Here is a 57671-nt window from a genome sequence, read left to right on the forward strand (position 1 = left end):
GGCTGAGCCAACGTTGAAATACCACCCTGGGTATTCTGGAAATCTAACCTGGGCCCATGAACTGGGTCGGGGACACTGCCTGGTGGGCAGTTTGACTGGGGCGGTCGCCTCCTAAAAAGTAACGGAGGCGTGCGAAGGTTCCCTCAGCCTGATTGGAAACCAGGCGTAGAGTGCAAACGCACAAGGGAGCTTAACTGTGAGACCGACAGGTCGAACAGGTGCGAAAGCAGGCGTTAGTGATCCGGTGGTTCTGTATGGAAGGGCCATCGCTCATCGGATAAAAGGTACTCTGGGGATAACAGGCTGATCGCGCCTGAGAGTTCATATCGGCGGCGCGGTTTGGCACCTCGATGTCGGCCCATCGCATCCTGGGGCTGGAGCAGGTCCCAAGGGTTCGGCTGTTCGCCGATTAAAGCGGTACGCGAGCTGGGTTTAAAACGTCGTGAGACAGTTTGGTCCCTATCTGCCGTGGGCGTAGGACACTTGAGAGGAGCTGCCCATAGTACGAGAGGACCTGGGTGGACGTACCTCTGGTGTTTCGGTTGTCCTGCCAAGGGCATAGCCGGGTAGCCATGTACGGAACGGATAACCGCTGAAAGCATCTAAGCGGGAAGCCGGCCTCAAGACTAGGTGTCCCGGGCCGCAAGGCCCCTAAAGACCCCTCGTAGACCACGAGGTTGATAGGCCGGGTGTGGAAGCCGAGCAATCGGCGGAGCTAACCGGTACTAATAGGTCGTGCGGCTTGACCATACTTCTAAGGCAAACATCGAAGCGTCGCGCCCGGAGTTCGGGTGACGAGCAGCGTGACACAGCTGGCCCTGCGTAAACATAACGTAGAGCACCGCGAGAGCGGGCTCCGCAGGGTTCCGATTGGACGCACCCACAAGTTTCCGGTGGTGATATCGAGAAGGTCACACCCGATCCCATACCGAACTCGGAAGTTAAGCTTCTTGGAGCCGATGGTACTGCCAGGGCAACCTGGTGGGAGAGTAGGACGCCGCCGGGATTTTCTTCGAACCTGCGCACGGTGAGAGCCGTGCGCAGGTTTTTTTTTGTCCATTGTGCTTCGAGCTCCGGGCGCGCGTTGCGGCCTTCAGGCCGCCCCGGGGACGCCGGTGGCCGCGTGGAGCGCGTTCCGTGCTGGCCGGCCCCCGGCGAGGGTGCTCGTCGGGCGGCGCCGCGAGGGCCGAGCTCGCCTGGGACGCTCTGTCTCCGGGGCGCTGCGCACGCCGGAGACAGAACGTCGATCGGGCTCAGACATCCGCCCGCGCGGCGCCGGCCAACGAGTACCCTCGCCAGGAGCCTACGGTTCGGCAAGACGGCTTCGTTGAAGGCATCGCCTTTACAGCGAATTCGTGCTGGCCGCCGTCAGATCTGGGCCGTCGAGGCGGGGAGCGAGGCGGTGGCGGGAGCGTGCCGTTACGGCGTCGGGACGTGGGTGCCGTCAGGTGGCGACGCTCAGTGCGGGCGCTCGGTGGCGCGCCTCGGGCCGCAGCTGCGCAGGAGGATGAGCCCCGCAAGGACGGACAGGGCGGCGACCTGGAGTGCGAACGGGATCTTTTGCACCCATTCCTCCTCGTCGATCCCGATCGTCGCGAGGAAAAGGCCGAGCAGGCCGCCCATGGCTTCGCCGGCGCGGCTCAGAGGCGTCGCCGGGCCGCTTGCGATCGCCTCGTGCGAGAGCGCGTGCAAGAGGAGGCCCGCGACCGCGGAGAGCAACCAGGGCTCGATCACCTCGAGGTGCTCCAGGTCGACAAGCCGCGTCGCGAAGGCGCCGACCACCGTGGCGAGCGCAATGCCCGCGAGCGCAGCGCTCATGGCGCGCTTGCCGCCGGTATCGGCTTTCACCTCGAGGACCTGAATGGCCACCACCATGGCGAGCGGCACCGTGTGCGCAGCGATCACGAGCACGACAGGGAGCGAGAGCTGTCCCACCCGTGAGAGCGACGCCACCGCCGCGCCCTCGCCGAACTGATGCGCGAGCACCGCGGCGTACCCCATCGAGAGCGCCATCGTCGGCGTCCGGTGAGCCCCAGCCTCCCCGAGCACCAGGCGCTCCAGCACGGCCGGCGCCAGGAAGCCAGACGCCGCCGCGAACAACGCGAGCCAGCCGATCTCGCCGACCGCCTCCGGGAGCAGGTGAAGCAGCGCGATCGACGCCGCACCGACGAGGGCGAACGTCCGCAACGCAGACATCGCGCCCTCGCTCCGGTGACGGAACATCGCCGCAATGCCGCCCAGCATGACGGCCAACGCGAGGAGCGAGACGCCGAACGCCAGCGACACAGGCGCCCTCCTAGCACGGATCCGGTACGAGCCGGTGATGAGCCGAACGCTATGTGCGGTGCGCTACGAACGCGGGTGGTTGTGCCGTTCCGTGCGTAGGATCAGGTCGCCCACGAGGGCAGTCCAGCCGGTCTGGTGCGAGGCGCCGAGCCCAGCGCCGGTGTCGCCGTGGAAGTACTCGAAGAAAAACAGGCGATCTCGGAATCGAGGATCGCGCTGGAAGAGGGGGTGCTCGCCGTAGACAGGGCGGCGCCCCTCGCGGTCGCGCTCGAAGATCGCGATCAGCCGGCGCGCGATCTCGTGCGCTCCGTCGCGGAGCGTGCGAGGGCCGTGGCCGCCGAGCGACGGGATCGTGAGCACGTCGCCGAAGCCGTGGTCGAGCCGGAGCAGCGAGCGGTAGAGCAGGTAGCCGAGCGGGAACCAGATCGGGCCGCGCCAGTTGGAGTTGCCGCCCTTCATGCGCGTGATCGACTCGCCCGGCTCGTAGCCGACCGTGTACTGCGCGTCGCAGGGCTCGATCCCGAGCGAGACGGGCGCGGCCGCGTGCTCCTTGGAGAGCGAGCGCGGGCCGAACGGCGAGAGGAGCTTGTCCTCGTCGAACAGGTGCGCGAGCACCCGCTCGAGGCGCCCCGGCGGCACCGCGGAGAGCACCTGGCGGCCGTCTGGACGTACGGTGATCGCCTCGGCCAGCGCGGGGTTCTTGCGGAGGAACCACTCGGTCCGGCGCCGGAAGTTCGCGAGCTTGCCGTAGATCTCGGGGGTGATCACGTGCACCGCGCAGAGCGGGATGAGGCCGACGGCCGATCGGATCTTCACGTGCCGCGGCTTCCCTCCGGCGATGAGGATGTCGAAGTAGAAGCCGTCCTCCTCGGACCAGAGCGGCAGCCGGCCGTCCGCCGTGTGGTGGAGCGCGTGCGCGATCCGCAAGAAGTGCTCGAAGAACTTGCTGGCGAGATCCTCGTACGCGGAGTTGTCGAGCGCGAGCTCCAGCGCGATGCGCATGAGGTCGAGGCAGTACATCGCCATCCACGCCGTGGCGTCCGCCTGCTCCAGGCGCATCCCGGGCGCGAGCCGCTCGCTGCGATCGAAGAGCGAGATGTTGTCGAGGCCGAGGAACCCGCCCTCGAAGACGTTGTGCCCCTCGGCGTCGCGCTTGTTGACCCACCAGGCGAAGTTGATGAGGAGCTTGTGGAACACCCGCTCCAGGAACACCCGATCGCCCTCGCCCCGCTGCTTCCGCTCGATCTTGTAGATCTGGTAGGTCGCCCAGGCATGCACCGGGGGGTTCAGATCCGAGAACTCCCACTCGTAGGCAGGCAGCTGCCCGTTCGGGTGCTGGTACCACTCCTTGACCATCATCTTCAGCTGGGCCTTCGCGAGGTCGATGTCGAGCGAGGCCAGCGCGACCGCGTGGAAGGCGAGATCCCACGCCGCGAACCAGGGGTACTCCCACGCGTCGGGCATGGAGAGGACATCGGCGACGGAGACGTGCCGCCAGTGGGCGTTTCGGCCGCTCAGCCGCTCGGGCGGCGGCGCGTGCGCGTCGCCGCGGAGCCAGGTGTCGACGTCGTAGTGGTAGAACTGCATCGTCCAGAACAGCCCCGCCGCCGCCTGACGCTGGATGGCGCGGCGATCGTCGGACAGGGCAGGGCCCTGGACGGCGAGATAGTACTCGTCCGCTTCCCTGCGCCGCGCCTCCAGGAGCTCGTCCGCGCCGTCGAACGGGCACTCCACCGGCTCAGGCGCGAGCCGGAGCAGGATCCGCCGGCTCCCGCCGGCCGGCACCTCGAAGCGATGCCAGCTCGCGGCCTTCGTGCCGCGGCGCTCGGGGTTCACCCGCGCCTCGTCGCCGTGGACGACCCGGTGATGGAACGCGTCCTTGACGTACGGTGTCCGCGAAGGGGCGCCATAGAGCCGCTCGCGGTTCGTCTCGTTGTTGGTGAAGAGCAGCTCCGGGCCGCCCTCGATGTACAGGTGATGTGCGCCGTGCTCGGGGTGCGCCGCGCGCAGCATCACATGACCGGCGTCGGTCTCCATGGCCCGGATCTCCGGGACCGGACCCGGAGGCTCGGTCCAGGACCATGTGTTGCGGAACCAGAGGTGCGGGAGCACGTGGATCGGCGCGGCCTCCGGGCCGCGGTTCACCACGGTGATGACCATCAGGATGTCGCTCGGGCTCCGCTTCGCGTACTCGACGAAGACGTCGAAGTAACGATCCCCGTCGAAGGCGCCGAGATCGGGGAGATCGGCCTCGCCCTTCGAGAGTCCGCGGTCGCGCGCGGCGGCGACGAGCGCCTCGTAGGGGAACGGCCGCTGCGGGTACCGGTAGAGATAGCGCAGGTAGCTGGAGGTCGGCGTCGCGTCCTCGTAGTAGTAGATCTCCTTGACGTCCTCGCCGTGGTTGCCTTCCGGCCCGGTCAGGCCGAAGGCCCGCTCCTTCAGGATCGGATCCCGCTCGTTCCAGACGGCGACGGCGAGACACAAGATCTGGTGTCGGTCACAGACGCCGCCGAGCCCGTCCTCGTTCCAGCGGTAGGCGCGGCTCCGGGCATGATCGTGAGGGAAGTGCGCCCACGCGTCCCCGTTCGCGCTGTAGTCCTCGCGCACCGTGCCCCAGGCCCGCTCCGACAGGTAGGGGCCCCAGTGCTTCCAGCGCAGGAGGCGCTCGCGCTCTTCCTCGAGGCGGCGGTGCTCGGCGGTCGGCGCAGCGCGGACGGTCCTCGTCATGCGCGCCACGCTAGGCGACTCCGACGGAGGCGTCGAGCCCGCGGCCGGCGCGCGACGACCTGGAGCGGGCGCTACTCGGTGCGCTGGATGATGTGGAAGCCGAACGGCGTCTCGATGATCTCGCTCACCTCGCCGATCTTCAAGGCGAAGGCGGCGTCGGAGAAGCCCTTCACCATCATGCCGCGCTCGAACACCCCGAGATCCCCGCCGCGCTCGGCGGCGCCCGGCTCGTCGCTGTACTCCGCGACCGCCTCCTCGAAGCTCGCCCCGCCGCGGATCTTGAGGAGCGCTTCCTGCGCGCGCGCGCGGGCCTCGGCGCGCGTGCGGCGGAGGCCCTCGGGCTTGCTCTTCGAGCCCTCGTGCATGACGAGGAGATGCCGCGCGCCGATCTGCTTGGGCTGACTCGCGATCAGCGCGCGCTCCCGCTCGATCGCTGCGTCCTCCTCGGCCGCCCGGATCGGCGCGGAGACCGCGAGGCCGCCGCCGACCCAGGAGGGCGAGGTGGCGAGCGTCCCGCAGGCGGTCGCGCAGAGGAGCGCGAGGGGCGAGCACGCCGAGAGCGCGTGAACCAGCACGGCGCGGAGATGAGGGCTACGCATCGGCGCGGAGACTGCCGCGGGAGGGGTGCGCCCGCAACCCTCCCGTCCGCGCGCGCCGCTCAGCGGAGGACCATCACCGGGACGAAGGCCCACCCGCCAGCGGCCACGCTCACCCGGGCGCGCCTCGACTCGCCGCGGACGCCGACGACCACGTCGTGCGCGCCCGCGCGGACGCGGGTCCGCGCGATCGCGATGCGCGCGGGGAGCGTCGACCATCCGCGCGTGTCCGGCGTGTCGAGCGCGGTCAGCGTCGCGCTCGTCAGCAGGCCGACGAGCAGCCCCAGCGGCCCGGAGTCCTCTGCAGCTGCCTCGGTGGCGCCCTGCGCGGCTTCGCCGGCCGCGATGCGGGCGACGGTCCTCGTGATGGCCGACAGGATGACGGTCCCCTCGCTCTTCTTCCAGGCCGCGCGCACCTGCGCCTCGACGTCGAGCGCCTGCTCCATCGGCTGGGGGCGCCCGTCGAGCTGCAGCGTCGGAATCGAATAGCCGCCCTTGCCCCGGGCGAGCGTCGGGTAGTTGACCCAGGTCACGAGCCCCTTCGCCGCGAGCTCGCTCGCCCGCGCGCGATCCGTCGGGCTGATGTCGTTGGCCACGAGCGTGAGCGCGAGGCCGATCGGAAGGCGCTGCGGCACCTTCTGCGGGACGCGCCCGAACCCGACGACGACGATGAGCTCGGCCTCGCCGGTCTCGTCGAGGGGCGGCGGCGGGGCCTCACCTTCGATCGACGCGGCGATGCGGGGCGACCTGGGCTCGCCGCGCGTGAGCGCGCGGAGCGGGCGGCGGAGCGACGGATACGACCCGTGGCGGAGGGCGTCGTCGTAGTGGAGGAGCGCCTCGTCAGCCTGGCCGCTCTTCTCGAAGGCGAGGCCCGCAAGGTAGCTGCCGAGGCCGAGGAGCGCCGTCTCGCCCTCGTGATCGCGCAGGTATCTCTGCATGATCGCGAGGCGGCGAGCCTCGACCCTGGCCCCGCCGAGGTCGCGCTGGGCCAGGTAGTTCATCATGTTGATGGTGTTGATGAGCAGCTTCTCGTACGCAGGCGCCTTGTACGGGCCCACGTCGTCCGAGAAGAGGTATTTGCCGAGATCGTGGGCGGCCCCGCGGGACATGTCGAGCAGGTCGATCGACTTGTCCGCGGCCCCGAGATCGCGCGCGGACAGCCGGTAGCTGTCCATGCTGAGGAGGATGTTGCCGCGGTCGAGCAGGAGGAGCGCGTTGTCGCCCCGGAGCGCCGGGAGCTGGGCCGCGGTCTCGACCTCGAGCTGCTCGTTCAGCGCGGCCACCGCCTCGGCGGGCGCGCCGCGATCGAGCGCCTGGAGCGCGGTGCGCACGCGATCTTCATGTCCGCCGCAGGCGGCCTGCCAGAGGCCGAGGAGCAGCGCGAGAGGAGCCAGGGCCGCACGCTTGCGCCCCGCGAGGGTCGCGTGCCGCCGGCGCATCACTCCTGGATGAGCGCCTTGGTGAAGGCCGCCCTGTTCTGCCAGGCCACCGCGCTCGTGGCGACCTCGATGAGCTGCATGAACATGAAGTACTGGACGCGGCGCTCGTCCTCGGTGCGCTCGTCGGCGGTGAAGACCTTGCCGGTGAGGTAGTACTTCGCGCCGAGCTGGCGGTTGTACTCGGCGATGTGGTTCGGATCGAACCCGCCGCCGTGCTGCTTCTCGACCTCCGCGACCATCTGCTGCTGGCGCTCGACGGTCACCACGGTGACGAGGCTCGCCTGGGCCAGGTACGTCTCGATCTCGGACAGGAGCGCCTGAAGCTGGCTGTCGATGTGCTCGCTCGTCTGGTTCGACAGCGGATAGATGGCGAGCGTGGGCCGCGAGCCGTCGTGCGCCCACGCCTTGGCCACCGGAGAGGCCATCAGGGACGTCAGGTTCTCGTGGAGGAGCTGCTCGATGTCGCGCCTGTCGATTCCCGTGCTCATCGCCGCGTCGTCGAGCCCCTCGACCTGATTGCCGCGCACGTAGGTGGGGCCGCAGCCGATGGGAAGCGAGGCGAGCGCGAGCGCCGCGAGCAGCGCGGCCGGACGGATGCTGGGCGACATGGGCATGGACACTCCGCAGGGCAGGACGCCCGCATCCTAGCAGGCGAGGTGTGCGCTGGAGCTTCGATCAGGCGGAAATCGTGCTCTGCGACGGGGCGCGCGCGCTGCGTGCGCGGCGGGTGCGGCGCGCGCGGCATGTCGGCGGCGCGGACGCTCTGGCTCGCTGCAGCGCGAGCAGCGCGAGCATCGCGAGCAGCGCGCGCGCCGCCGCGGCCCCGCTGTCGTAGCCGACGAGGGGGCCGTGCGCGCACGAGAGCCAGCGCTCGTCGAGCGGCCGGCGCGAAGGCAAGCGCTCCGCGGGGTCCGACGCCGTGGCCCACCAGGGCGGGTCGTAGTCGCCGACGTCGGCGGCGCGCCTCGCCTCGGTGACGAGCCAGTCGCGATGGGCGATGAGCCCACCATAGATGGGATCGGCGCAGCCGGCCGGCCCGCGCGACGTCACGCCGATGATCCGCCCCGCGACGTCGAGCGCCGGTCCGCCCGAGTCGCCGCTGCAGATGCCGTTCTCTCCGCGCCACTCGCCTCCTGTGACGCGCTCCTGCGTTCCGCACCCGTACCCGACGCACTCGACGTGGAGCCCATCGCGGCGCCTGCGGACGCCGCCGCCGCGCGATCTGCCCTCCGTGTCGCCGAAGCCCACCGCCGAGTAGACCTCGCTCTCCTCGGGCGGCCGATCGAGGCGGGGCGCGAGCGGCGTGACCTCGCTGCCGCCGAGCGGGGAGGACAGCACGACGAGCGCGACGTCGCGCCCGCAGACGGCGTTGCCGTCGGGCGGGCTGAGCAGCGCGCGCGCGCCGATCCACGGCGTGTCCGCGGCCCACAGGGCCCCGCCGAGCGTGGCGTAGACCTGCGAGGCATCGACCGGCTCACCGAACGTCGCCGTCTTGCAGGCGATGAGCTTGGGAGCTTCCGCGATGCAGTGCTGCGCGGTGAGCACCAGGTTGGGCGCGATCACGGTGCTCGAGCAGGTCCGCGCGACGCGCCCTCTGCGATCGGTGATGAGGAGACCGGCGACCGCGCGGTCTCCAGCGTCTGGATACCCTCCCTTGATCCCCAGCGCGGCCTCGGCCGCGTCCTCCTCGTGCAGGTCAGCTTCGTCCGCGTCTCCAGCGCAGCCGGCCAGCGCGGCGGCGAGGAGGAGGCTGCCAGCTCGGGTACACCATGCGGTGCTGTTCCGGCACACGGCCAGCCGCCTTTGCACGGCACCTGCCAGCCTGGGCTGTGCACCGCCGCGCTCTCCGAGGGAGGAGAGGATTGCTTCCGGGGAAGCTCACGCGCTGGCGGAGCCCACCCCGCTGCGCTGTGGTGAGGGATGCGGTCAGCGCGCCGATCGGGCTCATGTACACCCGAGCGCCCGACGCTGTCGTGAACCGAGCGCAAGGCGCTGGAGCGCGAGACGGTGGCGAGGAGGCGGCGCGGGCGCGGGGCCTCGTGCGCCGGCAGCGCCTCCCTCGCGCGGCTACCCCGCGCGTCCGTTCGCGACGTCGCCGCGCCGCGAGCGCTCGTTTTCTCCCGGCAGCGCCGGAGCTCTCCGGGCGGCTCCGGAGTGTCAGCCGACCACGATGTTCACGATCTTCCCCGCGACGTAAATGAACTTCTTCAGCTGCTTGCCCGCGGCGAGGGCGGCCACGCTCTCCAGGCCGAGCGCGGCGGCTCGTGCCTCCTCCTCCGATGCCACCTTCGCCAGCATCACGCGACCGCGGACCTTGCCGTTCACCTGCACCGGGATCTCCAGGACGTCGTCGACGCAGAAGGCCTCGTCGTAGGTGGGCCATGGCTCGTAGCTGAGCGAACGCTCGTGGCCGGTGAGCCGCCACAGCTCCTCCGCGAGGTGCGGCGCGAACGGGGAGACGAGGAGGATCAGCCGGAGGACCGCCTCGCGCGGCGGCGAAGGCAGCGAGCTCAGGTGGTTTACGAAGACCATCATCGCGGAGATGGCGGTGTTGAACGCCATCCCCTCGATGTCGCCGGTCACCTTCTTGATCGTCCTGTGGAGCTGCCGGCTCGTCGCGTCGTCCATCGCGTCCGAGAGCGGTCGCGTGCACGTCGCGAACACGCGGTCCCGGAATCGGACCACCCCCTGGATCTGCCCTGACTGCCAGGGCTTCACCGCCTCGAGCGGGCCCATGAACATCTCGTACATCCGCAGCACGTCGGCGCCGTGGGCCCGCACGATGTCGTCGGGGTTGATCACGTTGCCCCGCGACTTCGACATCTTCTCGTTGTCCTCGCCCAGGATCATCCCCTGATGGACGAGCCTCGCGAAGGGCTCGGGGTGCTTCACGTGGCCGAGGTCGTAGAGCACCTTGTGCCAGAAGCGCGCGTAGAGGAGGTGCAGCACGCCGTGCTCCGCGCCGCCGACGTAGAGGTCGACGGGCATCCACGCGTCGTACGCGGCCTCCGAGAACGGCTCCGCGTCGTTCTGCGGATCGAGGAAGCGAAGGTAGTACCAGCACGAGCCCGCCCACTGCGGCATCGTGTTCGTCTCGCGCGCGTACCACTTGCCGTCCCGCTGAAAGAAGCGCCAGTCGACGGCGCGCGCCAGCGGGCCCGCAGGGTCGTCGCCAGGGCGGAAGTCGGCGAGCGGCGGCAGCTCGATCGGGAGGCTGGCTTCGTCGACCGCGATCGGTTGATCGTAGCGGATCGTGTGCGCGGCGCCCTTCCTGGGATCACCCTGCGGATCGGCGAGCTCGACGGGGAAGTAGATCGGGATCGGCTCGCCCCAGTAGCGCTGGCGGGAGAAGACCCAGTCGCGCAGCTTGTAGTTCACCTCGCGCTTGCCTTGCCCGAGCGCCTCGAGACGCGCGATGACCGCGCGCTTGCACTCCTCCGTCGCGAGCCCGTCGAACTCGCCGCTCCGGACCGCGACGCCCGGGTCGACGTAGGCGGCCTCGATCTGGTCGTGCAGGGCGCCGTCGGGGCTCACGACCTCGACGATGGGCAGCCCGTAGGTGCGGGCAAAGGAGAAGTCGCGCTCGTCGTGCCCCGGCACCGCCATCACGGCGCCGGTGCCGTAGCCGCCGAGCACGTAGTCGGCGACCCAGATCGGCACCTCCACGCCCGTGATGGGGTGGACGGCGACGAGGCCGGTGTCGACGCCGGTCTTCTCCCTCGCCGCCGCGGCGAGCCGCTCGCGATCGCTCTTGCCCGCCGCGGCCGCGACGTACGTGCGCACCGCCTCGCGGCGCGGCTCGGACGCGCCGCTCTCCGCGCTCGTGAGCCACGTCGTGAGCGGGTGCTCGGGCGCGAGCACGACGTAGGTGACGCCCATCAGCGTGTCGGGGCGGGTCGTGAACACGCTCAGCGCGCCCTTGCCCCATCCCTTGACCTCGAACGTGATGAGCGCCCCTTCCGAGCGGCCGATCCAGGAGCGCTGCATCGCCACCGTCCCTTCAGGCCAGTCGAGGAGGCGGAGATCCTCCGCCAGGCGGTCGGCGTAGGCGGTGATGCGGAGCATCCATTGCCTGAGCGGCGTCCGGTAGACCGGGTGCGAGCCGCGCTCGCTCTTGCCGTCGATAACCTCTTCATTCGCAAGGACGGTCCCGAGCGCCGGGCACCAGTTGACGCTCACCTCGTCCTGGTACGCGAGCCCCTTCTTGAAGAGCTGGAGGAAGATCCACTGCGTCCAGCGCACGTAGCGCGGATCGGTCGTGGCGAGCTCGCGCGACCAGTCGTAGCTGAAGCCCAGCATCTTGAGCTGGCGCTTGAAGGTCGCGATGTTCCGCGCCGTCGTGTCGGCCGGGTGCGTGCCGGTCTCGAGGGCGTGCTGCTCCGCCGGCAGCCCGAAGGCGTCCCAGCCCATGACGTGCAGCACGTCGAGCCCGCGCATGCGGAAGTAGCGGGACATGATGTCGGTCGCCGTGTACCCCTCGGGGTGGCCGACGTGCAGCCCCGACCCCGACGGATAGGGGAACATGTCGAGCACGTAGCGCTTCGCGCGGGCGGGGTCCGCGCTGCGGACGGCACGGAAGGTCTCGCCTTCCTCCCACGCGCGCTGCCAGCGCGGCTCGACGGCGGCATGATCGTAGCGCGCGGGCTCACGCGGCTCGTTGGGAGAAGGTTCGGTGGAGGCGCGGGGGTCCATCGTCTCGGCGGCCATATCGCGACGTGCCATAGCACTGTGCTGCCGCGGTCGACAGCCGCCCCGCGGCGGCAGACGCCCGCGCCCCGGCGGGAGCGCCACGCCCGTCCACGGCGCGCCGCGGCCATGTCGAGAGTTCCCGACAAGCGTGGACAGCGCTTCGGTCCGAGCTCTGCCGCCGGAGACGCCCGCGCCCGAGCGGGCTGACCTCGCGCGCCGCCTCGCGCGCTGGAGCCACCCGCGCGCCGGAGCGTCGTGCGCGCCCCCTGCGCGCCGGTGGCGCCGGCGAGAGCGCGCGCCTCGTGGGCGCCTCGGTGGCGGGACGAGCTCGCCCTTCATCGCCCCGACCCGAAGGATCGCACCCCTGGCGTCGCTATCCTGCGTCCGCGACGTGCGGTGTCGTCACGGCGCGGCGCTGCGTGGCGCCAGCGCCGACGAGCGGCCCCGCCCCGCGGGGCGGGGCGACGCGTCAGAAGGATGGCCGCACGCCGAGACTTGGGGGTAGATTGAGAGCGCTGTTCCGCTTCAGTGTGAGGCGGAGGGGTCGCGTGGGCGGTCCCTCCGAGGCGCGCGGATGACCGACAAACACGTTCCATGGGGAGCCCCCGAGAGTGAAAGGGCGGCGCAGCCAGGCCGGCCGCTCCCGTCGGCGCACGGCTCGGGGATCCCTTTCCGGCCGCTGCCCGTGCCGCCGCTGATGGCGCCCGGCGCCCTGCGCCCGCTCTCCGCGCAGTACGCGCTGAGCCCTCATCTTCAGCAGCAGAGCCCGCCCGCGTTCTCGGCGCCGATGCCGTCGGCGCCCGCGTTTTCGGGGCCGGCGTCATCGGCGCCCGCGTTCTCGGGCGCCATGCCGGCGCCGGCGTTCTCGGGGCCAGCTCCCGCCGGGTACACCCAGCCGCCCGCGGCGAGCGTCTCGGCGCGCGGAGGGACCCTTCCGCCCGGGATCGTCTCGCAGCAGGACGTGCTCTCGGCCAGCGGCGTCTTTTCTCCGAGCGCGCTCCCGTTCATTTCGGCGCCGCCGCAGTCGGACCCGGTGCCTCCGAGCCAGGCGGCCTTCCAGCCGGCGCCCATCACGGACCGGATGGGCGCGAGCGCGGCGCAGCCGCCTGCGCCGGCGGCGCCGCCCGGGTTCGGGAGCCCTGGCTTCGGTGCGGCCGCGCCCGCGGCGCCGGAGGCCGCGCGCGCGCCGATGCCATCGCCTCACGCCGGCCAGCCGCCTGCGCCGGCGGCGCCGCCCGGGTTCGGGAGCCCTGGCTTCGGTGCGGCCGCGCCCGCGGCGCCGGAGGCCGCGCGCACGCCGATGCCCTCGCTGCATGCGGGGATGTCGGCTCAGGCCGGGCCGCCGCCGGCCGCTGCGCCCGCGTCGGCGATGAGCGCAGCTCCCGGCGCGGCGGGGCACGGCGCGCCCCAGGCGGCCGGCGGGTGGGACGGAGCGGCCGAGAGCCCGTGGGCTACCACGTCGGCGCGCCTCGAGATGCCGGCGCTCCCGTCGACCTTCGTCCAGGAGCGCCCGGAACCGCAGAAGCCACCCGCCGCCGTCGCGCCGCGGCGGCGGGAGGGCGGCAGGACGCTCATCATCGTGCTCAGCGTGATCCTGGCGGTGGCCTTGCTGGCGCTCATCGGGATCACGCTGTGGCAGAGCATGGGCGGCGGAGGACCGATCGCGATCGACTACAAGGAGCCGCCGTCCACGGCCACCGAGGCATCGCCAGAGCCCACCGTGAGCGTGACAGCGGCCCCCAGCGCGCCCGCCGCGCCCCGCCCAGCCGCGCGCCCGCGGCCGAAGAGCGACGACATCTACGACGAGGTCGAGAAGGAAAAGACCCGGCGCTGAGGCGGCGCGACGCCGCACAGGCGGGGCGCGCCGCAGGCGATTCGTTGGCCCCGCGCCCCGTTCCGTGCTGGTGATCGCCCGCGATGGCGACGCCGATCCCGCAGAACCTTGCCCCCTTCTCCCTCGACGAGCTGGCGCGCGCGACCGGCGGGCGCGTGCTGAGGAGCGGGCCGGACGCGCGGGGCATCTCGACCGACAGCCGGACGATCGCGCCCGGAGCGGCGTTCGTCGCGCTCGCCGGCGAGAGCTTCGATGGCCACAGGTTCCTCGGCGCCGCCGCGCAGCGCGGGGCGGCCGCGTTCATCGTCTCGCGGGAGGTGGCCCTGCCGCCCGGAGGCGGCGCGGTGCTCGTGAACGACGGCCTCGCGGCGCTCGGGGCGCTGGCCAGAGCGCACCGCGAGCGATGGCGGACGGGCGCCCACGCCGACGGGCCGCGGGCGATCGTCGCGATCGGCGGCTCGGCCGGCAAGACGACGACGACGCGGACCATCGCGGCGCTGCTCGCGGGGGTGGGCCGCGGCGAGGTGCACGCGACAGCGGGCAACCTGAACAACGCCATCGGGCTGCCGATGACGCTGCTCGGGCTCGAGGACCGCCATCGCTTCGCGGTCGTCGAGATCGGCACGAACCAGCGCGGCGAGGTCGCGGCCCTCGCGCGGATCGCGGGGCCGGATCTCGCCGTGCTGACGTCCATCGGCGTCGAGCACACCGAGGGGCTCGGCACGCTGGAAGACGTCGCCGCCGAGGAAGGTGATCTGCTGGCCGCCTTGCCGGCCGGGGGTGTGGCCCTCGGCAACGGCGACGACGCGAAGGTGGTCGAGCAGCTCGAGCGCGCCGGCGCCGCGCGGCGGATCACCTACGGCTTCGGGGAGCGCGCGCGGATCCGGATCGCAGGGAGGCGGCCGGTGGGGGTGCGCGGCACCTCGGTGCGGATCGAGCGTGGAGGCGAGGCGCTGGAGCTCGTCGCCCCGCTGCTCGGCGAGGCGGGGGCGCTGGCGGCGGCGGCGGCCGTCGCCGTCGTGGAAGAGGCGATCGGCGAGCCGCTCTCGACCGAGCGAGCGGCTCGCGCCGCCGCGGGGCTCGCGCCGCCGGGGGACGGGCGCCTGTCCGTCCGCGAGCTGCCGGACGGCACCGTGGTCATCGACGACAGCTACAACGCCAACCCGCTGTCGATGCGATCGTCCCTCAGGACGGCCGTCGAGGTCGCCGAGGGGCTCGGGAAGCGGCTGGTCCTGCTGCTCGGCGAGATGCGCGAGCTCGGCGCGCTCGCGGCGGCGGAGCACGACGCGCTCGGCGAGCAGGTCGGCGCCGCGCGCCCCGCCGCGCTGATCGCCGTCGGCGGCGAGGCGGCGCGGATCGCGCGCGCCGCCGAGGCCGCCGGCGTGCGGGCGTGGTTCGCCGGAGACGCGGACGCCGCGGCGGCCCGAGCGCAGGAGATCGTCGAGCGCGGCGATCTGGTGCTCGTGAAGGGCTCGCGCGGGATCAGGATGGAGCGGATCGTGGAAGCCCTCGTCGCCAGCGCCGGGCGCGGCGCCGGCCCGTCGCCCTCGCCGTGAGCGCGCGTCCGCCGGTCGAGCGCGCTCGCCTCCCGGCGCGACGGACCGCGGTCACGCGCCGAGCGCAGCCCGCGCCTCGGCGACGGGCAGGCTGACCAAGAGCTTCGCCTCCTCGTTGCTGCAGAAGGAGCGCGTGACCATGCGATCGACGTACAGCGTGCCGCGGAGGTGATCGACCTCGTGCTGGAGGATCCGCGCGGGCCAGCCCGTCGCTTCCCACCGGAACTCCTTGCCGTCCTCGTCCACGCCGCTCACCTCGACCGACAGATCTCGCTCGACCAGCGCCATGTAACCCGGGACGCTGAGGCAGCCCTCGAAGAACGTCGCCCGCCCCGCGCCTGCCGCGTCCGGGAGCGACGGGGCGAGGACCCTCAGCGTCGGGTTGATGATCACCCTGAGCGGGAAGGGCACGCGGCCGCGCTCGGCGCGCTGGCCCGGGGTGAGGCGGGACATGAGCTCCTCGCCGTCTTCGAGCACGATCACCTGCTGGTCGACGCCGATCTGCGGCGCCGCGAGCCCCACGCCGGGCGCCTTGCGCATGACGGAGACCATCGTCGAGACGAGGTGCTTGAGCCGCTTCGTCCCGATCTCCTCGGGCGGGACGGGCGCGGCGGGCTTCCGCAGGACGGCTCTGCCTGCGAGGACGATCGGGGGGAGCTCCATGCTGCCGGGATGAACCGGCGCCCTCGCGAGCGCAAGCGCTGTGAGCTCGGGAGCAAGGACCGTGTGGGGGCCTCGCGGCGAGGCGGGCGTGAGGGTGGATGTCCTCGCGGCGAGGCGGGCGTGAGGGTAGAGGAGCGGCGCCGGGCACGGCCCGGCGTTTCCATGGCAGCACCTCCTCCGCCTCCGTCGGCTCGCGCGGACGCCCCCCGCCGGCCGCTCCGCCTCGCCGTCGTCGTCGCCCTCGCGGCGCTGACGCTCGCCGCCTTCGCCGCCGTGACGCTGCGGCTACAGCTCGAGCCGAACGTCGCCTCGCTCCTGCCGGAGCGCGGAGACGCCGCGGCGCTGCGCCGGTACGTGCGGGGGTTCGGGGGCGGCGACCTCGGCGTCGTGATGGTCAAGGGCGACGACCCCGACGAGAACGCGGCCGTGGCCGCGGAGATCGCGCGGGCCCTCGCGGCGCGCCCGACCGTGCAGCGCGCCGCCGATCGGATCGACGTCTCGCGCGCGCTCGATCCGTGGGTCGCGTTCCGGCACGCGGACGCGCGCGTGCGAGAGCGCCTCGCCGCCGCGCTCTCGCCCGAGGGGATGCGGGAGCGCCTCGCCGAGACGCGCGCCATGCTGCTCGCGCCGGGCGGCGGCGCCGCGGCGGAGACGATCGCGGCCGACCCGCTGCGCCTCTCGCAGCTCGTCTTCGAGTCCGCGGACATCGGATCCGGGGTGCGCACGCAGGCGGACGGCGCCTTCGCCACGGACGACGGCAAGGTGCACCTCGTCCTGGTGCAGCCGGCGGGGCAGGCGCTCCGCGGCGCCGACGCGCGGGCGTTCGTCGCGGACGCGAACGCCGTCCTCGGCCCGATCCGCGCGGCGCACCCCGGGCTCACGCTCGGGCTCACCGGCGGGCACGCCATCGCCGCGGCGACCGAGGCGATGCTCACGCGCGATCTCGCGATCTCGGGGTCGCTCTCGATGCTGCTCGCCTCCGTCGTCTTCGCGCTGCTCTTCCGCCGCCTGCGCGCCCTCGTCGCGGTGATGCCGCCGCTCGTGCTCGGGACCCTCTGGACCGCGGGGCTCGCCACGGCGCTCCCGGGCGGGCTCAGCGCGATCGCCGTCGCCTTCATGTCGGTGGTCGTCGGCGTCGGCGTCGACACCGGCGTCCACGTCTACGCCGCGCTGCTCGAGGCGCGGCGCGAGGGCCTCGAGCCGGAGGCGGCCGCGCGCGCGGCGAGGGCGCGGACCTCCCGCGCGGTGCTCATCGCTGCCGTCACGGCGGCGGCGGCGTTCGGGGCCCTCGCGCTGTCGGACATCAACGCGCTCCGGCAGCTCGGGCTCCTGTGCGCCGCGGGCGAGGTCCTGACGGCGATCGCCATCGTCCTCGTGACGCCGGCCGTGGGCGCGTGGCTCGAGCGGGGGACCCCGCCGGCCGAGGCGCCGGCGCGCTGGCCCGACGGCCTTTACTGGCTGACCCGCACCCGGGGCCGCGCGCTCGCGCTCACGGGGCTCGCGGCGCTCCCCATCGCGGCGGTCTCGCTCGGCGCCTCCCCGCCGCTCGCGGAGGCCATCGTCGCGATCAGGCCGGCCGAGCTCGAGCCCCTCAAGGTACAGCAGGAGATCTTCGAGGCGTTCGGCGGGCGGCGAGGGCAGTGGGTGGTGCTCGTCGCGGACGGCGACCAGGAGCGCGCCCGCGCGCGCGGCGACCGGATCGCGGAGCGCCTCGCCTCGATGAAGGCCGACGTGGAGGCCGTCGACGCGCTCACCGCGCTCGCCCCCGCCGCCCCGACGCAGGCCGAGCGCTTCGCCGCGCGTGACGCGCTCGACCTGCCCGCCAGGGCCGGCGAGCTCGCGCGCGCGCTCCGCGACACGGGCTTCGCGCCCGAGCGCTTCTCGGCGGTGCTCGACGGGATGCGCGCGCCCCCCCGGCAGGAGGTGGCGCTCTCCGATCTCGAGCGTGGCCCCGCGTCCATCCTGCTCTCGCGCTACCTCGGGGCGGACGGGGGCGAGGCGCTCGTCGCGCTGTACGTGCGGCCCCGCGAGACCGGCTCGGTCGCGCAGATCGAGCGCGCGATCCGCGAGGAGGATCCGGGCGCCATGCTCACCGGCTACAGCCGGCTCGAGGCGTCGCTGCGCGAGACGCTCGCGCACGACATGCCGAGGATCGCGCTCGTCGCGGGCGCGCTCGTGCTGCTGGCGCTCTCCGCTTCCCTCCGCAGCGCGCGCGACATCGCGCTGGCCGCGCTCGTCGTCGCCTCGGAGATCTCCCTCGTCCTCCTGCTGATCCGGGCGCTCGGCATCCCCCTGCACGCGTACGACGCGCTCGTCATCCCGGTGCTGCTCGGGATCACGGTGGACGAGGGCATGTTCTTGCTCCACCGCGCCCGCGAGATCGAGGCGGCGGGCGGCGGCGACGCCGTGATCCGCGAGACGCTGCGCCGCGAGGGGCCGGCGATCGCCGCCACGGCGCTGACCACGGCCGCGGGCTTCTCCGCGCTCGCGTTCTGCGGCTTCGACGGCCTCCGCGACCTGGGCCGGGTCGGCGCGCTGGGCAGCGCGGTCGGCCTCGTCGTCGCGCTCGTCGTGGTGCCGGCGGGGCTGCGGCTCTGGCCCCGGGCCCACGGAGGTGCATAACATGTCGCCGTTGTCACCCCGGGGCCTCCTCCTTGTCGCTCTCCTCGCGCTCGCGCGTCCCGCCGCGGCGCAGCCGTCTCCTCCGCGCGCCGCGCCGCCGCCGCCGCCTCCTGCCGCGCCGGCGCCGAGGCCGCCGCGCTCGGCCGTGGCTCGCGCCGTCGACGCGCTCGTGCGCTCGCTCGACACCGTGGACGGCCGCGCGCTCGTGGCCGCCGCGCCGCTGGTCTCCGACGCGCCCGCGCCGCGCGGCGCCCAGCTCGTGGCCACGCTCGCCGCCCACGTCGCCGGCAAGCTCGGCGCCGGCGTGCGCGCGCAGAAGGACCCGATCCCGCTGCCGCTCGCGCGCGAGGCGGCGCGCGACGACGCGGCGCTCGTCCACCTCGTCGTCGAGATCGCGGCGGGGCGGCTGCGCGTCACCGCGGACGTGTATCCGGTGCCGCGCACCGTCTGGGCGCGCATCCGCGCCCCGGAGCCGGGGCCCGTCGCCCACGCCTACGCCGAGGCGCCCCTCGACGCGGAGATCCGCAGCTTCCTCGCGCCGATCCCGCTCGTCGCCGCCAGGGTCGACCGCGCGAAGAACTTCGAGGGCGACGTGGTCGCGCTCGCGTGCGGCGATCTCGACGCCGACGGGGCGCTCGAGCTCCTGAGCGTGAGCCGCCGGCGCGTGACGACGCTCCGCCTCCGCGGCGGCCGGGTCGTGCCGCTCGCGTCGCGCCTGTGGCCGGACGTGGTCGCGGTGCACCCGGCGCCGCTCCGCGAGCCGCTCGCGTTCGCCACGCTCGTCGAGCGCGCGAGGGACGGCGAGCGCCTGCCGCCGTTCGCCGACGTCGGGCTCACCGACCGCGCGCGCAGCGTCCGCTTCGACGGCGAGCTGAAGGCGCTCGCCGAGCTCCCGGGGCTGGCGATCCCGGACGCGGGCGGCTCGGCCTGCACGACGGCGTGGGGGCCGCTCCTCACGGGCCCGCTCGGGCCGTGCGCCCCGGCCGATCCCACGCCGGCGACCGCGGCGCTCTCCGGCCGGTACGACGCGCTCGCGTCGGCGCAGCTCCTGTCCGCGCAGGGCGAGCCCTTCGCGGTCTGGGCGACGCGCGAGCGCGGCGCGGTCGAGCTCCGGGACAGCGCCGGCCGTCGCAAGGTCGTGGGCAGCGCCGGGGCGCAGCTCGCGCTCGGCGATCTCGATCAGGATGGAGAGCCCGAGCTGCTCGCCAGCCTCGACGTCCTCGATCCGCTCGAGGATGCCGTCGTGGTCTGGTCGTGGCGGCGCCGGGAGGGCGGCCCGGCCCGCGCGGCGCCCGAGGAGATCCTGCGCTTGCCGGCGCCGGCGGGGGTGCGCGCCCTCGCGGTCTGTCCGCCCGACGGGGCCGGGCGCGCCCCGTTCGCCGTCGCGACGGCGGACGAGATCTGGGTGGTGCGGTGAGCCTCCCGCGCCGCGCCTTCCTCGGCGGCGCCGGCGCGCTGCTCGGCGCAGCCGCCCTCCCGGAGGCCGCGCGCGCGATGGGGCGCACCCCGCTCGGCGGCCGCCTCTCGATGCACCTCCCGTGGCCGACGAGCTCGCTCGATCCGCACGAGCTGAGCGATCCCGCCGCGGCGCTGTTCGCGCCGGCGATCGCCGACTGCCTCTACGGGCTCGATGCGTCCGGGAACCCGTACCCGACGCTCTCGTCCGCGCTGCCGTCGCGCGAGGCGGATGGCGCGGTCGTGCGGCTCCGCGAGGGGTTGCGCACCGCGCGCCTGCTCAAGCTCGACGGCCGCGACATCGTGAGCTCCGTCGAGCGCGCCCGCGCTCGCGGCGCCGCCGCGGCGCTCGCCGACATCCCGAGGCCCGAGCGGCACCCGAGGGATCCGCTCGCCGCGGTGTTCCCGCGCGCGGATCCCGCCCGCGTCGCCCGCGCGCTCGCGTCGCCGATGGTCGCGCTCCTGCCGCGCAGCTTCGACCCCGCGGCGCCGGACGGCACCGGCGCGTTCCGGGCCGACGTCGGCGCGGGGAAGATCACGCTGACGCGCAACGACGTCGCCGCGCGCGGCGCTGCCTTCCTCGACGCGATCGAGGTGATCCGCTCCGACGACCTCACGACCTCGCTGCGCGCGTTCGAGACGGAGCGCGACGACCTCGGCTGGCTCGGCGCCGGCCTCCACACGAACCGCCGCGGCGCCGTCCGCTTCGATCTGGGCGTCGCCGGGTGGATCGTGCTCACGACGGGCCCTGACGCCGGGCCCTTCGGCCAGCCCGGCGTCGCGCAGCGGCTGGTCGACGCGCTGCCGCCCGAGCGCCTCGCGCACCTCGGCCTCGTCGGCCTCCCGAGGGCGCACGGCGATCCCGCGTGGGGAGGGCCCCCGGCCCCGTTGCTCGTGGACGAGTCTGCCGCCCACCTCGTCGAGGTCGCCGAGGCGGTCGCGCCGATCCTCTCGCGGCCTGGGCACGAGGTCACCGCGGAGCCGGTGGCGCGGGCGGAGCTCGGGCGCCGCCGCGCCCGCGGGAAGGCGACGCTCGCGATCGAGCTGGTGCGCCCGCTCGGCCCCGGGCCCCTCGACGCGCTGCTCGCCCTCGCGACCGCCGACGATCGCAGCCGCGCCCTCGACCTTGCCCGTCACCCGCCCCGCCTCGGGCCCGGCGCCGCCCCCCGCTCGCTCACCGCGACGCTCCGCCTCGGCGTGATCGCCGAGGTCCGGATCGCGGGCGGCGTGCTGCCGGACGTCGCGCTCGCGCACGCCGCCAGCGGCGAGGGCTGGGATCTCGGCGCCACCTTCCGCCGCCCAGCGAGGCGCTGATGTGTGTCTACCTCCGCGTGGAAGCGAGCGCGACCGCCCGGAGGCTGTTCCGGACGTCCGGGCGAGCGTCGCGGTGATGGGAGCCGCTTCGAGCGCTTGCGCGGTGGGGACATTTGGTTACTATCGGCTGGTCACGAACGTCACTGGCACTCGACACGACGCTTCTCTTCTCGGGGATCGCGGATTGATCGCGGACTGGACGACGCAACGTGTGGCGCACCGGGGGCTCCTCCCCAGCGCCGCCCCCCCTCGATCCCCCACGGCTCCATCGGGGCGGCAGGGCACTGTTCGGCACCGAAGCTGACGCATCTCGCAGAGCCGTGAAGTGAATCAGTGTCATGGGTACTCGCCTCTACGTTGGTAATCTCCCCTTCTCCGCCACCAAGGCCTCCGTGCAGGCCGCATTCGCCCAGAGCGGCGAGGTGACGGATGTACACATCGTGACCGACCGCGAGAGTGGGCAGTCGCGTGGTTTCGGGTTCGTCACGATGGGCACGCCTGAGCAGGCCCAGCAGGCGATCGAGAACATGAACGGCGCCATGATGGACGGCCGTCCGCTTCGCGTGAACGAGGCGGAGGAGCGGGTCCAGCGCGGCGGCGGCGGCGGCGGCGGTGGTTACGGCGGCGGTGGCGGCGGCGGTTACGGCGGCGGCGGCGGCGGTGGTGGCCGCGGCGGTCGTGGCGGTGGCGGCGGCGGTTACGGCGGCGGCGGTGGTGGCGGCCGTGGCGGTCGTGGCGGTCGCGGCGGCGATCGGTACTGAGCCGAGCTAGGTCGACGTTCCAGCGGCGGTGCCTCTCCCCAGAGGCGCCGCCGTTCTCGTTTGTGCGCTGCCCTGTGCGGCGATCGCCGTCACGCGCTCCGGGGCCCCGGTCGATCAGTCGAGGCCTCCGCCTCCTCCGCCGTCGCGGCGATCTGGCCTGCCTCCGCGGGGCGGAGCACGAGCATGCCGACGGCCATCGCCCGGGGCGCGGAGCTTGCTCCTTTGCCTGGCGGGCGTCAGAGAGCGGCACGCTGAACGCCCCTCGCGCTCGGGGCGGGCCGCTCACAGCCGATGCCTCCTTCCATCCCTTCAGAGCACAGGCCGTCGCCGCGGGCGATCTCGCTTTACTACTTCGGTATCTTCGCCGTCCTCGGCGTGTACCTGCCGCTGTTCCCGAGCTGGCTGGAGGCGCGGGGGATGCAGGGGCTCGCGATGGGGGCGATCGCGGCGACGCTCCCGGCGATGGGCCTCGTCGCGCCGCCGGTGTTCGGCTTGATCGCCGACGCGCTCGGCGTGCGGGTGTGGCTGATCCGGGCGGCTTGCGCTGGCGCCTTCGTCGTGTTCGCGCTGCTCGCGCTGTCGTCGGCGCTCGGCGTGTCGCTCGGCTTCGCCGGCCTCTTCGTCGCGGCGCTCGCGTTCGCCTTCTTTCGATCGCCGATGTTCACGATGGCCGACGTCGTCGCGGTGGAGGCGTCGGCGAGCTCCGGCATCGCCTACGGCCGGCTCAGGCTCTGGGGCTCGATCAGCTTCGCGCTGATGGCGATCGCCAGCGGAGCCCTCGTCGATCCGGCGCGGCCGGCCGCGTTCCCCGCCACGATCGCTGCCTGCCTGCTGATCGCGTTCGCCATCTCGTGGGCCCTTCCGGCGCGCGGCGAGGCGCTCTTCCGTCGGTCCGGCCCGCGCGACGGAGCGGCCGACGCCGCCGGCGCTGCGCGCGCTCCGGCCGCTGGAGGCTCCGTGCGGCAGCGCGCCCGTGCCCTCCTCCAGAGCCACGATTTCCGCCTGTTCCTCGCGGCATCGTTCCTGGCCCAGAGCGCCACCTCTTCGTACGATCTCTGTTACACGCTGCACCTGCGCGACATCGGCTTCCCCGAGTCGCTGGTGGGGGTCGCGTGGGCCGTCGGCGTCGCCGGCGAGATCGCGCTCATGGCGTTCTCCGGCCCCCTGCTCAAGCGATTCGCTCCGCCCACGGTGCTCGCGTTCGCCTTCGCGGGCGCCTCGCTCCGCTGGGCGCTGCTCTCGTATGTGCGCTTCTGGCCCGCCCTGCTGGCCATCCAGCCGCTCCACGCGGTCTCGTTCGGCATGATGTGGGTCGCCTCGCTCGCCTACACGCGGGATCGCTCCCCGCCTGAGATCCTCGCCACGGCGCAAGGGCTCTTTTCGGCGAGCGCTGGCGCCGGATCCGTCGTCGGGATGCTCGTGTGGGGTGAGCTCTACAAGCGCGGGGGCGGCACCCTCACGTTTGGGGTCGCCTCGATCACGGCGTTGATCGCATTCGTCCTGGCTGTGACCTTCGCGCGCTCAACGCGGCGTTCACCGTCAGGGGGCTCAATTTTCTCTGTCAGCTCCCGGTGCCAGGAGTAACGTTCCATTTTCCGCCGCACGCGTAGGCGCGCGCGGGCACTACCTGAACGAGGCGAGCATGTGCGGGATCGTCGGATACGTTGGGTCAAAAAAGGCGGCGCCGATCATCGTCGAAGGGCTACGGAAGCTCGAGTATCGAGGCTACGACTCGGCCGGCATCGCCATTCATGACGGCAAGGGCATCGAGATCGTCCGGACGCTCGGCAAGCTGATCAAGCTCAGCGAGGCGCTCGAGAAGCGGACCCTCGACGGCACGACCGGCATCGGCCACACGCGGTGGGCGACGCACGGCCGCCCGAGCGAGGTGAACGCCCACCCGCACTCCGCGGGCCCGGTGGCCGTCGTGCACAACGGCATCATCGAGAACCACGTGGCCGTCCGGCAGCAGCTGGAGAGCCAGGGGGTCAAGTTCCTCTCCGACACGGACACCGAGATCGTCGCTCACCTCGTCCACCGCGAGCTCCAGAAGGGCGCGAAGTCGCTCTTCGAGGCCGTGCGCGGCGCGCTCCGGCAGGTCCACGGCGCCTACGCGATCGCGGTCCTCTCGCGCGATGAGCCCGACGTCATCGTCGCCGCCCGGTACGGCTCGCCGCTCGTCGTCGGCGCTGGCGAGAACGAGATGCTGTGCGGCAGCGACATCCCCGCGCTGCTCGCGCACACCCGCGACATGATCTTCCTCGAGGACGGCGACATCGTCGAGCTGCGCGCGAGCGGCGTCCGCATCGAGACCGTGGCCGGTGGCGAGAAGGTCGAGCGGCGCGTGAAGCGCATCGACTGGAGCCCCGTCCAGGCGGAGCGCGGCGGCTACAAGCACTTCATGCTGAAGGAGATCCACGAGCAGCCCGACGTCGTCGAGGCCACGCTGCGCGGCAGGATCGATCTCGCCGCCGGCGACGTGCACGCGACCGAGATGGGGGTCACGCCCGAGTTCGCGAGGGAGCTGCGCCGGGTCTACATCGTCGCGTGCGGCACGAGCCACCACGCCGGCATCGCCGGGCGCTACTGGATCGAGCAGCTCGCCAGGGTCCCCACGGTCGTCGAGCTCGCGAGCGAGGTCCGCTACCGCGAGCCGATCTTCTTCCCGGACGATCTCGTGATCGCCATCAGCCAGTCGGGCGAGACCGCCGACACGATCGCGGCGCTCAAGGCGGCGAAGGCGCAGGGCGCCAAGGTGCTGGCGCTCTGCAACGTGCTCGACAGCGCCATCCCGCGCCTCTCCGACGGCGCGCTCTACACGCACGCGGGCCCCGAGATCGGCGTCGCCTCGACCAAGGCCTTCACCACGCAGCTCGCCGCGCTCCTCCTGCTCGCCGTCTACCTCGGCCGCCGCCGCGACTCGCTGCCGGCGGAGCGCGGGCGCGAGATCCTCCAGGCCCTCTGGGAGATCCCGAGCCACATGCGCGAGGTGCTCGGCGACGCCGACTACGTGCACGCGATCGCGAAGCGCCTCGTCCACGCGAAGGACGTCCTGTTCCTCGGGCGCGGCCTCGGCTTCCCCATCGCGCTCGAGGGCGCGCTCAAGCTGAAGGAGATCTCGTACGCGCACGCCGAGGGCTACGCGGCCGGCGAGATGAAGCACGGGCCGATCGCCCTCATCGACGAGGCGCTCCCCGTCATCGTCGTCTGCCCGCGCGACGCGCACTACGACAAGACGTTCTCCAACCTGCAGGAGGTCCGGGCGCGCGAGGGGCAGGTCGTCGCGATCGCCACGAAGGGCGACGAGTCGATCCTCGAGATCGCTCAGCACCACGTCTGGATCCCCAAGGTGCCGGACGAGGTCGGGCCGCTCCTTACCGTGCTCCCGCTCCAGCTCATCGCCTATTACGTCGCCAACCTGAAGGGCAACGACGTCGATCAGCCGCGCAACCTCGCGAAGACGGTCACCGTCGAGTAACGAGCAACGCCGCTCTCGCGGCGCGGCATCCCCGCCGCGGCGAGCGGCCTCCTCTGCCGCGCGCAGCGCTCCTCTTCGGTGCGCGCCCCTCCGTCTTCGGCGCGGGCGCCCCCGCGCCGCGCCTGCGCGCCCGCGCGGGGCCGCGGCTATGCTGCGCGCATGCGCATCCCCGGCAGGACGGAACGGCGGGTCGTCGCGGCCATCCTCGTGACCGCCCTGATCCCGCTCGTCGCCAGCATCGTGGTCGCCAGGACGGTGATCGCGCGGGTGTCGGCGACGGCGTTCCAGCCCGAGTTCGGCGTCCACCTGGACAGGGCGCTCGGCGTGTACGCCGAGCTGGCCGCCGCCATCAAGCAGGGCATGCGCTCCGAGGCCGACGCGATCGTCGCGGCGGACCCGCTGCGCGAGGCCGCCTTCACCGGCGACGCGCAGCGCCTCGACGCCGAGCTCGCGCGCATCATCGCCGCTCACCCCGCGCTCGTCTCCCTCCGCGTCGAGCGCTGCGGCGGCGATCCCGCCGGAGCGCGCGAGCGCGGCCGCCCGGTGGATCCGGCGCACGAGAAGACGCTCACGGTCCGGAAGGCGATCGCGCGCGCGCCCGGCCACGCCGCAGAGCCCGGCGATCCCGCGCTCGACGACGGCGGCTGCGACGGCGACGCGCGGACCCTCGTCGCGACGTTCGCCGCGCCGAGCGCGCGCTTCGACGAGCTCGACGCGGCGCAGGCGTTCGCGCAGGCGTACCACGCCCTCGAGCGGGAGCACCGGAAGGAGTACCTCGACGAGAGCTACGGCGACGCCTTCGCCGCACTGCTCGGCGCGACGATCGTCCTCGCGATCCTCGCCGGCGTGCTCGTGGCGCGCCCCGTGGTCGACCGCATCGCGCGGCTCGCCGCGGCGACCCGGCCCGTCGCGGAGGGCGACCTCTCGGTGCGCGTGGGGCTGCGGGGCGACGACGAGGTCGCCGATCTCGGCCGCGCCTTCGACCGCATGCTCGAGGAGCTCGAGGGCAGCCGCGCGCGGATCGAGTTCCTCAAGCGCATGGGCGAGTGGCAGAAGATGGCGCGGCACCTCGCGCACGAGATCAAGAACCCGCTGACCCCGATCCAGCTCGCCGTCGAGGAGTGCCACCGCCGCTATGCGGGCAGCGACCCGGCGTACCAGCGCTTGCTCCAGACGACGCTGGAGGTCGTCGAGGAGGAGGTCGGCACGCTGCGCCGCCTCGTCGGCGAGTTCTCCAATTTCGCGCGGCTCCCGCGGGCAGAGCTCGAGCCCTCGGATCTCGCGGAGTTCCTGCGCGAGCAGGGCGAGCGCTTCGCCGCGATCGAGGAGGCGGGGCGCGAGCACGCCTCGGACGAGGCGCTGCTCGGGCGCGTCGATCTCGAGTTCGACGTGCCGGACGTCCTGATGCCGGCCGCGCTCGATCGCGAGATGCTCCGGCGCGCCCTCGGCAACATCGTGCGCAACGCGGCGCAGGCGCTGCGCGACGCGCAGCGAGCGGCGCCCGGCGGAGGAGCCCGAGAGCGCCCGGGCGCCGCCGCGTGGGGCAGCGTTCGCGTCTCGGCGCGGAGCGAGGGGCAGAGCCACCTCATCGCGATCGACGACGACGGCCCGGGCATCGATCCCGCCGTGCGGGACTCGGTGTTCGATCCGTACGTCACGACGCGGTACGACGGCACGGGGCTCGGCCTGAGCATCGTGAAGAAGATCGTGGTCGATCACGGCGGCACCATCGACGTGCTCGAGTCCCCGCTCGGAGGCGCGCGCTTCGTCATCCGGCTCCCGCGCGCAGGCACGCCGGCGGCGCGCGCCGCGCTCGGGGCCGAGGCCTTCTCCGACGGCGATCGCGAGCCTGCCTCCGACGGCGCCGCTCCGACGCGGCCAGCCGCTCGCGGAGGGCAGGCGCCGCGCGGGGCGGGGTAGGGCCGCGCCCGCCGGTGCGGCGCCGCGGATCCTGCAGCGCCGGCGAGCCGCATGCTGGACGACGAGCGCTGCCCGGGAGCGCGCTCCGAACGGCTGGCGGGGGGCCTCGGCGCTGAAAGCGCACCTCCGGACCGGTCGGTGGTCAGGAGATGCTTGACCAGCCGGCCCCGCTTTGCCATGTTCGCCGGCGGAGAGGTGACCGAGAGGCCGAAGGTGCCTGATTCGAAATCAGGTGTACCCGCAAGGGTACCGCGGGTTCGAATCCCGCTCTCTCCGCTACGCTTGGCTGCTTGCCCCCGTTGAAAGCAGGTGGGCTCTCACCGCCCGCTCTCTCGCGAGCGGCGCCGGTCCGGCAGAAGCGAGGCGCGTTGAAGTTGTATCGGGAGAGGTGACCGAGTGGTCGAAGGTGCACGACTGGAAATCGTGTGTACGGCAACGTACCGCGGGTTCGAATCCCGCCCTCTCCGCTGAGCTGAACCGTCGATCGACTCCTTGCCGTGATGAGCTCCTTACAAGCGAGCCAGCAGGACGTCGGCGAGCGATGTGACGTGAGCGATGAGGCCGATCGGCCGGTCGCTCGACCGCCGCGTCCGCTCGTCGCTGTGTTCCCTGGCGCGGCGTTCGAGGGGAGCTTGGGGCGTGTTCGCCGTCGATGCGGCTGAGGCCCTGCCTGGTTCAACACCGTGACGAGCTGGATGGTCGGGCAAATGAGAGAAATGGGGGAGCCCGAGACAAGCCAGTGGTGCGCGGCGGGACCGACGTGATGGACGGGACCGACGTGATGGACGTGACCGGCGGGACGGACGGAACGCCGACGGATTGTCGACAAACCCCGCTTGACCAACCCTCGCCGGACGATGACGATGCTGCGGCAGAAGCCTGAGACGCTTGACAGGCGAAGGGCCGCCTTGTAGAAGTGGCGCCCCTTTTTGGCAGGCGCCCTTCCGGAGTTTTTCGCCCAATGAATCCTCAGCCCAAGTCCTTTTCCGCCAAGCCTGCGGAGGCCCGCAACGAGCGTACGTGGTGGGTGATCGACGCGGAAGGCAAGCCCCTCGGCCGCCTTGCCAGCCGCATCGCCACGGTGCTCCGCGGCAAGAACAAGCCCACGTTCACGCCGCACGTCGACACCGGCGACTTCGTGATCGTCGTGAACGCCAAGAAGATCCTTCTGACGGGCCGCAAGCTCCAGCAGAAGAACTACGTGCGGCACAGCGGCGAGCCGGGCGGCTTCCGTTCCGAGTCGTACGGTCACCTGCTCGAGCGCAAGCCGGAGCTCCCGATCCAGAAGGCCGTGAAGGGCATGCTCCCGAAGAACGTGCTCGGGCGCGAGCTCCTCACCAAGCTCAAGGTCTACGCCGGTCCCGACCACCCCCACGCGGCGCAGAAGCCGCAGCCCCTTAGCTACAGCTGAGCAAAGCCATGACGGAAACCAGAACGTACGCCACTGGTAAGCGTAAGACCGCCGTTGCGCGCGTCTTCCTCTCGCCGGGCACCGGCAACATCAAGGTGAACCAGAGGCCTGCTGACGATTACTTCGTCCGCGAGACCTCGCGCATGGTGATGCGTCAGTCGCTCGAGCTGCTCGAGCTGCTCGATCAGTTCGACGTGAGCGCGACCGTGGTCGGTGGCGGCCACAGCGCGCAGGCCGAGGCGATGCGGCACGGCATCGCGCGCGCCCTCTGCGAGCTCGATCCGGAGCGCAGGCCGTCGCTCAAGCGCGCGGGCTTCCTCACGCGCGACGCGCGGAAGAAGGAGCGCAAGAAGTACGGCCAGCCCGGCGCCCGCAAGCGCTTCCAGTACTCGAAGCGGTAGCAGGCCTGGGCCGCCGCCCATCGAGATGGACGGCATGGCAAGGACATCGAGGACGCGAGGGTTTCCCCCTCCGCGTCCTCGGTGCGTTTTGTCTGCCCGATGCCGCGAAGGCGCCGAGGACGGGGCGGCTCGTCCCTCGGCGTCTGTTCTCATCGAGCGGACCTCTCGGCCCGCTCGGCGTCCTCTGCTTTCATCGAGCGGACCTCTCGGCCCGCTCGGCATCACATCGCTTCCGGCGGGCTCTTGAGATCGGCGCCTTCGATGAGCTCGCCCTCGTCGTCCCCGGCGCCTTCCGGCGGCTTCGCTTCTTGCTCGTTCGGTCCGCTCGGTCCGACGTCCGGTGCCGCGGCGGCCGGGGCCTCGCTGCCGGTGGCCGCGAGCGGCGGCGAGGGAGGCTCTGCCGCCTCCGGCTTCGCCGGTTCGGGCGGCGGCTCGGGCAGCGGGATGGCGTCGAGCCGCTTGTCGAGCGCTTCCTTCGCCGCGGCGAACGCCGCGCGATCGACGCCGGGCATCACGCGCTCTCCATCGAGCTGGAGCGTCTCGGCATCGAAGTACTTGCCGTCCCTCTTCGCGCTGAAGTGAAGGTGAGGGCCCGTCGAGCGGCCCGTCGACCCGACGTAGCCGACGAGCTGGTGGGTACCCACCTTCATGCCCGCCTTGATCCCGGGGGCATACCTCGACAGGTGCGCATAGCCGGTGGTGACCCCGTTCGCGTGCGTCACCGTGACGAGGTTGCCGCTCGGACCCGCCGGACCGACCCAGTCGACCACGCCGCGGTACGCCGAGTACACCGGCGTTCCCGTCGGCGCGCCGAAGTCCGTCCCGTTGTGGGGCATCCTCTTCTTCAGCACCGGGTGCATCCGCTGCGGGTTGAACTTCGACGTCACGGGCGCGCCCGGGACCGGCGCGCGCCAGCCGCCGGCGTGCGGCTGCCGGCCGCGCTCATCGAACGTGCCGCGGGCCTCTTGCCCCTTGAAATCGTAGATGCGCACCGGCTTCTCCGCGGGATCCGCGGGCCGGTACTCGAACGCGATGATCTTCTTGTACCGGGAGAACATCCCGAGCGCCGTCTCTTCGATGGCGATCAGCCGGACCGTGCTCCCCTCCTCGAAGCTCTCCGTCGAGAGGCGCCCGTTCAGCGCGTCGTCGATCACGTCGAGCACGCCGGGCTCCAGGCCCCCCGCCCGGATCGCGTCGGCGAGATCCTTCCCCACGTAGAAGGAGGCGACGACCTCCTCCTCGGCGATCTTCATGTCGAGCGCGGCGCCCTTGAGCAGCCCGGCCGCGTCGTCCCTCGCCTGGTAGATCTCGCTCGCCGAGACCTCGTACTCGAAGGCGCGGACGCGGCGCGTGGAGCGATCCATCGCGACAGTGAACCGGTCCTTGCGGCCGCACTTGTCGAACTTCCGCAGCCCGTCGAAGGCCTTCATGATCCGGTAGATCTGCGCCTTCGGTACGCCCTTCTCGTCGAGGGCCGTGATGAACGACCGGCGGTCCATCACGTCGCTCACCAGGAGCATGGAAGGATCCTTCGCGAGCTCGGAGATCCGCCATGGGCCGGGCAGCGGGGTGCGCTGCTTGGTCTTCACCTCGGGCAAGGAGGACCGCCTGGCGGCCTCGTCCGTACCTGCTGCCGAGGCCGCCGGGCTCGCCGCGACCAGCGCGCGCTCGTCGCGCACGGGGACGCCCTGGATCAGCAGCGCGATGAGCGAGGTGAGCGTCGCGAGGCCGAAGATGCCGCCGAAGACCGCGGTCATGCGCGGCGACAGGTGCGGTCCTGGAGGGGGGCGGCTGAGGCCGGGTGGGAGCCGCGGGCCATCCGTCGAACCAGGGCCCGCGTGGGGACCGCCGTCCACGAGCGACGGCGTCCGCAGGGGCTGCATGCGCGGATCGCTGCCGCGCGACCAGGGCGCCGATGCGCGCCCGCGAGAAGAAGGAGGAGGGAGCTGCGGCGGCCACGTCGACGCCGCGCGGGCGCGCAGCTCGCTGCTGCGCGACCAGGGAGCGGCCGGAGCACCCTCGCCCCGGCGCCCGCCCTGCAGCGGCGCGGTCAGCGGCGGCGTGGCCGGTTTGCTGGGGGCGTCGAGCGCGTCGTCCGCGACGTCCTCGGCCGCGCCGATGCGCACGATCTCCGCGCGCGGCGCGTCTTGCGGGGCAGTGGCGCCAGGCTCCGCCGCGCTGCCGGCCTCTCCGCTCCGCTCCCCGGCGCGGTCCTCGGCGTCCGGCGCTCCGGAGGCCTCGAGAGGGTTCTGGGGTACTGCACTCGGCACGCCGCCGTGCGTACCAAGGCATCGACGGGGTTGCAACCGCGCGACTCCCTGGCCGACGCAAGGGTTGCGCGGAAGACGGATCCCATCGTACGCCGGTCGCGTAAGCTGACGGGCCTGATGGACGACCGGCTGAAGCAACTCCTGGTTCTCGGCAGGGAGCACTACGAGCGGCGCGAGTACGATCTCGCGGAGCACGCCCTGCGACAGATCATCGAGAAGACCGACCGCTTCGCGGACGTCTACAACATGCTCGGCGTCATTCTCCACGAACGCGGTGATTTCCTCGCGGCCGAGGCCCACTTCGAGCGCGCGGTGCAGCTCAACGAGCACTACACGGAAGCGCTGCTGAACCTCGCCGTCACCTACAACGACCTCGGCAAATACGAGGCCGCGCGGCATGTCTACTCTCGCATCCGCCGCGGCGAGGGGGGAGGCGGCGTCCTCGATCCGTTCGCGCGCGGCAAGATCGCCAACATGCACGCCGATCTCGCGCAGGCCTATGCCGACGCCGGTTGCGCGCAGGAAGCGATCGCCGAGCTCACGCGGGCTGTGGCGCTGTGTCCGACGTTCGTGGATCTTCAGCTGCGCCTCGGGACGATGTACCGCGACGCCGGGAATCTGGCGCTCGCTCGCGAGCATTACGCCGCCGCGCGCGACGCGAACCCGAAGTACGCGCCGGCGCGCGTGCTGCTCGGGGTCGCGCTGCTCTCCCTTGGCGAGCCCGATCAGGCGAGCGCCGAGTGGCGCGAGGCGCTCGCCATCGATCCCGACAACAGGACGGCGAAGATGTACCTTCGCACGCTGGAGGCGCGGCGGAGCGGGGGCGTCGTGTCAGGCGACCCGGCGCCGGCCGCCGCGGCGGGCGGTGCGTGGGACGCGCTCGACGAGGCGACTCCCACGACCGTGAGCGACATCCTCTCCAAGACGACGGCCGATGCAGCGGGTGAGACGGATCGTGCTGCACGGGAAAGCAAGCCCTGAGCGTTGGCGAAATACTCTCTCCTCCGAGAGGAGGCGCGCCGCGCGTGGCGTGAGCTCCGTGGCAGCGAGCTGTCCGCCGGCCGGACCGCCGTGGCGGTCGCGATCGGCCTGTTCATCGGGTCGCAGCCGATCTTCGGCTGCCACACGCCGCTCGTGCTCCTCCTCTGTCTGTGGTTCCGTCTGGATGCAGCGATTGCCTGGGTCGCTGCGAACATCTCCAACCCCTTGTTCGCGCCAGCGCTGCTCACGGCCGAGGTCCAGGTCGGAGCGTACCTCCGCACGGGTCGCTGGCTGCGCCTTTACGAAAAGATGAGCTGGGCGCAAGCGCTTTCGGACTTCCCCGAGTACATGTTCCTCGGCGCCCCGGTGGTCGGGCTCGCGCTCGCGGCGCTCGGCGGCGGCCTGATCTTCGTCCTCGTCACGCTGAAGCGGCGCCGCGCTCCCTCGCAGCAGAGCAGCAGGATGGAGCCGTATCGGCTCCCCGGGGATGCGCCGCCGTGGGTTCACGCGGTCGAGCGCGTCGCCGGGAGGTACAGCCCGCCTGAGGGCGCCACGCCGGCGCAGCGTACCCGCTTTCACTATGTCCGCTTCAAGCTGCTCGGCGACCCCGTCGCCCGGTTGATTGCCGGCATCGCGGGCGACCGCCCCGGCGCGCTCGGGGAGGTCCTCGATATCGGGACCGGGGCAGGCCAGCTGCCGATTCTCCTGCTCGAGCTGGGGAGGGCCGAGCGCGCGCGCGGGTTCGACTGGGACCGAGCCAAGATAGAGGACGCCCGGCGCGCGGCCGGCGAGGGCTCCGGCGCATCTCTCCCGCGCTCGTCCGAGTCGCCCGGCCCGCCCGGCCCGCAGCGCGCGGCCCACGCCGGCCCTCCGCTGGACGCCGAGTTCTGGTGCGCAGATGCGCGCGAGGCCGAGCTCGGAACTGCAGACACCGTGCTGCTCATCGACCTGCTCCACTACTTCCGCGTGGAAGAGCAGGACGCGATCCTGCGGCGCGCGGCGGCCGCGGTTCGTCCGGGCGGGCGCTTGCTCGTCCGCGAGGCGGACACCGAGCGCGGCTTGAGGAGCTCGATCACGCTCCTTGAGGAGCGTGTCTTCACCGCGCTTCGATTCAACCGGGGCGAGCGTGTGCGCTTCCGTCCCGCCCGAGAGATCGAGGCGCTCCTCGAGCAGCTCGGCTTCTCCTGCGAGACGGTGCCCGCCTGGGGGAAAACGCCCTTCTCGAATGTCCTCATCGTCGGGAGCCGAGCCCAGCGCTGAGCCCGAGTCGTCCTTCCCCGGAGCTGTCATCCTCCCACCGCCGTCACCGCGCCCCGAGCGTCAGCGGTCATTGCCGGGGTGTCCGAGCCGGCGTGCGGCCTCTTGTGCATCACCCAGTTGCTCGATCACCGCGGATGGTTAGAACCTGTCCAGTAGGTTGACGCGCTGGTCTCGCGGCTCCTTCTGGTACACGACCCGCGTTATCTATCGGTTGGAGCGACCCTGATGGCACGGACCATGCCATGTCCCATGGGCCTGGCGGCGGAGCCCGCTGTCCATGTCCCTGTCCTGATCGCCAGAGGCCGATAGGCTTCCGGTGGCTCCTCCTTGCCGGGCGTCAGGCTCGCCCACATGGCAAGCCCGCACTATCCGCCTGGGGCGTCCCGTCCAGGTGTCCGTGAAAGTGCGTTGAGCTCCGGGCCGGCCAGGTCCAGTGCGGCTCCGAGGGCGCCGCGTCATCGTCGAGAAGAAAGGCGCCGGGTGGGCGGAGCGAGTCAGGCGTTCACAGCAACGACGCTTGCGCGGCGCCGATCGCGCTCTGCCATGTCGGCAGTCCCGGCCACGCTCACGGCCCCACGGAGCGAGCACCGCCCGGCGGGAGTCCGGCCCCGGATGACCGGACTCCTGCGCCGCGTCGCGCCGGTGACGCTCCCTTTCGCTTCCTTGGAGCTCGGCCCCGTCTCACGCCCCAGCGTCCGCCGCGAGGCCGCGTCAGCGCCGCGCGACAGGACACCCGGCGCGATCGCGGATGCACGAAGCTAGATATGGTGGTCCTTTGATGATGTCCCACGATATGTTGGGGTCTCAGGGGATCACGACGTGGTGATCTCTCCCGATCCGACGTCGACAAGAGCACGGGCATGGCGGCCCGGTAACCCGGTGTCCTGGGCACCAGAGCGGACATGTGTGCACAGGCGCGATCGCGGAGCGCCGCCGCCGCCTGTGTCGTGTCACCAGGCGGATCCGCTCAGCAGCGGTCGGGCGGCAGTTGCCGCGCTTTACGTGCGGATTTCTCCGTCGTCCTACGAGGAGGCGACATGGCTTGGCGGGGCGTCCTGAGGGGCATCCAGCGGCGTGTACGGCTGCGGAGCTTGCTCCGCTCCGAGGTGCGACGTCTCCGCGCCTGCCGGGACAGCTCCCGGCTCGCCGCGATTTCCCCTGCCGGGCTTGCGGGAAGGCGGGACGTCGACCTCGGTCGGTTTGGCCGGACGCTTCTGGAGAGCGTCGATGCCGGCTTCAGCGGGAAAAGTACTTGGTAGCCCGCTTCTCTCCTTTCGACGTGATCTTCTTCTCGACGAGCAGCTTCCGAATCGGGAGGGTCAGCTCCTTCGTCGTGGTGCCCAGATCCTTGGCGATCTGCTCGACGCCCTGGCCGCTGTTGCTCCGGATGTGCTCCAGGACCTTCTGCGTCATGGCGGCGAGCTCTTCCTTCGAGCGCTTCTCGCCCTTCTTGCGGGTGGGCTTCGCAGCGCGAGCGGGACGACCGACCGCCTTCTTGACCTCCGCAGGCTGCTGGGGAGCGGCCTTGGCCCGACCCACCTTGCGCGGCGCGGCGGCCGCAGCGGCCGGCTGGCCCTCGCCTCGCAGGGCGTTGGCGACGGCCTCGAGAGCCGCTTTGCGGACAAGTCCGCTCAGCTGAGAGACGAATGCATCAACGTGGCTTTTGATCTCGGTTTCGACGTTGTTCATTGGATCTCGCGTCCCATGAATAGCTAGAGTTGTCAACTGCTGAACAGCACCTTGCTTGAAAATAATTCGAGAGGTGTCCCCCTCTCCCCTCTACGCGCGTCAAGAACCCGCGCTCGCCACCTCCCCGTCGGGTCATGGGGTGCTGGGGCGACCGGTCGAGCAGGACTCCAGCCACCTCGTCTCCCTGGCGACGTCGCGCCGCGAAGCCAGGCTCCGCCCCAACCCAAGAGGGTGCGATGGACAGCGCCGCGCTCCTCTCTGCACCGCGCTCCCGCTTTGGATGCCGCCGCGCGCGCGCCGTGGGCAGCCCCGTAACCGAGGGGAGCCAGCGACATTCCCATGAGGATCTGCTTTCCTGTGCTCCGGACACACGCGCCCCACCGCGCAGCGACCGAAGCGGGCGCCTGACCGAGGGACCGTGGAGGAGCCCGACCCCCCGGGTGGAGCGCCCGCGATGAGGAAAGGTGTCATGGCCGAGGTCGCCGTTCCAGGCGACCCCCGGTGAGCTGGAGCGGCAGCCTTTCACTTCTGCACTCCGCCCTGCTCCGGCGGCGTAACCGTATGCCCGAGCTCTCGTCTCCCGACCGAGCCGCTCTCCGGGATCGACCGCAACGTGTCGGCCGCCGAGGCGTCCTCCGGCGGTGTCGACGTCATGAGGGCTACCCCACCCACCTGCAAGGACATCCCCCTGGCGGATCGGCGCGGCGGCCCGACGCGGTTGCTCCCACCCACGTTGCAGCCCCCAGGCCATGTCGCCTCCGGTCTGGCTGCGTCTTTTTGCGGCTGTGCTGGAGCTGCCCAGCCTCCGGCCGAGTCTCCCAAACCGCTCGCCGTGCCCGAGCTCCGACGGCCGCCCTGGCAAGCCGGAAGTCGCCCTGCGGGAGGCCACGAGGCCGCCGCTCCCGCTCAGCCGCTCATCCTGATTCAGGGGGTGACACTCGTGCTGGGCACCAGGGTGACGCTCGCCCGCGGCTCGCTCCCGTGCGAGGGGGCGAAGCTCACCGTCGCCGCCGAGGGCGACATCGATCCCCCGAGCGGGGCGGCGGTGATGGACGCTGGTGGACAGTTCGTCACTCCTCGGCTGTTCGACGCGCACTCCCACCTCGGGGGCCGCCCGACACCAGGCGCGGCGGCGCACCTGGACGGCAGCGAACGGGAACCAGGCACGGGGCCGGTGGCGCCGCAGGCTCAGTTCGCCGATGCCTTCTGGCCCCAGGACCCGGGTATCGAACGGGCAGTCGCTGGTGGTGTTACGACCATACAAGTCCTTTCGGGTTCAGGCAACCTGATTAGATGGTGCGCGGTAACGATGGAGCTCCGACCGGGCATCAGCCCTGCCATCGCCCCTCCGAGCTTCCTCCGAGCTTCCTCCCAGGTTCCTCCCTGATTCCCGCCAGATGCTTCCCAGACGATCGCCACCGTGGCGCCCGGCGGGCTGAAAGTGGCTTGCGGGGAGAGCCCGAAGCGCAGCTACGGCGGGGACAAGCGGGCACCGATGGCCGGTACGGGCAACCTCGCTCTCCAGCGGGCGACCTCTCTCAAGGCCAGGAAGCTCCAGACGGACTGGGCGCGATGGAGCGACCGGGAGTCGCGCCGGATTGCGACCGAGGCGAAGACGCCGTCGTCCGCCAGGCCACGAAGCAGGAGCGGTCGACACCCGAGACCTCCTCCCGCGAAGATCCTGACGTCGAGCCCACTGCCAGATCGAGGGCGTGTCTCGCGTCGACGTGGGCGCGGCGCGCCATCACCGCAGTCGCCAGCGCCGCCTCCTACACGGGCGATCGCGCGGCGCGTGACGGCGGCGCGCCGTGATCGGGTGGCCTCACGAGAGCCGCGCGTCGACACGCGGCGCGCGCGGCTCACGTGATCAGGGCGCTCGCGCGCGCTGCGCGGCTCACGTGATCAGGGCGCTCGCCGCCGGACATCTCGACCTGGGCGTTCTGCCCCGTCGCGCCGAGGCGAGCGGCGCCGCGTCACATGACGGCGTTTCTAGATGTAAAGGAGAACCGGCGCGGGCCGCGTCGGCCGCTCTCCACGGGAGCAGCCGTGATCGCGGCGCTTGCTGCCGGCGCGCGCGACTTCTAGATCGTTCCGGCCGTGGTCAACCCGAGCGCCAAGCAGGATCCCGAAGCCCTCCTCGCCGCCAAGCTCGCGTCGCTCCCGACGACGCCGGGCTGCTATCTGTTCATCGACAAGGCCGGCGCTGTCGTCTACGTCGGCAAGGCGAAGAGCCTGCGCTCGCGCGTCCGCAGCTACTTTCAGGAGAGCGGGAGCGACGCCCGGTACTTCATCCCGATACTCCGGAAGATCGTGGCCGATCTGGAGACGGTGGTGACCGCCACCGAGAAGGAAGCGGCCGTACTCGAGAACGAGCTCGTCAAGCAGCACAAGCCGCGGTTCAACGTCAAGCTGCGTGACGACAAGGACTTCCTTTGCCTCAGGCTCGACACGCAGAAGGCGTGGCCGATGCTCGAGACGGTCCGCCGTCCCGCCCCGGACAAGGCGCGCTATTTCGGGCCCTACCACTCGGCGACGAGCGCGCGGCGGACGCTCCACCTGGTCAACAAGCACTTCCAGCTCCGCACCTGCTCCGATACCGAGATGGCGTCGCGCCGGCGCCCCTGCCTGCAGTACCAGATCAAGCGTTGCCTCGCGCCCTGCGTGATGGATGTGGACCGGGAGCTCTATACGGAGATGGTCCGCTCGGTCGCGCTCTTCCTCGAAGGGCGCCACGACGAGCTCACGGGGGAGCTCACCACGCGAATGCGGGACGCGTCGCGGGAGCTCGAGTTCGAGCGCGCCGCCATCTACCGCGATCAGCTCCGGGCGGTCGAGGCCGTGCGCGAGGCCCAGCGCGTCGTCTACGTGAAGGACGTCGATCAAGACGTGGTGGGCATCTACCGCGAGGGGACGCTCGTGGAGGTCGAAGTGATCTTGGTGCGGAGGGGGCGCGTGACAGACACGCTGTCCTTCTCGCTCCGCAACATGGAGCTGCCGGACGACGAGGTGCTCGGCGGCTTCTTGAACGAGTACTATGGCGTCGCGTCCACCACGATCCCCGATGAGGTCCTCGTGCCGGTGTTGCCCGACGGCGCGGAGGGCGTCGCGGAGTGGCTCGGCGATCGGCGCGGCCGCAAGGTGGCGCTCTTCGTGCCTCAGCGCGGGCCCCGCGTCGATCTGCTCAAGATGGCGAGCGAGAACGCGGCTCACGCGTTCCGGGAGAAGCAGCGGAGCTCCGACGATCTCGAGGCCCGGCTCGAGGAGATCAGGGAGCGCCTTCGTCTCCCGACGCTCCCGCGTCGCATCGAGTGCTGCGACATCTCGCATCTCGGCGGCGGCGACACGGTGGGATCGATCGTGGCGCTCCTCGATGGTCAGCCGGACAAGAAGCGCTACCGCAGCTTCAACGTGAAGAGCGTGGCCGACGGCGACGACTACGCCGCGATGTACGAGGTGCTCTCACGGCGCTTTCGCCGCGGAAAGGCCGCTCGGCAGGCGAGCCCCGCGTCCACCGCAGACACCGCAGACACCGCAGACAGCGACGCCGCCCTCGGCGCCGGAGGCGCGCCCGAGAGCGACGTGATGGAGGGCGTCACCGGGAGCGACATGATGGAGAGCGATCCGGCGGAGAGCGACGCGCTCGAGAGCGATGCGACGGAGGGCGACCTGGCTGACGAGGACATCGGCCTGGCAGCAGCGAGCGACGCTCCGCCGGAGACGGAAGGGGCGCCCGTGTCCGCTGCCGCGGAGCGAGAGAGCGCCGGCTCGGGGGGTGATGTGTCGAGGCGCTCCGAGGCCGGCGGAGGCGAGTGGGATCTTCCAGATCTGTTCGTCGTCGATGGTGGGCGCGGCCAGCTGCAGGTGGCGCTGTCGGCGGCGCGCGATCTCGGCCTGCACGGCCTCCCGATCGTCGGTCTGGCGAAGGAGCGGGAGACGCAGACCGGAGAGAAGCTCGTCGACCGCGTCTACCTGCCTGGCCAGAAGAACGGTATCCCGCTCCGATCCACGAGCTCCGCCCTCTTCTTCCTGGCGCGCGCGCGCGACGAGGCGCACCGCTTCGCAAACCACGCACGCAAGCGGCTCGGCAAGGCGCGGCGCCTCCGGTCCGAGATCGAGGACGTCCCAGGGCTTGGCAGCGCAGTGAGGACGGCGCTCCTCCGGGAGCTCGGTTCCATGGAAGGAGTGCGTCGCGCGACCGACGCTCAGATCCTGGCGGTGACAGGGGTCACCAAGCGACACCTGTCAGCGCTGCGCAAGGTCATCCCGTCTCCCGAGCCCTCGCAGCCAGACGCGCCGGCGGAGGACAGCGGCGATCTCTCCAAGGCACGGGGGCTCACGCGCTGAGCGCGACCGGGCCCGTTCCGCGATGGATCGGTGAAAGATCACGCTGCGACCCGAACGGCGTTCCGGGTTGAGCGCCAAGGCGTTCTCTGCGACGATCCGAGCACCAGGCGCCCGGTCGCAATCCGGGCGCACGCGGTCGTTTTTCGATCAAGAGCACCACCTGGCACACCGAGCGCTTCTTGCGGACCCGACGTCGTGGGCGGGCCGCGCTCGGCGGGCTCGATTCCCGGCGGGCGCTGCCTCGCTCCGGGGTTACGCGGCACGTGAGCACCATGGGAGAAGTACGCGCTGGCCACACGCTCGGTCGCTATGAGCTCCTCGTCCCCATCGCGCTCGGGGGCATGGCCTCGGTGTGGGCCGCTCGAACGGGCGGCCAGGTCCCCAGGATCGTCGCCGTCAAGCTGCTGCGCGCCGAGCTGAGCGACGATCCCGACTTCGAGGCGATGTTCCTCGACGAGGCCACCCTGGTCTCGCAGATCCATCACCCGAACGTCGCGGAGACCATCGATGTGGGCGAGGAGGACGGCGTCCTCTACCAGGTGATGGAGCTCATCGACGGCGAGCCGCTCAACCTGGTTCTCCGCGAGAGCAAGGCGCGCGGCGGCCTGCCGCTCCCCTTCGCGCTCCGCATCGTGGCCGAGGCGGCCCTCGGCCTGCACGCCGCGCACGAGCTGCGCGGCCGCGACGGCAAGCCCGTCGGCCTCGTCCACCGCGACGTCTCGCCGCAAAACATCCTGGTCGGATACGACGGGTCGGTGAAGATCCTCGACTTCGGCGTCGCCAAGGCCGCCTCGAACCTGCAGCGAACCCAGGTCGGCCAGCTGAAGGGCAAGTACGCGTACATGTCGCCGGAGCAGGCGGGCAGCGAGCCCATCGATCGCCGCACCGACGTGTTCACGCTCGGGATCGTCTTCTATCAGCTCGTGACGGGCAAGCACCCCTTCCACGCCGAGAACGATCCTGCGACGGTGCGCCGCATCTGCGACAAGGCGGCGGCCGAGCCGCCGCGGACCCTCGTCCCGTCGCTCCCGGAGGACGTCGGGCGCATCATCATGAGGATGCTCGCGAAGCCGAGGGACGAGCGCTTCGCCACGATGGCCGAGCTGCGCCAGTCCATCGATCAGCTGTCGCCAGCGACGCCTGTCGCCGCCTCGGATGAGCTCGCCGCGCTGATGCAGCAGATGCTCGGCCCGCGCGGCGAGCGGCGGCGCGCCGCGATCCAGGAGGCCATGCAGATCGCGCGCGAGCGCGCGCTCGACTCCGACTATCCGCAGTCACGGCAGAGCTCGCCGCAGGCCGCCGCTCAGCCCGGGCGCGCGAGCGCGGAGCGCGGCGCCGGCCCACCGCAGGGCGCTCGGCCGGCGCCGCCGACGTCCGACCAGGGCCACGCGCGGCGCTGGCTCGTCCCCGCGACCGTCGGCCTCGTGGTCCTCGTGGTGCTCGCAGGCGCGCTCCTCCTGCGCTCCTCGCCGCACGGCGGCTCGCCGCGCCAGCGGGGCGCTCTGCTCGTGCCCGAGGCGGGCTCGATCAAGGAGCCGCTCCTCAGGGCCGCGCGCGCCGCATCGAAGGCGCCGCGCGGCGGCTCCGATGTGACGCGGGCCGCACCGTAGCGGCGCCGCGCGCCCGCGTTCGCTTGACGGTTCGGGCAACGCTTTTCAAGATGGCCCCCCTCGCATGGATCTTCGCCGCTCGCCGGAGCTCTGGCGGTTCGCCGCGCTGGTGGCGATCTTCGTCACGAGCGGCCTGGCCATCACCTACCTCGTGCTGCCGCCCCCGCCGGACGACGGCCCCAAGCCCCCGCCGGTCCTCCGCGTGGCGCAGGTGCCGGTGCCGACGGGCGGCGACGTGGTGGCGAACGCGCTCGACCTCGTGCGCCGCTACGCCACCGGGGAGATCCGGATCGTGCTCCCCGACGGCTCCGCGCGCGCGCTCCGCCGCAACGATCTCGGCGTCGAGATCAACCGGGTCCGCCTCGCCGAGTTCGTGCGCGAAGCGCTCCGCCCCGAGAGCGCGCTCCGCCGCGCGCACGAGCGGGCCGCGCAGGAGGACGCGCCGCTCGACATCCCGATCCCGCTCCTCCTCGACTCCGAGCGGGCGATCAGCAAGCTGCTCGACCTGAAGGTCGAGCTCGACGCGCCCGCTGTCGACGCGTATGTCGACCTCGAGGCGAAGCAGCTCAAGCCCGAGAAGATCGGGTATCGGCTGGACGTCTACGGCACGCTCGCGCGCATCGACGCCGCCCTCCGGGCGGGCGAGGACACCGCGCAGGCCAGCGTCGAGACGATCGCGCCGAAGCTCGTCACCGAGCAGCTCGGCAACGTCAAGTTCGATCAGGTGCTCGGCTACTTCGAGACGCGCTACGCGACCGGCGCGCGATCCAAGGAGAGGACGTACAACCTCAGGCTCGCCGCGTCCAAGCTCGACGGCGTGGTCGTCATGCCGGGCGAGATCTTCGACTTCAACGAGACGGTCGGCCCGCGCGACGAGGCGCACGGGTACCGCGTCGCTCCGGTCATCGCCCAGGGAGAGCTCGTCGACGGGCTCGGCGGCGGGACCTGCCAGATCTCGGGCACGCTCCACGGCGCCGCGTTCTTCGCGGGGCTCGAGATCGTCGAGCGCTACCCGCACTCCCGCCCGAGCTACTACATCAAGCTCGGCCTCGACGCGACCGTCGTCTACCCGACGATCAACTACCGCTTCCGGAACCCGTTCGACTTCCCGATCGTGCTCCACGAGACGGTGGCCGGCGGCGTCGTGCGCGCCGAGATCCTCGGGCCCTCGCGCAAGCTCACGGTCACGTACTTCCGTCGCATCGACGAGGTCGTCCCGTTCGAGGAGGTGGAGCGCCCGACGCCGAAGCTGCCCGAAGGGACGCGGGCCCTCGCTCAGCGCGGCATCCCCGGCTTCAAGACGACGAGCTCGCGGGTCGTCCGCGACGGCGCCTACGCGGTGCGGGAGAAGTGGAGCGACAGCTACCCGCCGACCGCGCAGATCGTCCATGTCGGGAGCGGCCCGCGCGACCCCGAGGCCAAGACGGCCGACGACAATCACCCCGAGTACGTGGCGGACGAGTACCTCGTCGTGACGCAGGGGCCGGACGTCCGCACCCCGGGCGTGACCGGCCTGGAGCCGGGCGGCGGCACCGTCGAGAGCCGCGAGCCCGGGCTCACGGGCGAGCGCGGCTGGACCGAGCGCGCGGGGTTCGGCACGTTCCGCGCGAAGGGGGAGGCGCGCGCCGAAGGGGAACGCGGCCGCGCGCGCGGCGAGGACGCGCCGCCCGCAGAGGGGATCGCCGTCACGGGCGCGGCGGCGCCGGAAGCGCGTGGCCAGCGGGACCCCGCGGGGGACGAGGCGAAGGGCGGCAAGGGCAAGAAGCGACGCCAGAACCAGAAGAAGACGACGACGACGAGCGACGGCGGCTGAGCGGGCGGCCTCGAGCGGAGCCGGCGGCGGCGGCTCGGCGGAGCTCGCCGCGCTGGCCTCGGCGAGCTCCGCTCGCCCTCCGCCGCGGCCTTCAGCGAGCGCCGATCGCCCGGCGCACCTCGTGGAGCGTCGGGCCCGCGAGCGCCCGCGCGCGCTGGGCGCCTTCCAGGAGCAGGGCGTCGACGCGGGCCGGGTTGGCCATGAGATCGGCGTAGCGGCGCCGCGGCTCCTCGAGCGCGCGGTTCAGCACCTCGAACACGGCCTCTTTCGCCTCGCCCCAGCCGATGCCGCTCTGGTAGCGGCCGCGGAGCGCCTCCGCCTCTTCGGGCGTGGCGAACTCCCGGTAGAGGTGGAAGAGCGGCGAGGTGTTCGGATCCTTCGGCTCGCTCGGGGGCGACGAGTCGGTCTTGTACTTGAAGATCGTCTTGCGCAGCTTCTCCGGCGGCAGGAAGAGCGCGATGGTGTTGTCGTAGCTCTTGCTCATCTTGCGGCCGTCGAGGCCCGGGATCACCGCCGTCTCCGCGCTGATGCGCGCCTCGGGCAGGACGAGGGTCGGGCCGTAGATCGCGTTGAAGCGCTGCGCGATATCGCGGGCGATCTCGATGTGCTGGACCTGGTCCTTGCCCACCGGCACGACATTCGTCTTGAACAGGAGGATGTCGGCCGCCATCAGCACCGGATAGCCATAGAGGCCCATGTTGATCCCGGCGTCGACGTCGTCGCTGTCCTCGGCGCCCGCGGCGCTCGACGCCCCGGCCCGGGACTCCATGTTCTTGGCGACAGCGGCCTTGTAGGCGTGGGCGCGGTTCATGAGCCCCTTCGCCGTGAAGCAGGAGAGGATCCAGCTGAGCTCGAAGATCTCCGGAACGTCGGATTGCCTGTAGAAGATGACCTTCTCGGGATCGAGGCCGAGCGCGAGCCACGTCGCGGCGACCTCGTGGACGAGGCTCCGGAGCTTCTGCGCGTCGTGGATGACGTTGAGCGCGTGATAGTCCGCGACGAAGTAGAGCGCGCTCGACGCGGTCCCTGCGAGCGCGAGCGCCGGCTTGATCGCGCCTACGAAGTTGCCGAGGTGCGGCGTTCCGGTGGGCTTGATGCCGGTGAGGACGGTGCTTGCCATCGTTGTCGTGTTCCTGTGAGGGAGCTCATCCCATTACGCGCTCCCGGCGGGTGATGCCACTGCCACGCCCCAAAAATCAGCCGGGTTTCTTGCTGCGCGGGCGCGTTGGCGCGTGTCGGCGCGGGGGTCGGCGCACGCGCGGTGGAGCGCGCGTGCGCGCGTGCGCGCCAGCACGAGCTGCTCTGCGCGCAGCGCGGCCCCGTATCATCCGCCCGCGGCGCAGCGTGTACCCTGTCGTGGCCGTGTACGATTGGCGATTTTCGTGCCACGGTGGACCCCGGACCGACCCCACGACCCACGCTGGCACCTGCGCCATGTCTGGCCGAACGCCGTCATCTCCCGCACCTCGCCCCGAGGCCTCCGCTCCTCCTCTCGCTGGCCAAGCCCCCGAAGGCGCGCGGCCGACCGTCGCGCTCGCCGTCTCGGGCAGCATCGCCGCGTACAAGGCCGCCGAGGTGGCCCGGCTGTTGATCCAGGGCGGCGCGCGCGTGCTGCCGATCATGACGCGCGCGGCGCAGCAGTTCCTCGGGCCCATGACGCTGAGCGGGCTCTGCGGCGAGCCGGTGCGCGACACCATGTGGGATCCCGGCTTCGCGGGCGAGCTGCACGTCGCGCTCGCCGCCGAGGCCGATCTCGTGCTGCTCGCGCCCGCGACCGCCGACGTGATCGCCCGCCTCGCCGCGGGGCGCGCCGACGACCTCGTGACGGCGCTCGCCCTGTGCGCGCGGGGGCCGGTGCTCGCCGCGCCGGCGATGCACCCCCGCATGTGGGCTCACCCCGCGACGGCGCGGAACGTCGCCACGCTCGAGGCCGACGGGCGCGTGCAGCTCGTCGGCCCGGTCTTCGGCGAGGTCGCCTCGGGCGAGCGCGGCCTCGGGCGCATGGCCGAGCCGGCGGCGATCGCGGCCGCGGCGTTCTCGCGGCTCGCCCCGCGCGACCTCGCGGGCCTCCGCGTCGTCGTCACCGCGGGGCCCACGCTCGAGGACCTCGATCCCGTGCGCTTCCTCGGCAACCGGTCGACCGGCAAGATGGGCTTCGCCGTGGCGGAGCGGGCCGCGGCGCGGGGCGCGCAGGTCACGCTCATCGCCGGCCCCGTGTCGCTCTCCACGCCGCCGGGCGCGCGCCGGGTCGACGTGCGCGGCGCGCTCTCGATGCGCGGCGCGCTCTGGCAGGCGCTCGGCGAGGACCTGCGCGGCGCCGACGCGCTCATCATGACGGCCGCCGTGTCCGACTACCGCCCGGCCGAGCAGCACGCGACCAAGCTGAAGCGGACGCCCGATCTCGCGTCGCTCCCGCTCGTGCCGAACCCCGATCTGCTCGCGGAGATCGGCGCGGCGCGCGCCGGGCTGGCGAGCGCTGCCGGCGCGGACGGAGCGCGCTCGCCGGTGCTCGTCGGGTTCGCGGTCGAGACCGCCACGGACGAGGGGGTCATCGCCTACGCGCGGCACAAGCTCGCCAGCAAGCGCGTCGACATGATCGTCGCCAACCACGCGGCGGACTCGTTCGGCCGGGACGACAACCGCGCCACGATCGTGACCCGCGACGCCGCCGACGCGCTCGGCGTGTTGCCCAAGCCGGCGCTCGCGGACCGCATCCTCGACCGGGTCTTGCGATTGTCTCGGTCGAGTCAGACGGATCAGGCGAGCGCGCGATGATCCCGGGCGAAGACCGCGCCGCGGCTCCTTCCGCCGCGGCTCCTCCGGCTGCCTCCGGCTCGGCCGCCCCGGCCTCGTCGCGCGATCCGCGGGCGATCGACCCGCGCGAGCCGCCGCGCTCCTCGCGCCGCGAGGCCGCGCTCATCGCCGCGTCCGTCACCGCCTGTGTCGCGCTCGCCGTCTCGTTCGCGTTCGATCCTGGCCGCGCGGGCGCGCCTGCCATGCTCGCGGCGCTCGGCGCGCTCTACGCCGTGCTCGCGGCGCTCGCCGTGATGTGGCTCCGCCGGCGCGGCGAGCTCCGCGCCGCGCTCCGCCCCCTGTCCGGCGATCTCGCGCGCGGCGCCCTGGTCGCGGCCGGGCTCTACGGGCTCGCCATGGCGGTGCAGCTGCTGCTCGCCCCGCGGGGCTCGCCTCGCGAGGCGTGGGTCCTTCGCCTGTACCTCCAGCTCGGCGACCCCTCGGCCGACGCGCGCGTGTTCGTCGGCGCGCTCGTCTTCGTCATCGCCGCGCTGGAGGAGATCGTCTGGCGCGGGCTCGTCCTGCGCGCCCTGGAGGGGCCGCTCGACCGGGGCGCCGCGTGGCTGCTGTCGAGCGCGCTGTTCGCCGCCGCGCACGCCCCGACGCTCTTCCTGCTCGGCGATCCGGTGGCCGGGCCGAACCCGCTGCTCGTCGCGGCGGGCTTCGGCTGCTCGATCGTGTGGGGTCGCGTGGTGCACCGGACCGGGCGCCTGGCGCCGGCGGTCTTCGCCCACGCGTTCTTCTCGTGGGCGATCGTGAGCTTCCCGATCTGGCGGCCGTGACGCGCTCGCGCCTGCCGCGGGCTCAGCCCTCGAGCTTCGCGAGCTCCTCGTCGGGGACGTCGAAGTCGGCGTAGACGTTCTGCACGTCGTCGTGGTCGTCGAGCGAGTCGACGAGGTTCAAGCAGACCTCGGCGTCGCGGCCCGCGACCTCTTTCTTGTTCTTAGGGACGTAGCCCGCGGAGTTCGACTTCACCGCGATCTTCGCGTCCTCGAGGGCCTTCACGACGGTGTCCATCACGTCGACGCTGGAGAGCACCTGCCACTCCTCTCCCTGGTCGCTGTAGTCGTCGGCGCCCGCGCCCACGGCGGTGTCCATCAGCTGATCCTCCGTCGCCGCGTCCTTCGCGAGGAGGATGATCCCCTTCCTCTCGAAGGCCCACTGCGCGGAGCCGCCGGCGCCGAGCTGCCCGTTGTTCTTCTCGAAGATCTTCCGGATCTCGGCGACGGTGCGGTTCCGGTTGTCGGTCATCGCCTCGCAGAGGAACAGCGTCCCGCCGGGCCCCGTGCCTTCGTAGAGGATCTCCTCGTAGTTCGCGCCCTCGAGCTCGCCGGTGCCGCGCTGGATGGCGCGCTTGATCGTGTCGGCGGGCATCGCCTGGCCCTTGGCGTCGTTGATCGCCTTGCGGAGGCGCGGGTTGCCGTTCGGGTCTCCGCCGCCCATGCGCGAGGCGACGGTGATCTCCTTGATGAGCTTCGTGAAGAGCTTGCCGCGCTTCGCGTCGAGCGCGCCCTTCTTGCGCTTGATGGTGGCCCACTTCGAATGGCCGCTCATGCCTGTCTGCTCCGTGATGACGGGGCGCTCGCTCGCGGCGCGCGCCCAGGGGGAAGGTTCGGCGCAAGATGGAGCACCGTTCGGTTCGAGCGTAAAACCGTCAGGGCGCCGGGAGCGCCAGGAGATCGTCGAGCTCTCCTGGCGCTCTCGGCGCCTTTCGGTTCGAACCGTCTGTCGCTCTAGCGGTGCGCCCCGGGGGAGGCAACAGCGACGGCGCCCCCGGCCGCGCGGTTCCCTCCCCACCGGGAGGGCGAGCGCGGCGGGGAGCCCTCGTCGACCTGGGTCTGCGGCTGCCCCCCTCTGTGTCGCTACAGCGCGTAGCCGGTCTCGCCGTGCTCGGTGGCGTCGAGGCCCTCGCGCTCGTCGCTCTCGGGCACGCGCAGGCCGATCAGCTTGTCGACCAGCTTGAGGAGCACGAAGGTCACGATCGCGGCGTACAGCCCGACGGCCGCGATGCCGACCAGCTGCGGGACCAGCTGCCCCGGGTTGCCGGCGATCACGCCGTCGCGGCCGCCCTCGTTCAGGGCCTTCTCGGCGAAGACGCCGGTGAGGATCGCGCCGAGGAGGCCGCCCACGCCGTGCACGCCGAACGCGTCGAGCGAGTCGTCGTAGCGGAGGCGCTCCTTCGAGACGACCGCGAAGTAGCAGACGACGCCCGCGAGCAGGCCGATCACGACGGCGGCCCACGGCGCCACGAACCCGGCCGCGGGCGTGATCCCGACGAGCCCGGCCACGATGCCGGACGCCACGCCGAGCGCGGTCGGCTTGCCTCGCTGCGCCCACTCGACGAGGAGCCACGCCGCGCCGCCCGCCGCCGCCGCGAGGTGCGTGTCGAGCAGCGCCAGCGCCGCGAGCCCGCCCGACGTCAGCGCGCTGCCGGCGTTGAAGCCGAACCACCCGAACCACAGGATGCCCGTGCCCGTCAGGGTCATCGTCAGGTTGTGCGGCACGTGCCGCTCGTGCGGATATCCCGTGCGCTTGCCCAGCACGAGCGCACAGATCAGCGCCGAGACGCCCGCCGCGAGGTGAACCACGGTGCCGCCCGCGAAGTCGAGCGCGCCCATCTCGAAGAGCCAGCCCTTCTCCGCCCACACCCAGTGCGCCACCGGGTCATAGACGAGCGTGGACCAGAGCAGGATGAAGACCAGGTACGCCGAGAACCGCATCCGCTCGGCGAACGCCCCCGCGATGAGCGCGGGCGTGATCACCGCGAACATCATCTGGAACGCCGCGAACGCGAGGTGCGGCACCGTGCCGCGCTCCACCGCCGCGATCCCGTGCAGACCGACAAAGTCGAACCCGCCGATGAGCCCACCGTGCGACGTCCCGAACGCGAGCGAGTACCCGACGGCCACCCACTGCACCGAGATCACCGCGAGCGCGGCGAACGAGTGCATGAGCGTCGCGAGCACGTTCTTGCGGCGCACCATGCCGCCGTAGAACAGGGCGAGGCCCGGCGTCATGAAAAGGACGAGGGCTGTCGATGCGAGGAGCCAGGCCGTATCCCCAGTGTCGATCTTCATGGCACCGGGGTAACGTGCCCGATGTTTCAACGAGGTTTCGTTGTCGCGGCAGGACGCATTTGACAGGAAGTCGGGAAATTTCTAACGCCCGATCTGGCGGCGCCGGACACCGGACCCGATCGTTTCGTGATGTCACCTACATCAGGCCGGTTGTGGTCCGCGTATCGACAGGACCGGGACCTTGGCCGATCTCACCACCCGCTGCGCCACGCTGCCGAGCAGCGCCCGGGCAACGACGCCGCGCGCGTGGGTCCCGATCACGATCATGTCGGCGCCGATCTCGTCCGCGAGGCGGCAGATCTCCTCGTCGGGGATGCCGGCGCGCAGCACGCCCGAGATCTCGACGCCGGGCGTGGCGCGCCGGCGCTCGAGCACCTGATCGAGGCTCCGCTGCGCCGCATCGCCGATGCGGGCGGCGTCTTCGGCCGAGGGGATCAGGGACGAGCCTTCCGGGAAGCTGTAGACGGGCACGCTGTACACGTGCGCGACGACGATCTTCGCGGACAGCTTGCGGGCGAGCTCGATCGCCGTGTCGAGGGCGATCTCGGAGGTCGCGTTGAAGTCATGGGCCAGGAGGAGGGTCTTCATCTTGCTCCGCGGTGGTAGAGGGCGCAGGCGGCGCGGCGCCGCCCTTTCGGTCCCGCTTTCGTAGCTCCGGAGGCGGGTCTCCGGTAGGGGGCTCGTCGGAGGCGGCCGGCGCCGGCGGCTGCGCCTTCGACGGCGGCTTCACCCGCTTGAACAGCGCCATCTTCTTCAGCCGGCTGAGCTCCTCGAGCTCGCCGCGCTTCACCGCCGCGTTGTGGCGCTCCAGGTCCTTGCCCTTGAGCTCCCCCTCGTCGAGCAGCACGTACTGGACGGTCGCGGCGCGCTCGCCCGGATAGAAATAGGCCTCCTTCCGGTTCGACACGTGCGGTCCCATCTTGCTCGTCGCGCCGACGATGGCGCTCTTCGGGATCGCCTCCACCTGCTTCCGGACCCAGGCGTAGGTCGCCTCCTGGTCGGGCGTCAGCTTGCGCGCCACGCGGGAGAAGCCGCCCCTGAACGACGCGTTCTCGACGAGGCCGCCGAACTTCCACGACATCAGCGCGGCCGCCACGACCATGGCGGCGAGCAGCGCGCGCGACAGGCGCCGCCCGTCGAGCCCGTAGTACGCGGCCGGCCCGGAGCCCTCGATCCGCTTGAGCGCGATCGGCGTCAGCGCGAAGGCGATGGGGAAGAGGATCGACGAGTACTGGAAGTGGATCGAGAACACCGCGTCGCGCGAGGCGAGCAGGCAGAACAGGAGCCCGTAGGCGAGCATCCAGCGCCCGGGCTTGGCGAGGAAGGGCAGGAAGCAGAGGGGGACGAAGAGCTGGAGCAGGAAGATGATCTTCGGCTCCTCCAGCAGGACCTTGAGCGCGAAGACAGGGTTCGTGAGGAGGGAGACGAGCATGCCGCCGAGCCCGCTCCGGTTCGGCATGAGCTCCTCGTAGTAATAGGCGAACGAATAGGCGTCCTTGCCGGACATGATGATGCCCGACGACGTCATGAAGAACAGCTTCACGATGACGAAGTAGACGAGGCTCGTCGCGATGGTCACCCAGCCGAGGCGGGTCCTGCCCGGGCGCCGGTCGAAGATGGCGTAGAGCCCGATGAAGCACATCAGCAGGGAGACGTCCTCCCGGCAGAGCAGCAGCACGGCGAGGGTGACCCAGTACAGCCTGTCCCTGCCGGTCTCGTAGAAGTAGAGGAGCCAGACGACGAGCGGCGAGATCAGCGCGAGCGAGTGGAACTCGTACATGTTCGCGCCGTGCAGGGCCGGATAGATGGCCCACACCGCGGCGAGCAGCAGCGCCTTGCCGCGGTGAGCGAGCTTGTCGCGCGCGAGCAGGTACACGGGCACGACGCCGGCGCCGAGCCACGCGGACTGGAGGATGAGGAGGAACTCCGCCCTCGGGTAGATCAGGTAGAGCGGCGAGAGCAGGATGAGGATCGGGTCGAAGTGCGCGGAGCCGTGGTAACCGGCCTTGAGCCAGGAGCAGCCGAGCGGCCGTCCGTGGATCGTCTGGTAGAAGATGTTGTCGTAGTACCCGAGGTCGGGCGTCCTGGTGTGCAGCGCGTGGTGGTTGGTGATCGCGAGCCGGGAGAAGAAGAGCGTGTAGCCCGTCCACATCGCGAGCAGGGCCAGCGGCGGGAGCCACCGCGCGGCGCGGCCTCCGCGGGCGGGCGCGCCGCCGAGCTCGGGCGCATCGTCGAGCCCGGGCGAGAACCGCGCGCGGCGGCCCCAGGCGTAGGCGCCGGCGCCCGTGGCCAGGGCGGCGAGGACGGCGAAGAAGATCGTGCTCTTCGGGCTGTCCTTCTCGATGTTCGGGAGCTTGAGCGCGGCGACGAACGGGAGCGCGAGCAGGGGGATCAGGGCGCGGTTGAGGCGGCCCACGGTGCTCACGAAATCCCACGAGCGGGCGCGGGCCCGCCGCACCAGCATCACGAGGAAGTAGGCGAGCGCGACCCCCACGATGGCGGCGGCGGCGCCGCCGGCCATCCAGCGGCGCTCCACCTCGGTCAGCTTGTTCGTGTCGAGCTGCGCGTGCCGGCTCGGGTGGGTGAAGACCCAGGCCGTCACGGCGATGCTCATGCCGTAGAGGATCGGCCACGGCGCCAGGGTCAACGCGGCGCGCGCGAGCCGCTCGAGGGCGCCGTCGAGCTTGGCGAGCGCGCTGTTCAGCCTGGTGCGGTGGTTCTCTAGCATAGGTGAGGCGGGTCCTCGGCTACTTGACCCCACCCCCCGCTGTCAAGGAGCGGGGGGAACATCGCGAAAGGACGCGGAAGGACGTGTAACGACGCGAGGGCGCGGGAAGGGCAGGGCGCCACGCGCGGCCCGCGGTAGAATGGCGCCATGTCGCACTACCGGGATCATCTCGATGCGGCTCGCGCGCGCATCGAAACCCTCGAAGCCAAGCTGAAGGAGCGGGATGCGGCGCTCGCCGCCCGGGACGCGGAGATCGCGGAGATCCGTGCGGAGGTCGAGCGGTTGCGTGGCGGATCGGACGACGATGGGCCGCCCGACGGGCCGCTCGGCCGGGGCGGTGGGCAGCGGGCCCTGCTGGTGGCGCTCGCGGTGTGCAGCTTCGCCACTGCGACGGGCTATGCGATGGTGCGCCCCTCGCACTGCCTGCAGCGCGGCGGGGCGTACCCCCCCTCTGCCGAGGTGTCGCTGCGCTCGCACGACGGGTACGACGCCTTGTCGAGCCGGGTCTACGGGGCGCGCATCCAGGTGGGCAAGGCCGCGGGTGCGGCGCTCGAGCGCGGCCGCGTCCAGGCGAAGCGCTGCCGGCAGCCGGGCGGGCCGGGCGGGGAGGGGAGCGTGACCGTGACCTTCGCGCCGAGCGGCGGGGCCCACGTGGAGCTGGACGGGGCGCCCTTCGCCGGGACCGAGCTCGGCACGTGTGTGGTCGACGCGTTCCACGTCGCCGCGGCGCCGGTGCCGGCCTTCGAGGGGGAGCCTCTCCGGCTCACGACCCCTATTTCTCTCTAGTCCCGCGGGGCAGAATCCTGCCAGGGATCTGCCGCGCGAGCGGAGAGGGAGAGGGTTCAACGCAAAGACGCCAAGGCGCAAAGACGCAAAAATGCACGAAATCTGTTCTATTTTGCGCCTTGGCGTCTTTGCGCCTTGGCGTTGAATTCTCTTTCCGGATCCCTCGCCGGACTCCTGGTGCGTGGACCTAGCCGGATCGGGGGGTGGATGGGGCCGGGGAGGTGGGCGGGGGGGCCAGCTGCCAGCTCACGAAACCGACGGCGACGACGTTGAGGTAGACGACGGCGAAGACCAGGAGGCCGAAGCTCACGCCGTGCTCGGCGGTGAGACCGAGCGAAGGGAATACGAGGGAGAAGAAGAGCTCACGGACACCCACGCCGGCGATCGAGATCGGCAAGAGACCGAGCAGGTTCGCGATGGCGAGCAAGCAGGTGACGTCGAAGAGCGCGAGCGGCACGCCGAGGGCGCGCGCGATGAGGTAGCCCTGCGCGAAGTTGACGACGAACGTCGCCACCGTGACCGGGAGCGTGAAGAGGAGCCCGCGCCCGACATGAGCGCGCAGCGCGACCAGGAAGCGGCTCGCCGCGCCGGGCTCCGCGCTCTCCGACGGATCCTTCGCGAGCTTGCGCGAGAAGGCGAGCAGCAGCCGCTCGGCCAGCCCGGGGATGAGCAGCACGAGGGGCGCCAGGACCGTGAGGGCGATTCCACCCCACGTCAGCCAGGCCAGGCGGCCGGCGATCACCGCGCTGTAACGGGCGACGCCGACCGCGACGAACGCGGCGAGCACGTAGAGATCGCACAGCCTGTCCATCACGACGGTGGCGAGCCCCTCCGCGTAAGGCACGCCGAGGTCGTGGCGCAGGTAGCGGATCCGGAGCAGGTCGCCGACCCGCCCGGGGGTCAGCATGCCGACGTAGAGCGACGTCGCGTAGGCGCTCCACGCACGCCGAAGCGGATAGACGATGCCCCGGGCGCGCAGCAGCGCGTCCCAGCGGATCACCTTGAGGTGGATGTTGAGGACGTTCAGCGCCGCCGCGAGCGCGAGCGGGCCAGCCGAGGCCGATACGACCGCGCCGAGCACCGCGTCCCGGTCGTCCATGCGCGCGACCACGAGGACGAGCAAGAGCGGGCCAATCAGGCGGACGAAGGCGCGCAGGGCGGTGCGGCTCACGACGGCGAACCCCGGCCGCGCGCTCAGCGTGGCGCCGCGGAGCAGAGGGCCTGAAGAGAGGGGAGGCGCCCGGACGCGGGGGCCCGGGGCCGATCGAGGCGAGGCTCGGAGATCACTCGAGCTCTTCGCGGATGGGCGGCTCGTCTGCCAGGTGGCGCTGCTGCATCTGGAAGGTGAGGAACTCGCCGATGAAGCCCATCGAGAAGAACTGGATGCCGAGGAGGATCATCAGCACGCCGAGCAGGAGGAGCGGCCGGTCTCCGATCTTGTGACCGAGCAGCCAGAGGAGCGTCAAATACGCGTTGATGGTCACGCCGGTCGCAGCGAAGACCAGGCCGATGAGGCCGAAGAGGTGCATCGGCTTCTTCGAGTAGCGCGTGAGGAACATGACGCTGAGCAGGTCGAAGAAGCCGCGCAGGATGCGCTCCAGGCCGTAGCGCGAGGCGCCGTACTTGCGGGCGTGGTGGCGCACCGGGATCTCCGTGACGCGGAAGCCTTGCCAGGCGGCGAGCGCCGGGATGTACCGGAAGAGATCTCCGTAGATCGGGATGGTGCGCAGCACCTCGCGACGGTAGGCCTTGAAGCCACAGTTCATGTCATGGAGCTTCACGCCCGTGACCGCGCGGACGGTCCCGTTGAAGATCCGGGACAGGACGAGGCGATTGGCGGGGTCGAGGCGGTTGACCTTCCAGCCCACCACGACGTCGAGGCCCTCCTCGACCTTGGCGATGAAGCTCGGCAGATCGGCCGGGTCGTCCTGGAGATCGGCATCCATCGTGACGACCACGGCGCCCCTCGCCTTGCGGAACCCGGCCGTGAGCGCCGTCGCCTTGCCGAAGTTCTTCCGCAGCCGGATCCCCTTCACGACCGGGTTCTCCGCGCGGATCCTGGAGATGACGCCCCAGCTGTCGTCCGTGCTGCCGTCGTCCACGAAGATGAGCTCGTAGGAGAAGCGCCCCTTCAAGGCCTGATCCACCCGCTGGGCGAGCTCCGTCAGGCTCTCCGCCTCGTTCAGCCCCGGGACGACCACCGAGACGTGCGGCGCCGCCGAGGCGGCCGGCGCGATGGAGGGCGCCATGAGGCTCGGGCGAGGCTCGAAGGCGGAGAGCCCGAACGTGGCCCGGTCCTCCGGAGCCTCGTGAGGGGCAGGTGTGGGGGGCTGGTCCACAATCACGGCGGCGGAGGATAGCAGAACGTCACGAGAAGGCGCGGTTCCGTCCGAGGAACGCGCTGCAAGCGCGACGGCGACGAGGGCAGGACGTGCTGCCGGTTACCGGCAGGGGGAGAGGGGAAGGGCTGCGGAGAGCCGGCAGGGGTTCGGGGAAGGGCTGCGGAGAGCCGGCAGGGGTTCAGGGAAGGGCTGCGGAGAGCCGGCAGAGGTTCGGGCAAGGGCTGCGGAGAGCCGGCAGGGGGAGAGGGGAAGGGCTGCGGAGAGCCGGCAGGGGTTCGGGCAAGGGCTGCGGAGAGCCGGCAGGGGTTCGGGGAAGGGCTGCGGAGAGCCGGCTGGGGTTCGGGGAAGGGCTGCGGAGAGCCGGCTGGGGCGGACGGAAGCGCTGCCGGATGCAGCGGCGGTCGACGGCGGCATTGACATCCCGTGTGTCCGCCTGCCGGCTTCATGACGAAGCGGGTGGGGTATGCGAGACTCTCCGCATGAACGGCCGCGGTACGAAGACCCTCGAGCACCTCCTGCGCCGTTTCGACGACGAGATCCACTTCGGCGCCGTGATGCTCGAGGTGCTCGAAAAGGACGGCTTCGAGCTGACCCATGCTCGCCCGGTTGGGCCGTCGAGCTGGCTGCTCCGAGCGAAGCCGCCGCAGCACATCCAGGAAGGCTTCGGGCTGGCCCCCGAGCTGCTGTTCGTCGCCGTCCAGGGCGAGGTCCAGTCGAGGGATCTCCAGCGCGCCGCCGACGAGGTCGTGCGCTCTGGCCTGCGCCTCGACGGCAACCTGGTCATCGTGACGGACGACGGCCACACGTATGACGACGGTCGGCCGCTCCAGGAGCGCCTCGAGCGGATGCCCGGCCGGGATCAGCGCGTGGCGTGGGTGTGGAACGAGGATCGGTTCTGGCCGCCGCTCTCCGAGGTGCTCTGTCAGTGCCTGCCCACGTACGACGTCTTCGAAGAACGTGATCCAGTCCGAGGGCACCAGCTCATGGGCCGGGATGCGGAGGTGAAGGACCTCCGCACGCGCGTCCTGCGCGGCGACGCCGTCGGCGTGTTTGGGCTGCGCAAGTCGGGCAAGACCTCGCTGGTTCGCGCGGTCACCGATTGGCTCGATCCGGCGAGCGGAATCAAGACGGCCGACGCAGAGCAGGATGTGTCCCAGGCGTGCGTCCTCTGGGTCGATGCGCAGGGGCTCGATCTGCCGACCGTCGACGGTGTCGCGGACGATATGCTCGCGGCGCTGGGCCGCAGGATGCGCGCGTCCGGCGCTTCCTACGAGCCTCCGGCACGGGAGGGCATGGCCGGTTTGAAGGCGGCGGCTCAGGCGATTCTGGATGAGGGAATGCGCCTCTGCTTCGTGATCGACGAGTACGATCTCCTCTTCGAGCGCGAGGGCAACCTCGGCCCGGTGCCGGGCATCTCCAGGCTCCTCGGGCTCGTGCGCGCGCTGTCCCAGCAACAGCAAGGGGTCGTCTCGCTCGTGCTGATCGGCCGTGACCCCGAGCACCTGTCCGTTCCGCAGCTCGATGGGGTACCGAACCCCTTGCTCGCGGGGCTCACGCCGTTGTGGCTCGGGCCGATCCGTCCGCCGCACGACACGGAGATGCTCCGCAAGCTGGGGCGCCGCGCGGGCCTCGCCGTGGGTTACGAGACGGCAAAGCTCGCCCGCGCGTGGACCGGCGGGCACCCGCTGCTGCACCGACAGTTCGGCTCAGCGCTCCTCGAGGAGATCCGCGTGCACTCCCCGGGGGGCCTGCAGAAGGAGCCGACGGACCCTTATTGTGAGAGGGCTGTCGAGCGCTTCCTGGGACGTCAGGTGGTGCTCGAGGTGGACCGGGAGATCATCGCGCTGCTCTCGAAGAGGTACCCGGCTGCTTACGCGTTGCTCCTCGATCTCATCGAGAGCCATGATGCCGCCGCGGCTGTGAAGCGGTCAGGCGGACCGTATGGCCCCGGTGCGCGGCCGCTGCGGAACTTCGGCCTCCTTGACGATGCGACGCTGGCGTTGCCGATGCACCTCTCATGGTACGTCCAGAACCTGCTCCCGACGCGGACCCAGGTGGCCGTGTGACGAGCCGTTCCAATCCGTACAACTGGCAGCACCACACCCCACGCCACCCGGTGCATCGCGGCACGCCGGTGGCCACCATCGCGGGGCACCTCCGTCGCGGCGCTGCCGTCAAGGTCATCGGCGGTCGCGGGATGGGGAAGAGCGTGCTGCTCCAGCAACTCCAGGCGCAGCTTCTTCAGGACGCACCTGGCACGCGCGTCCTGCTCGTCCCGGGGCCGCCCGAGGAGTCGACAGTCGCCGGAGCGGTGCGCGATCTCGCTGCCAGGCTCGGCATCCGCGATCTCGCGGCGCCGCGAATGGACGACCTCCTCGAGCGCGTGCTCGATGGCAGCACGACGCGGCTGGTCGTGCTCTTCGACGAGGCCGACCAGTACGTCACGGCTGGAGATGGCGAGCGGGGGGCGTTTGCAAGGAGCTGGTTCAACAAGCTGGAGGTCACGCGGAAACAACACGGCACATGCTTCGATCTCGTCTTCGCGGGCGGGATCGGCCTCTTCTATCTGGAGAGCGAGGTGGGATCCGGGATCGTGAGCCGCGCCGAACCGTGTGTGCTCGACCCGTTCGGACCGGCGGAGATCTCGGTGCTCGCGAGGTCCTTCCAGGAGGACGGGCGCTCCCTGGACGACATCTGCCTGGAGACTCTTCGCGTGATGTCCGGGGGCATCCCCGTGCTCGTGACCTACGGCCTGGAGCACCTGTGGGATGCGGCCAGCCCCTCCGTACAGGCGCTGGAGCAGATCTTCGGCGTTTTTCGCGAGAG

General features: G+C 71.8%; 39 protein-coding genes, 2 tRNA genes and 2 rRNA genes (2 of these 43 cut by a window edge). 25 read left to right on the forward strand and 18 right to left on the reverse strand.

Annotation, left to right across the window (positions count from 1 at the left end; all coding sequences use genetic code 11):
* Together ACSRUE_RS11495 and rrf are read left to right on the forward strand one after the other, a co-directional pair.
* Nucleotides 1-750: ribosomal RNA gene (locus ACSRUE_RS11495) — 23S ribosomal RNA — on the forward strand (it extends 2257 nt beyond the left edge of the window).
* Nucleotides 751-889: 139 nt separating this feature from the next.
* Nucleotides 890-1006: ribosomal RNA gene (gene rrf / locus ACSRUE_RS11500) — 5S ribosomal RNA — on the forward strand.
* Between the two features lie 452 nt (nt 1007-1458).
* Here rrf and ACSRUE_RS11505 read toward each other — a convergent pair.
* The 7 genes from ACSRUE_RS11505 to leuS all read right to left on the reverse strand — a co-directional run bounded on the left by ACSRUE_RS11505 (nt 1459) and on the right by leuS (nt 11770).
* A complete protein-coding gene (locus ACSRUE_RS11505; protein WP_441291047.1) occupies nt 1459-2286 on the reverse strand; it encodes a hypothetical protein in 828 nt (275 codons plus the stop codon).
* Nucleotides 2287-2349: 63 nt separating this feature from the next.
* Nucleotides 2350-5013, reverse strand: coding sequence for an MGH1-like glycoside hydrolase domain-containing protein (locus ACSRUE_RS11510; RefSeq protein WP_441291048.1), 2664 nt, complete (start codon nt 5011-5013; stop codon nt 2350-2352).
* Between the two features lie 71 nt (nt 5014-5084).
* Nucleotides 5085-5612, reverse strand: coding sequence for a peptidylprolyl isomerase (locus tag ACSRUE_RS11515; protein ID WP_441291049.1), 528 nt, complete (start codon nt 5610-5612; stop codon nt 5085-5087).
* 59 nt (nt 5613-5671) lie between these two features.
* Nucleotides 5672-7048 carry a hypothetical protein gene (locus ACSRUE_RS11520; RefSeq protein ID WP_437764182.1) on the reverse strand — a complete coding sequence of 459 codons (1377 nt, stop codon included), beginning with the start codon at nt 7046-7048 and terminating at the stop codon, nt 5672-5674.
* On the reverse strand, nt 7048-7662 hold the full coding sequence (locus ACSRUE_RS11525) for a penicillin-binding protein activator LpoB (RefSeq protein WP_437764183.1): 615 nt from the start codon (nt 7660-7662) through the stop codon (nt 7048-7050). The genes ACSRUE_RS11520 and ACSRUE_RS11525 overlap by 1 nt, the downstream gene beginning before the upstream one ends.
* A 61-nt stretch (nt 7663-7723) precedes the next feature.
* Nucleotides 7724-8839 (reverse strand): trypsin-like serine protease, encoded by a 1116-nt coding sequence (locus ACSRUE_RS11530; protein WP_441291050.1) that lies wholly within the window; start codon nt 8837-8839, stop codon nt 7724-7726.
* A gap of 366 nt (nt 8840-9205) precedes the next feature.
* A complete protein-coding gene (gene leuS, locus ACSRUE_RS11535; RefSeq protein ID WP_441291051.1) occupies nt 9206-11770 on the reverse strand; it encodes a leucine--tRNA ligase in 2565 nt (854 codons plus the stop codon).
* 541 nt (nt 11771-12311) lie between these two features.
* On the opposite strand from leuS, the gene ACSRUE_RS11540 reads away from it, so the two are divergent.
* Both ACSRUE_RS11540 and ACSRUE_RS11545 read left to right on the forward strand, forming a co-directional pair.
* Nucleotides 12312-13571 carry a hypothetical protein gene (locus ACSRUE_RS11540; RefSeq protein WP_441291052.1) on the forward strand — a complete coding sequence of 420 codons (1260 nt, stop codon included), beginning with the start codon at nt 12312-12314 and terminating at the stop codon, nt 13569-13571.
* Between the two features lie 83 nt (nt 13572-13654).
* Nucleotides 13655-15127, forward strand: coding sequence for a UDP-N-acetylmuramoyl-tripeptide--D-alanyl-D-alanine ligase (locus ACSRUE_RS11545; RefSeq protein ID WP_441291053.1), 1473 nt, complete (start codon nt 13655-13657; stop codon nt 15125-15127).
* Nucleotides 15128-15178: 51 nt separating this feature from the next.
* Here the strand turns inward: ACSRUE_RS11545 and ACSRUE_RS11550 are convergent, their stop codons facing one another.
* Entirely contained in the window at nt 15179-15790 is a 612-nt protein-coding gene (locus tag ACSRUE_RS11550) for a peptide deformylase (RefSeq protein ID WP_441291054.1), read from the reverse strand.
* Nucleotides 15791-15952: 162 nt separating this feature from the next.
* On the opposite strand from ACSRUE_RS11550, the gene ACSRUE_RS11555 reads away from it, so the two are divergent.
* From ACSRUE_RS11555 to rpsI, 11 genes are all read left to right on the forward strand, one after another.
* Nucleotides 15953-18412, forward strand: a complete 2460-nt coding sequence (locus tag ACSRUE_RS11555) for an MMPL family transporter (RefSeq protein ID WP_437764189.1) — start codon at nt 15953-15955, stop codon at nt 18410-18412.
* A 1-nt stretch (nt 18413) separates the two neighbouring features.
* On the forward strand, nt 18414-19829 hold the full coding sequence (locus tag ACSRUE_RS11560) for a hypothetical protein (protein ID WP_441291055.1): 1416 nt from the start codon (nt 18414-18416) through the stop codon (nt 19827-19829).
* A complete protein-coding gene (locus tag ACSRUE_RS11565) occupies nt 19826-21181 on the forward strand; it encodes a hypothetical protein (RefSeq protein ID WP_441291056.1) in 1356 nt (451 codons plus the stop codon). Before ACSRUE_RS11560 ends, ACSRUE_RS11565 begins: the two co-directional genes overlap by 4 nt.
* Before the next feature lie 338 nt (nt 21182-21519).
* A complete protein-coding gene (locus ACSRUE_RS11570; RefSeq protein ID WP_437325211.1) occupies nt 21520-21942 on the forward strand; it encodes an RNA recognition motif domain-containing protein in 423 nt (140 codons plus the stop codon).
* 291 nt (nt 21943-22233) lie between these two features.
* Nucleotides 22234-23526, forward strand: coding sequence for an MFS transporter (locus ACSRUE_RS11575; protein ID WP_437764193.1), 1293 nt, complete (start codon nt 22234-22236; stop codon nt 23524-23526).
* A 58-nt stretch (nt 23527-23584) separates the two neighbouring features.
* Entirely contained in the window at nt 23585-25420 is a 1836-nt protein-coding gene (glmS, locus tag ACSRUE_RS11580; RefSeq protein ID WP_437764194.1) for a glutamine--fructose-6-phosphate transaminase (isomerizing), read from the forward strand.
* A gap of 159 nt (nt 25421-25579) precedes the next feature.
* Nucleotides 25580-27340 (forward strand): sensor histidine kinase, encoded by a 1761-nt coding sequence (locus tag ACSRUE_RS11585; protein ID WP_441291057.1) that lies wholly within the window; start codon nt 25580-25582, stop codon nt 27338-27340.
* A gap of 189 nt (nt 27341-27529) precedes the next feature.
* Nucleotides 27530-27616 (forward strand) — tRNA-Ser (locus ACSRUE_RS11590).
* A gap of 106 nt (nt 27617-27722) precedes the next feature.
* A tRNA-Ser gene (locus ACSRUE_RS11595) sits at nt 27723-27807 on the forward strand.
* 494 nt (nt 27808-28301) lie between these two features.
* Nucleotides 28302-28751 (forward strand): 50S ribosomal protein L13, encoded by a 450-nt coding sequence (gene rplM / locus ACSRUE_RS11600; RefSeq protein WP_272102702.1) that lies wholly within the window; start codon nt 28302-28304, stop codon nt 28749-28751.
* 8 nt (nt 28752-28759) lie between these two features.
* Nucleotides 28760-29152 carry a 30S ribosomal protein S9 gene (gene rpsI / locus ACSRUE_RS11605; protein WP_012240012.1) on the forward strand — a complete coding sequence of 131 codons (393 nt, stop codon included), beginning with the start codon at nt 28760-28762 and terminating at the stop codon, nt 29150-29152.
* Between the two features lie 221 nt (nt 29153-29373).
* On the opposite strand, the gene ACSRUE_RS11610 is transcribed toward rpsI, so the two are convergent.
* Nucleotides 29374-31422 (reverse strand): peptidoglycan DD-metalloendopeptidase family protein, encoded by a 2049-nt coding sequence (locus tag ACSRUE_RS11610; RefSeq protein WP_441291058.1) that lies wholly within the window; start codon nt 31420-31422, stop codon nt 29374-29376.
* Nucleotides 31423-31539: 117 nt separating this feature from the next.
* Between ACSRUE_RS11610 and ACSRUE_RS11615 the strand changes: the two genes are divergently transcribed.
* Together ACSRUE_RS11615 and ACSRUE_RS11620 are read left to right on the forward strand one after the other, a co-directional pair.
* Nucleotides 31540-32403: a tetratricopeptide repeat protein gene (locus tag ACSRUE_RS11615; protein ID WP_441291059.1), complete on the forward strand. Its 864-nt coding sequence runs from the start codon at nt 31540-31542 to the stop codon at nt 32401-32403.
* 3 nt (nt 32404-32406) lie between these two features.
* Complete coding sequence (locus ACSRUE_RS11620; RefSeq protein WP_441291060.1) at nt 32407-33663, forward strand: DUF2062 domain-containing protein; 1257 nt, start codon at nt 32407-32409, stop codon at nt 33661-33663.
* A gap of 1236 nt (nt 33664-34899) precedes the next feature.
* Here the strand turns inward: ACSRUE_RS11620 and ACSRUE_RS11625 are convergent.
* Both ACSRUE_RS11625 and ACSRUE_RS11630 read right to left on the reverse strand, forming a co-directional pair.
* A complete protein-coding gene (locus ACSRUE_RS11625) occupies nt 34900-35352 on the reverse strand; it encodes a DNA-binding protein (RefSeq protein WP_437545356.1) in 453 nt (150 codons plus the stop codon).
* 522 nt (nt 35353-35874) lie between these two features.
* Nucleotides 35875-36006 (reverse strand): hypothetical protein, encoded by a 132-nt coding sequence (locus tag ACSRUE_RS11630; protein WP_441291061.1) that lies wholly within the window; start codon nt 36004-36006, stop codon nt 35875-35877.
* Between the two features lie 1443 nt (nt 36007-37449).
* Here ACSRUE_RS11630 and uvrC point away from each other — a divergent pair.
* From uvrC to ACSRUE_RS11645, 3 genes are all read left to right on the forward strand, one after another.
* Nucleotides 37450-39696: an excinuclease ABC subunit UvrC gene (uvrC, locus tag ACSRUE_RS11635; protein WP_441291062.1), complete on the forward strand. Its 2247-nt coding sequence runs from the start codon at nt 37450-37452 to the stop codon at nt 39694-39696.
* Nucleotides 39697-39968: 272 nt separating this feature from the next.
* Nucleotides 39969-41306, forward strand: coding sequence for a serine/threonine-protein kinase (locus ACSRUE_RS11640; RefSeq protein ID WP_441291063.1), 1338 nt, complete (start codon nt 39969-39971; stop codon nt 41304-41306).
* 64 nt (nt 41307-41370) lie between these two features.
* A complete protein-coding gene (locus ACSRUE_RS11645; RefSeq protein WP_441291064.1) occupies nt 41371-43119 on the forward strand; it encodes a VanW family protein in 1749 nt (582 codons plus the stop codon).
* Nucleotides 43120-43210: 91 nt separating this feature from the next.
* Here ACSRUE_RS11645 and ACSRUE_RS11650 read toward each other — a convergent pair whose 3' ends face one another.
* A complete protein-coding gene (locus ACSRUE_RS11650) occupies nt 43211-44239 on the reverse strand; it encodes a tryptophan--tRNA ligase (RefSeq protein WP_437764205.1) in 1029 nt (342 codons plus the stop codon).
* Between the two features lie 314 nt (nt 44240-44553).
* Here ACSRUE_RS11650 and coaBC point away from each other — a divergent pair, with 314 nt between their 5' ends.
* Nucleotides 44554-45894: a bifunctional phosphopantothenoylcysteine decarboxylase/phosphopantothenate--cysteine ligase CoaBC gene (gene coaBC / locus ACSRUE_RS11655; RefSeq protein ID WP_441291065.1), complete on the forward strand. Its 1341-nt coding sequence runs from the start codon at nt 44554-44556 to the stop codon at nt 45892-45894.
* Nucleotides 45891-46694, forward strand: coding sequence for a lysostaphin resistance A-like protein (locus ACSRUE_RS11660; protein ID WP_441291066.1), 804 nt, complete (start codon nt 45891-45893; stop codon nt 46692-46694). The genes coaBC and ACSRUE_RS11660 overlap by 4 nt, the downstream gene beginning before the upstream one ends.
* A gap of 22 nt (nt 46695-46716) precedes the next feature.
* Here ACSRUE_RS11660 and ACSRUE_RS11665 read toward each other — a convergent pair whose 3' ends face one another.
* The 4 genes from ACSRUE_RS11665 to ACSRUE_RS11680 form a co-directional block, all read right to left on the reverse strand.
* Nucleotides 46717-47466: a YebC/PmpR family DNA-binding transcriptional regulator gene (locus ACSRUE_RS11665; protein WP_437764208.1), complete on the reverse strand. Its 750-nt coding sequence runs from the start codon at nt 47464-47466 to the stop codon at nt 46717-46719.
* A gap of 308 nt (nt 47467-47774) precedes the next feature.
* A complete protein-coding gene (locus ACSRUE_RS11670; protein WP_441291067.1) occupies nt 47775-48989 on the reverse strand; it encodes an ammonium transporter in 1215 nt (404 codons plus the stop codon).
* Between the two features lie 141 nt (nt 48990-49130).
* Entirely contained in the window at nt 49131-49577 is a 447-nt protein-coding gene (locus tag ACSRUE_RS11675) for a universal stress protein (RefSeq protein ID WP_441291068.1), read from the reverse strand.
* The gene (locus ACSRUE_RS11680; RefSeq protein WP_441291069.1) at nt 49552-51717 is read right to left on the reverse strand and encodes a DUF2079 domain-containing protein; all 2166 of its coding nucleotides are present in this window, start codon (nt 51715-51717) and stop codon (nt 49552-49554) included. The genes ACSRUE_RS11675 and ACSRUE_RS11680 overlap by 26 nt, the downstream gene beginning before the upstream one ends.
* 147 nt (nt 51718-51864) lie before the next feature.
* Here ACSRUE_RS11680 and ACSRUE_RS11685 point away from each other — a divergent pair, with 147 nt between their 5' ends.
* Entirely contained in the window at nt 51865-52503 is a 639-nt protein-coding gene (locus tag ACSRUE_RS11685) for a hypothetical protein (protein WP_441291070.1), read from the forward strand.
* 187 nt (nt 52504-52690) lie between these two features.
* On the opposite strand, the gene ACSRUE_RS11690 is transcribed toward ACSRUE_RS11685, so the two are convergent.
* Nucleotides 52691-53674 carry a lysylphosphatidylglycerol synthase transmembrane domain-containing protein gene (locus ACSRUE_RS11690; protein WP_441291071.1) on the reverse strand — a complete coding sequence of 328 codons (984 nt, stop codon included), beginning with the start codon at nt 53672-53674 and terminating at the stop codon, nt 52691-52693.
* 112 nt (nt 53675-53786) lie between these two features.
* Complete coding sequence (locus ACSRUE_RS11695) at nt 53787-54752, reverse strand: glycosyltransferase family 2 protein (protein ID WP_441291072.1); 966 nt, start codon at nt 54750-54752, stop codon at nt 53787-53789.
* 572 nt (nt 54753-55324) lie between these two features.
* On the opposite strand from ACSRUE_RS11695, the gene ACSRUE_RS11700 reads away from it, so the two are divergent.
* Together ACSRUE_RS11700 and ACSRUE_RS11705 are read left to right on the forward strand one after the other, a co-directional pair.
* The gene (locus tag ACSRUE_RS11700) at nt 55325-56911 is read left to right on the forward strand and encodes an AAA family ATPase (RefSeq protein WP_441291073.1); all 1587 of its coding nucleotides are present in this window, start codon (nt 55325-55327) and stop codon (nt 56909-56911) included.
* A protein-coding gene (locus ACSRUE_RS11705) for an AAA family ATPase (RefSeq protein ID WP_441291074.1) crosses the window boundary here: on the forward strand, nt 56908-57671 show its start. The gene runs 820 nt beyond the window's last position; 764 of the gene's 1584 nt are visible here — the first part of the coding sequence; its start codon is at nt 56908-56910; its stop codon lies off the right edge, out of view. Before ACSRUE_RS11700 ends, ACSRUE_RS11705 begins: the two co-directional genes overlap by 4 nt.

The organism is Sorangium sp. KYC3313 (assembly GCF_052075895.1).
Lineage (GTDB): Bacteria > Myxococcota_A > Polyangia > Polyangiales > Polyangiaceae > Sorangium > Sorangium cellulosum_B.

Coding starts and splice junctions, on each gene's coding strand:
- ACSRUE_RS11555 (WP_437764189.1), top strand. CDS start 15,953: ATGGCAGCACCTCCTCCGCCTCCGTCGGCTCGCGCGGACGCCCCCCGC.
- ACSRUE_RS11575 (WP_437764193.1), top strand. CDS start 22,234: ATGCCTCCTTCCATCCCTTCAGAGCACAGGCCGTCGCCGCGGGCGATC.
- ACSRUE_RS11650 (WP_437764205.1), bottom strand. CDS start 44,239: ATGGCAAGCACCGTCCTCACCGGCATCAAGCCCACCGGAACGCCGCAC.
- ACSRUE_RS11680 (WP_441291069.1), bottom strand. CDS start 51,717: ATGCTAGAGAACCACCGCACCAGGCTGAACAGCGCGCTCGCCAAGCTC.
- ACSRUE_RS11545 (WP_441291053.1), top strand. CDS start 13,655: ATGGCGACGCCGATCCCGCAGAACCTTGCCCCCTTCTCCCTCGACGAG.
- ACSRUE_RS11510 (WP_441291048.1), bottom strand. CDS start 5,013: ATGACGAGGACCGTCCGCGCTGCGCCGACCGCCGAGCACCGCCGCCTC.
- rplM (WP_272102702.1), top strand. CDS start 28,302: ATGAATCCTCAGCCCAAGTCCTTTTCCGCCAAGCCTGCGGAGGCCCGC.
- ACSRUE_RS11630 (WP_441291061.1), bottom strand. CDS start 36,006: ATGACGTCGACACCGCCGGAGGACGCCTCGGCGGCCGACACGTTGCGG.
- ACSRUE_RS11550 (WP_441291054.1), bottom strand. CDS start 15,790: ATGGAGCTCCCCCCGATCGTCCTCGCAGGCAGAGCCGTCCTGCGGAAG.
- ACSRUE_RS11615 (WP_441291059.1), top strand. CDS start 31,540: ATGGACGACCGGCTGAAGCAACTCCTGGTTCTCGGCAGGGAGCACTAC.
- ACSRUE_RS11645 (WP_441291064.1), top strand. CDS start 41,371: ATGGATCTTCGCCGCTCGCCGGAGCTCTGGCGGTTCGCCGCGCTGGTG.
- ACSRUE_RS11585 (WP_441291057.1), top strand. CDS start 25,580: ATGCGCATCCCCGGCAGGACGGAACGGCGGGTCGTCGCGGCCATCCTC.
- ACSRUE_RS11525 (WP_437764183.1), bottom strand. CDS start 7,662: ATGCCCATGTCGCCCAGCATCCGTCCGGCCGCGCTGCTCGCGGCGCTC.
- ACSRUE_RS11700 (WP_441291073.1), top strand. CDS start 55,325: ATGAACGGCCGCGGTACGAAGACCCTCGAGCACCTCCTGCGCCGTTTC.
- ACSRUE_RS11570 (WP_437325211.1), top strand. CDS start 21,520: ATGGGTACTCGCCTCTACGTTGGTAATCTCCCCTTCTCCGCCACCAAG.
- ACSRUE_RS11670 (WP_441291067.1), bottom strand. CDS start 48,989: ATGAAGATCGACACTGGGGATACGGCCTGGCTCCTCGCATCGACAGCC.
- ACSRUE_RS11660 (WP_441291066.1), top strand. CDS start 45,891: ATGATCCCGGGCGAAGACCGCGCCGCGGCTCCTTCCGCCGCGGCTCCT.
- ACSRUE_RS11560 (WP_441291055.1), top strand. CDS start 18,414: ATGTCGCCGTTGTCACCCCGGGGCCTCCTCCTTGTCGCTCTCCTCGCG.
- ACSRUE_RS11695 (WP_441291072.1), bottom strand. CDS start 54,752: ATGGCGCCCTCCATCGCGCCGGCCGCCTCGGCGGCGCCGCACGTCTCG.
- ACSRUE_RS11520 (WP_437764182.1), bottom strand. CDS start 7,048: ATGCGCCGGCGGCACGCGACCCTCGCGGGGCGCAAGCGTGCGGCCCTG.
- ACSRUE_RS11685 (WP_441291070.1), top strand. CDS start 51,865: ATGTCGCACTACCGGGATCATCTCGATGCGGCTCGCGCGCGCATCGAA.
- coaBC (WP_441291065.1), top strand. CDS start 44,554: ATGTCTGGCCGAACGCCGTCATCTCCCGCACCTCGCCCCGAGGCCTCC.
- ACSRUE_RS11515 (WP_441291049.1), bottom strand. CDS start 5,612: ATGCGTAGCCCTCATCTCCGCGCCGTGCTGGTTCACGCGCTCTCGGCG.
- glmS (WP_437764194.1), top strand. CDS start 23,585: ATGTGCGGGATCGTCGGATACGTTGGGTCAAAAAAGGCGGCGCCGATC.
- ACSRUE_RS11625 (WP_437545356.1), bottom strand. CDS start 35,352: ATGAACAACGTCGAAACCGAGATCAAAAGCCACGTTGATGCATTCGTC.
- ACSRUE_RS11665 (WP_437764208.1), bottom strand. CDS start 47,466: ATGAGCGGCCATTCGAAGTGGGCCACCATCAAGCGCAAGAAGGGCGCG.
- ACSRUE_RS11540 (WP_441291052.1), top strand. CDS start 12,312: ATGACCGACAAACACGTTCCATGGGGAGCCCCCGAGAGTGAAAGGGCG.
- ACSRUE_RS11640 (WP_441291063.1), top strand. CDS start 39,969: ATGGGAGAAGTACGCGCTGGCCACACGCTCGGTCGCTATGAGCTCCTC.
- leuS (WP_441291051.1), bottom strand. CDS start 11,770: ATGGCACGTCGCGATATGGCCGCCGAGACGATGGACCCCCGCGCCTCC.
- rpsI (WP_012240012.1), top strand. CDS start 28,760: ATGACGGAAACCAGAACGTACGCCACTGGTAAGCGTAAGACCGCCGTT.
- ACSRUE_RS11675 (WP_441291068.1), bottom strand. CDS start 49,577: ATGAAGACCCTCCTCCTGGCCCATGACTTCAACGCGACCTCCGAGATC.